The 50,910-nt window shown below is 28.2% G+C and carries 58 protein-coding genes; 4 read left to right on the top strand and 54 right to left on the bottom strand.

Annotated features, from left to right (window positions below):
• Positions 1–103 precede the first annotated feature (103 nt).
• The 21 genes from NNC19_RS16780 to NNC19_RS16680 form a co-directional block, all read right to left on the bottom strand.
• Positions 104–481, bottom strand: a complete 378-nt coding sequence (locus tag NNC19_RS16780; protein WP_310939828.1) for an Asp23/Gls24 family envelope stress response protein — start codon at positions 479–481, stop codon at positions 104–106.
• An 87-nt stretch (positions 482–568) separates the two neighbouring features.
• On the bottom strand, positions 569–1,105 hold the full coding sequence (locus NNC19_RS16775) for a SpoIIIAH-like family protein (protein ID WP_310939827.1): 537 nt from the start codon (positions 1,103–1,105) through the stop codon (positions 569–571).
• Positions 1,106–1,144: 39 nt separating this feature from the next.
• On the bottom strand, positions 1,145–1,744 hold the full coding sequence (gene spoIIIAG / locus NNC19_RS16770; protein ID WP_310939826.1) for a stage III sporulation protein AG: 600 nt from the start codon (positions 1,742–1,744) through the stop codon (positions 1,145–1,147).
• 13 nt (positions 1,745–1,757) lie between these two features.
• The gene (gene spoIIIAF, locus NNC19_RS16765) at positions 1,758–2,324 is read right to left on the bottom strand and encodes a stage III sporulation protein AF (protein ID WP_310939825.1); all 567 of its coding nucleotides are present in this window, start codon (positions 2,322–2,324) and stop codon (positions 1,758–1,760) included.
• A 4-nt stretch (positions 2,325–2,328) separates the two neighbouring features.
• Entirely contained in the window at positions 2,329–3,540 is a 1,212-nt protein-coding gene (gene spoIIIAE / locus NNC19_RS16760) for a stage III sporulation protein AE (protein WP_310939824.1), read from the bottom strand.
• Positions 3,541–3,549: 9 nt separating this feature from the next.
• On the bottom strand, positions 3,550–3,933 hold the full coding sequence (gene spoIIIAD, locus NNC19_RS16755) for a stage III sporulation protein AD (protein WP_310939823.1): 384 nt from the start codon (positions 3,931–3,933) through the stop codon (positions 3,550–3,552).
• A gap of 8 nt (positions 3,934–3,941) precedes the next feature.
• Positions 3,942–4,139, bottom strand: a complete 198-nt coding sequence (spoIIIAC, locus tag NNC19_RS16750; protein ID WP_310939822.1) for a stage III sporulation protein AC — start codon at positions 4,137–4,139, stop codon at positions 3,942–3,944.
• A gap of 15 nt (positions 4,140–4,154) precedes the next feature.
• Entirely contained in the window at positions 4,155–4,673 is a 519-nt protein-coding gene (locus NNC19_RS16745; protein WP_310939821.1) for a stage III sporulation protein AB, read from the bottom strand.
• Complete coding sequence (spoIIIAA, locus tag NNC19_RS16740) at positions 4,661–5,557, bottom strand: stage III sporulation protein AA (protein ID WP_310939820.1); 897 nt, start codon at positions 5,555–5,557, stop codon at positions 4,661–4,663. Before spoIIIAA ends, NNC19_RS16745 begins: the two co-directional genes overlap by 13 nt.
• Before the next feature lie 175 nt (positions 5,558–5,732).
• Positions 5,733–6,095 carry a CD1247 N-terminal domain-containing protein gene (locus NNC19_RS16735; protein ID WP_310939819.1) on the bottom strand — a complete coding sequence of 121 codons (363 nt, stop codon included), beginning with the start codon at positions 6,093–6,095 and terminating at the stop codon, positions 5,733–5,735.
• A 65-nt stretch (positions 6,096–6,160) separates the two neighbouring features.
• Positions 6,161–6,718 (bottom strand): elongation factor P, encoded by a 558-nt coding sequence (efp, locus tag NNC19_RS16730; RefSeq protein ID WP_310939818.1) that lies wholly within the window; start codon positions 6,716–6,718, stop codon positions 6,161–6,163.
• A gap of 146 nt (positions 6,719–6,864) precedes the next feature.
• The gene (locus NNC19_RS16725; protein WP_310939817.1) at positions 6,865–7,230 is read right to left on the bottom strand and encodes a hypothetical protein; all 366 of its coding nucleotides are present in this window, start codon (positions 7,228–7,230) and stop codon (positions 6,865–6,867) included.
• Positions 7,214–7,627 (bottom strand): hypothetical protein, encoded by a 414-nt coding sequence (locus NNC19_RS16720; RefSeq protein WP_310939816.1) that lies wholly within the window; start codon positions 7,625–7,627, stop codon positions 7,214–7,216. The genes NNC19_RS16725 and NNC19_RS16720 overlap by 17 nt, the downstream gene beginning before the upstream one ends.
• Entirely contained in the window at positions 7,608–8,213 is a 606-nt protein-coding gene (locus NNC19_RS16715) for a hypothetical protein (RefSeq protein WP_310939815.1), read from the bottom strand. The genes NNC19_RS16720 and NNC19_RS16715 overlap by 20 nt, the downstream gene beginning before the upstream one ends.
• Positions 8,214–8,246: 33 nt before the next feature.
• Entirely contained in the window at positions 8,247–8,660 is a 414-nt protein-coding gene (locus NNC19_RS16710) for a hypothetical protein (RefSeq protein ID WP_310939814.1), read from the bottom strand.
• Positions 8,638–9,090, bottom strand: coding sequence for a prepilin-type N-terminal cleavage/methylation domain-containing protein (locus NNC19_RS16705; protein WP_310939813.1), 453 nt, complete (start codon positions 9,088–9,090; stop codon positions 8,638–8,640). Before NNC19_RS16705 ends, NNC19_RS16710 begins: the two co-directional genes overlap by 23 nt.
• Positions 9,083–9,490, bottom strand: a complete 408-nt coding sequence (locus NNC19_RS16700) for a hypothetical protein (RefSeq protein WP_310939812.1) — start codon at positions 9,488–9,490, stop codon at positions 9,083–9,085. Before NNC19_RS16700 ends, NNC19_RS16705 begins: the two co-directional genes overlap by 8 nt.
• 22 nt (positions 9,491–9,512) lie before the next feature.
• Entirely contained in the window at positions 9,513–9,977 is a 465-nt protein-coding gene (locus NNC19_RS16695) for a type II secretion system protein (protein ID WP_310939811.1), read from the bottom strand.
• A complete protein-coding gene (locus NNC19_RS16690; RefSeq protein WP_310939810.1) occupies positions 9,978–11,006 on the bottom strand; it encodes a type II secretion system F family protein in 1,029 nt (342 codons plus the stop codon).
• A complete protein-coding gene (locus tag NNC19_RS16685) occupies positions 10,996–12,354 on the bottom strand; it encodes a GspE/PulE family protein (protein WP_310939809.1) in 1,359 nt (452 codons plus the stop codon). Before NNC19_RS16685 ends, NNC19_RS16690 begins: the two co-directional genes overlap by 11 nt.
• 125 nt (positions 12,355–12,479) lie before the next feature.
• Entirely contained in the window at positions 12,480–13,487 is a 1,008-nt protein-coding gene (locus NNC19_RS16680; protein ID WP_310939808.1) for a hypothetical protein, read from the bottom strand.
• 183 nt (positions 13,488–13,670) lie between these two features.
• Here NNC19_RS16680 and NNC19_RS16675 point away from each other — a divergent pair, with 183 nt between their 5' ends.
• Positions 13,671–15,413, top strand: a complete 1,743-nt coding sequence (locus NNC19_RS16675; RefSeq protein WP_310939807.1) for an NFACT RNA binding domain-containing protein — start codon at positions 13,671–13,673, stop codon at positions 15,411–15,413.
• Between the two features lie 39 nt (positions 15,414–15,452).
• Here the strand turns inward: NNC19_RS16675 and NNC19_RS16670 are convergent, their stop codons facing one another.
• From NNC19_RS16670 to ychF, 21 genes are all read right to left on the bottom strand, one after another.
• Complete coding sequence (locus tag NNC19_RS16670; protein WP_310939806.1) at positions 15,453–16,622, bottom strand: class I SAM-dependent RNA methyltransferase; 1,170 nt, start codon at positions 16,620–16,622, stop codon at positions 15,453–15,455.
• Between the two features lie 20 nt (positions 16,623–16,642).
• Positions 16,643–17,179, bottom strand: a complete 537-nt coding sequence (pyrR, locus tag NNC19_RS16665) for a bifunctional pyr operon transcriptional regulator/uracil phosphoribosyltransferase PyrR (RefSeq protein ID WP_310939805.1) — start codon at positions 17,177–17,179, stop codon at positions 16,643–16,645.
• Positions 17,180–17,190: 11 nt separating this feature from the next.
• Positions 17,191–18,108 (bottom strand): RluA family pseudouridine synthase, encoded by a 918-nt coding sequence (locus NNC19_RS16660; protein ID WP_310939804.1) that lies wholly within the window; start codon positions 18,106–18,108, stop codon positions 17,191–17,193.
• A gap of 155 nt (positions 18,109–18,263) precedes the next feature.
• On the bottom strand, positions 18,264–18,875 hold the full coding sequence (locus NNC19_RS16655) for a DivIVA domain-containing protein (RefSeq protein WP_310939803.1): 612 nt from the start codon (positions 18,873–18,875) through the stop codon (positions 18,264–18,266).
• A 14-nt stretch (positions 18,876–18,889) separates the two neighbouring features.
• The gene (locus tag NNC19_RS16650) at positions 18,890–19,657 is read right to left on the bottom strand and encodes a YlmH/Sll1252 family protein (protein ID WP_310939802.1); all 768 of its coding nucleotides are present in this window, start codon (positions 19,655–19,657) and stop codon (positions 18,890–18,892) included.
• Between the two features lie 3 nt (positions 19,658–19,660).
• Positions 19,661–19,933 carry a YggT family protein gene (locus NNC19_RS16645; protein ID WP_310939801.1) on the bottom strand — a complete coding sequence of 91 codons (273 nt, stop codon included), beginning with the start codon at positions 19,931–19,933 and terminating at the stop codon, positions 19,661–19,663.
• 9 nt (positions 19,934–19,942) lie between these two features.
• Complete coding sequence (locus NNC19_RS16640) at positions 19,943–20,401, bottom strand: cell division protein SepF (protein ID WP_310939800.1); 459 nt, start codon at positions 20,399–20,401, stop codon at positions 19,943–19,945.
• Complete coding sequence (locus tag NNC19_RS16635) at positions 20,394–21,074, bottom strand: YggS family pyridoxal phosphate-dependent enzyme (RefSeq protein ID WP_310939799.1); 681 nt, start codon at positions 21,072–21,074, stop codon at positions 20,394–20,396. Before NNC19_RS16635 ends, NNC19_RS16640 begins: the two co-directional genes overlap by 8 nt.
• Before the next feature lie 96 nt (positions 21,075–21,170).
• Positions 21,171–21,902 carry a DUF881 domain-containing protein gene (locus NNC19_RS16630; RefSeq protein ID WP_310939798.1) on the bottom strand — a complete coding sequence of 244 codons (732 nt, stop codon included), beginning with the start codon at positions 21,900–21,902 and terminating at the stop codon, positions 21,171–21,173.
• A 9-nt stretch (positions 21,903–21,911) separates the two neighbouring features.
• Positions 21,912–22,253, bottom strand: a complete 342-nt coding sequence (locus NNC19_RS16625; RefSeq protein ID WP_310939797.1) for a small basic family protein — start codon at positions 22,251–22,253, stop codon at positions 21,912–21,914.
• An 11-nt stretch (positions 22,254–22,264) separates the two neighbouring features.
• Complete coding sequence (locus NNC19_RS16620; protein ID WP_310939796.1) at positions 22,265–22,993, bottom strand: DUF881 domain-containing protein; 729 nt, start codon at positions 22,991–22,993, stop codon at positions 22,265–22,267.
• Positions 22,994–23,006: 13 nt separating this feature from the next.
• Complete coding sequence (locus NNC19_RS16615) at positions 23,007–23,750, bottom strand: FtsQ-type POTRA domain-containing protein (RefSeq protein WP_310939795.1); 744 nt, start codon at positions 23,748–23,750, stop codon at positions 23,007–23,009.
• Between the two features lie 144 nt (positions 23,751–23,894).
• The gene (spoVE, locus tag NNC19_RS16610) at positions 23,895–25,001 is read right to left on the bottom strand and encodes a stage V sporulation protein E (RefSeq protein ID WP_310939794.1); all 1,107 of its coding nucleotides are present in this window, start codon (positions 24,999–25,001) and stop codon (positions 23,895–23,897) included.
• A 32-nt stretch (positions 25,002–25,033) separates the two neighbouring features.
• Positions 25,034–26,011 (bottom strand): phospho-N-acetylmuramoyl-pentapeptide-transferase, encoded by a 978-nt coding sequence (mraY, locus tag NNC19_RS16605; RefSeq protein ID WP_310939793.1) that lies wholly within the window; start codon positions 26,009–26,011, stop codon positions 25,034–25,036.
• Positions 26,012–26,059: 48 nt separating this feature from the next.
• Complete coding sequence (gene murF, locus NNC19_RS16600; protein ID WP_310939792.1) at positions 26,060–27,406, bottom strand: UDP-N-acetylmuramoyl-tripeptide--D-alanyl-D-alanine ligase; 1,347 nt, start codon at positions 27,404–27,406, stop codon at positions 26,060–26,062.
• Between the two features lie 104 nt (positions 27,407–27,510).
• A complete protein-coding gene (locus tag NNC19_RS16595; RefSeq protein WP_310939791.1) occupies positions 27,511–28,968 on the bottom strand; it encodes a UDP-N-acetylmuramoyl-L-alanyl-D-glutamate--2,6-diaminopimelate ligase in 1,458 nt (485 codons plus the stop codon).
• A gap of 43 nt (positions 28,969–29,011) precedes the next feature.
• Entirely contained in the window at positions 29,012–31,243 is a 2,232-nt protein-coding gene (locus NNC19_RS16590; RefSeq protein ID WP_310939790.1) for a stage V sporulation protein D, read from the bottom strand.
• A 48-nt stretch (positions 31,244–31,291) separates the two neighbouring features.
• On the bottom strand, positions 31,292–31,792 hold the full coding sequence (locus NNC19_RS16585) for a hypothetical protein (protein WP_310939789.1): 501 nt from the start codon (positions 31,790–31,792) through the stop codon (positions 31,292–31,294).
• Between the two features lie 33 nt (positions 31,793–31,825).
• Positions 31,826–32,758: a 16S rRNA (cytosine(1402)-N(4))-methyltransferase RsmH gene (gene rsmH, locus NNC19_RS16580; protein ID WP_310939788.1), complete on the bottom strand. Its 933-nt coding sequence runs from the start codon at positions 32,756–32,758 to the stop codon at positions 31,826–31,828.
• Between the two features lie 12 nt (positions 32,759–32,770).
• The gene (mraZ, locus tag NNC19_RS16575; protein WP_310939787.1) at positions 32,771–33,199 is read right to left on the bottom strand and encodes a division/cell wall cluster transcriptional repressor MraZ; all 429 of its coding nucleotides are present in this window, start codon (positions 33,197–33,199) and stop codon (positions 32,771–32,773) included.
• A 318-nt stretch (positions 33,200–33,517) separates the two neighbouring features.
• Complete coding sequence (ychF, locus tag NNC19_RS16570; RefSeq protein ID WP_310939786.1) at positions 33,518–34,615, bottom strand: redox-regulated ATPase YchF; 1,098 nt, start codon at positions 34,613–34,615, stop codon at positions 33,518–33,520.
• Between the two features lie 290 nt (positions 34,616–34,905).
• Between ychF and NNC19_RS16565 the strand changes: the two genes are divergently transcribed.
• Together NNC19_RS16565 and pdaA are read left to right on the top strand one after the other, a co-directional pair.
• Positions 34,906–35,817, top strand: a complete 912-nt coding sequence (locus NNC19_RS16565) for a C39 family peptidase (protein WP_310939785.1) — start codon at positions 34,906–34,908, stop codon at positions 35,815–35,817.
• A gap of 246 nt (positions 35,818–36,063) precedes the next feature.
• Positions 36,064–36,852, top strand: a complete 789-nt coding sequence (pdaA, locus tag NNC19_RS16560; protein WP_310939784.1) for a delta-lactam-biosynthetic de-N-acetylase — start codon at positions 36,064–36,066, stop codon at positions 36,850–36,852.
• Between the two features lie 76 nt (positions 36,853–36,928).
• Here the strand turns inward: pdaA and NNC19_RS16555 are convergent, their stop codons facing one another.
• The 12 genes from NNC19_RS16555 to NNC19_RS16500 form a co-directional block, all read right to left on the bottom strand.
• Positions 36,929–37,762, bottom strand: a complete 834-nt coding sequence (locus NNC19_RS16555; protein WP_310939783.1) for a cysteine ABC transporter substrate-binding protein — start codon at positions 37,760–37,762, stop codon at positions 36,929–36,931.
• A gap of 11 nt (positions 37,763–37,773) precedes the next feature.
• Positions 37,774–38,511, bottom strand: a complete 738-nt coding sequence (locus NNC19_RS16550) for an amino acid ABC transporter ATP-binding protein (RefSeq protein WP_310939782.1) — start codon at positions 38,509–38,511, stop codon at positions 37,774–37,776.
• 18 nt (positions 38,512–38,529) lie between these two features.
• Positions 38,530–39,192: an amino acid ABC transporter permease gene (locus tag NNC19_RS16545; RefSeq protein ID WP_310939781.1), complete on the bottom strand. Its 663-nt coding sequence runs from the start codon at positions 39,190–39,192 to the stop codon at positions 38,530–38,532.
• Entirely contained in the window at positions 39,182–39,841 is a 660-nt protein-coding gene (locus NNC19_RS16540; RefSeq protein WP_310939780.1) for an amino acid ABC transporter permease, read from the bottom strand. Before NNC19_RS16540 ends, NNC19_RS16545 begins: the two co-directional genes overlap by 11 nt.
• 185 nt (positions 39,842–40,026) lie before the next feature.
• Positions 40,027–40,677: a cyclodeaminase/cyclohydrolase family protein gene (locus tag NNC19_RS16535; RefSeq protein ID WP_310939779.1), complete on the bottom strand. Its 651-nt coding sequence runs from the start codon at positions 40,675–40,677 to the stop codon at positions 40,027–40,029.
• A 48-nt stretch (positions 40,678–40,725) separates the two neighbouring features.
• The gene (locus tag NNC19_RS16530) at positions 40,726–41,868 is read right to left on the bottom strand and encodes a glycosyltransferase (protein WP_310939778.1); all 1,143 of its coding nucleotides are present in this window, start codon (positions 41,866–41,868) and stop codon (positions 40,726–40,728) included.
• 3 nt (positions 41,869–41,871) lie between these two features.
• The gene (locus NNC19_RS16525; protein WP_310939777.1) at positions 41,872–43,149 is read right to left on the bottom strand and encodes a glycosyltransferase; all 1,278 of its coding nucleotides are present in this window, start codon (positions 43,147–43,149) and stop codon (positions 41,872–41,874) included.
• A 9-nt stretch (positions 43,150–43,158) separates the two neighbouring features.
• Complete coding sequence (gene murJ / locus NNC19_RS16520; RefSeq protein WP_310939776.1) at positions 43,159–44,685, bottom strand: murein biosynthesis integral membrane protein MurJ; 1,527 nt, start codon at positions 44,683–44,685, stop codon at positions 43,159–43,161.
• 11 nt (positions 44,686–44,696) lie between these two features.
• Positions 44,697–45,404 carry a WecB/TagA/CpsF family glycosyltransferase gene (locus NNC19_RS16515; protein WP_310939775.1) on the bottom strand — a complete coding sequence of 236 codons (708 nt, stop codon included), beginning with the start codon at positions 45,402–45,404 and terminating at the stop codon, positions 44,697–44,699.
• Positions 45,405–45,413: 9 nt separating this feature from the next.
• A complete protein-coding gene (locus NNC19_RS16510; RefSeq protein ID WP_310939774.1) occupies positions 45,414–46,502 on the bottom strand; it encodes a hypothetical protein in 1,089 nt (362 codons plus the stop codon).
• 94 nt (positions 46,503–46,596) lie between these two features.
• On the bottom strand, positions 46,597–48,321 hold the full coding sequence (locus tag NNC19_RS16505; protein ID WP_310939773.1) for a phospho-sugar mutase: 1,725 nt from the start codon (positions 48,319–48,321) through the stop codon (positions 46,597–46,599).
• 113 nt (positions 48,322–48,434) lie between these two features.
• Positions 48,435–49,064, bottom strand: coding sequence for a 50S ribosomal protein L25 (locus NNC19_RS16500; RefSeq protein ID WP_310939772.1), 630 nt, complete (start codon positions 49,062–49,064; stop codon positions 48,435–48,437).
• 224 nt (positions 49,065–49,288) lie between these two features.
• Between NNC19_RS16500 and NNC19_RS16495 the strand changes: the two genes are divergently transcribed.
• Positions 49,289–50,749 (top strand): aminotransferase class I/II-fold pyridoxal phosphate-dependent enzyme, encoded by a 1,461-nt coding sequence (locus NNC19_RS16495; protein WP_310939771.1) that lies wholly within the window; start codon positions 49,289–49,291, stop codon positions 50,747–50,749.
• The last annotated feature ends 161 nt before the right edge of the window (positions 50,750–50,910 follow it).

Genomic DNA, 50,910 nt, shown 5'->3' with positions numbered 1-50,910 from the left:
TTTATATGTTTTTATAAAGTAAAGACAAAAGAGATATTTTCAGGAATGAAAATATCTCTTTTGTCAACGGTCTGAAGCCTCTGCCATAGCAGAGGCTTTTAAGCTAGTTCTCAGCTTCTTCTGTCTTAGGAAGATAAATGTTCTGAACATAAACATTTACTCCATCAACTATCAAACCTGTCATAGCTTCAACTGTTCTCTTTACATTTTGTTGAACTTCAGCTACAACATCCATTATCTTAACACCATATTCAACTGAAAGGGCTAATTCTATAGTCGCTCTATCTTCCTCTAATGTTACTCTAACTGTTTTACCTGCTGACTTCTTCCCTTTTAAAATTTGTGATATGTTTCCTGAAACTCCTTGTTGGAATCCCATGACTCCCTTTATTTCTTCGGCTGCTATACCAGCTATAACGCTTACAACTTCATCTGAAATCTTAACAATTCCAACATTATCTTCTCCATTGTATTCTTGCATTCCTTAATTCGCCTCCTAAGTCTTGATTCACAAAACTGACTAATCTTAGGTTCATTATATCAAATTGATTTTTATATTACAACGGATTTATTTTTTCACTTCAATTGAAACATCTTTTATATTAGAAGCATTTTGTACTATTTCTTGTATTTCTGCGCCTGCTTTTTCTGTAACACTATTCGTAGTTTTTACTATGACACTTGCTTTCTTTTGATCATCTGATATATCACATATTGCATCATCATAGCCCTTATTTTTTAAATTTAATTCTATTGTCTTCTGTTTGTCCTGCTTTAAAGTTACCTTTTGTAATTCGCTTGTTGCACTAGCTTTTTGTTCAGTAGTAGTATTAGTTCCATCAGCTATAGTTTTCAAACTTTGTATTGTCGCTGCATCCTTTTGTTCTCTTTCACTTCTAGCATCAATAAAGAAATCTGTTTGGCTTAAAGTTTCTGCATCTTTATTTTCTTCATTATCTGTTTTATTATTGTCATCTGTTAATAAAGCTGCACTTAAATCACTTGGATCATTAAATCCCCCATTATTCAATTTTGCTGCAAGTAATGCAGTACAAACTATAAGGGCCAATAATGTACATATTATCCCTAATTGTTTTTTAGTCATATTGTTACTCCTCCCATCTAATATCTATTGAATTATATGCTACTTGTCCATAGTATATACCTTTACCTTATTAGCAGAAAGTCCATATAAATTCTCCACTGCCTTTTCTATATCACTTTTTATTTTGCTACTCTTAGCACCTTCTGCAACTACTAAGACTCCAGTTACCTTAGGTTTATATGTCTCCAAAATAAATGGTTCACTATCACCACTTTGTGTTGACATAACTACCTTTGAACTATCATTTTGTTGATTATTTATACGTTTGCCTCCATCCTTATCTGTTTCTTCTGTTGTAGTATTTTGTTTATTTTCATCATAAGCTGGAACCTTAACCTCTCCACCTTCAAAATTTATCATACAATCAACTTTTCCAGCTCCTTGTATTTTCTCTAATAAACTTATAAGTTCTTCTTTTTGTTTTTCTTCATAATTTTTAATTTCAGCTTCAGTTGGTTTCTCATCTGTATTCACTTCTCCATTTTTAGAACTTCCTCCTCCTGTAGCTATAAACTTAGGTATAAAAACATTAATAGCTATAAGTACAAAGGCCAAAACTAATAGTAAAACTAATAAATTATTAATTTTCTTATCATTGAATATTTTTTTTAGTTCATTTAATATCTTTTCCTTATCCATTTTTCCCCTCCTTTTAACTGTAATGCACTTCTATTTTGTCTTCCCCTATGTCTAGTTCTTCACTCAAAAATTTTTTAATTTTTTTTTGTGTACCGTCTTCTGACTTTTCTTCTTCAGTGTTTTTCTCTAAATCTACTTTTTCTACTTTTTTTACTCCTTTTTCTTGTGCTTCAATCTTTAACTTTGTAACTTTAAAACTCATATTAGTAAAATCTACCTCACAATCAACATCACTACTAAAACTATAATTATCAAATTCTTTATTTAGCAGACTTACACAATTTTTATTGAAGTTACTTTTAAAACTCTCCTCTCGTATCTTTTTATTTTCTTCCAATCTTTTCTCATCTTTATTATCGCTTGTTATCTCTTTTGAGTATTTATCTATCCCAGCAGTCAAAACTGTTTTCCCATTTGTTAAAAATTGTATTATTGGATTTAAAATAACAGCTATTAAGATTAATCCCAAAACAAATTTAAGATACTTTTTCATACTATTATCTGGCCCTATTAGTTCAATAGCAGTTATAAAAATCAATGTTGTAACAAGAGTAACCACAAAATTTTTAATAAGCTCCATTTATTTATCCTCCTACTACAAATTTCCCTGCTGATGCCATTATTGCAAGTAAAATAAAAAACATTAAGCTTACACTAAGGACAGTAGATAATAGTAAAACTAAAGAATCTCCAGCTGCAGCTATAGTAGAAGTTATTCTTTTATCACTTATAGGTTCAACTAAAGCTGCTGATAGTTTATATATTAAAACCATTAATACCATTTTAACTATTGGATAAAGTATCATAAGTATGATTACTATAAGTCCAATACCACTTATTGCATTTTTTATAATTAATGAATAACCTGCCACAGATGTTATAGCATCTGAGAAGGCTTTTCCAACTATAGGTACAAAGTTATCAACTGCAAACTTTGTTGTCTTTAAAGTTACAGCATCAATTGTAGTTGAAGTTATACCTCTAATAGTTAATAGTCCAATAAAAATAGTTATGATTATTCCCTGCATCCATATGGTTGATTGTTTTACAAGTTTACAAAGGTTATCTATTTTATGTTCTTCTGAAAGATTGTTTGAAAATTGTAATACAAATCCTATTAATATTAAAGGAACTATTAAAGTTGTATAAATTCTTGGAATAATCACAACAGCTCCCATAACTATTGGATCAATAGTAGTAGCTTGCACAATTCCACCTGCTAAACTAATCATCGTTACCAGAACTGGTAATATTGCAGCCATAAAATTTGATATATCCCCAATAACATCTTTAGCTACCGAAATTGATATTAAAAAACTTTTAGAAAGAACCATAACCAAAACTGCATAACATGCATAAAAAGCAATTTGTGATATACTTTTACTGCTAAAAGCATCTTGAAGATTATTTAATAAGGAACATAATATTGCTATTGTAATCAATGAAAATGCTAGTTTTAGCACACTTCCTACTTCCTTAAATAGTAAGTTAACTACAGCCTTCAACACTTTCTCTACAGAAATATTACCTTTTCCTTCTTTTATATAACTCTTAACATATTCCAGTGGATTTAACTCATTCATAAGTTCCACATCTGTTTTTCTTTTATTTATAAAATCATATAGCTTATCTAAATCTTTTTTAGTATTTTCATCTATCAATTTATTATTGTCTTCTATTTGATTATCTGTTTGGTCTTTTGTTAAATTTACTTCGCTATATACCTTTATGGGGTTACCAGATATAATAATCAAGTTTATTACTATTAAAATCATTAGTCTTTTAAATTTTTTCATAATTTACCTCTACATAATCTGCAATATTGAATCTAACACAGCCATTAATATTGGAATTGCTAATACTAATATAAATATTTTTCCTGCAAATTCCACTTTAGAAGCTAAGCTTGAAGCTCCAGCATCTTTGCATATTTCACTTGCAAAAGAGGCTAAATAAGCAATAGCTAAAATCTTTAAAACTATTCCAAGATAAATAATATCAAATCCAGCTTTCTCTGCTATATTCTTAAGAAAAGTAATTATTTGAGAAAGCTCTGTTAAACAGAAAATAAATACTAAAATTCCTGCTGCCATCATAACTAATACAGCTAAATCTGATCTTTTATCCTTAAAAAATAAATACAGAAATAACGCAACCAAAACAAAAGATATTACTTTAAGAATTAACATATCATCACCTAAAATAAGAACATAGTCTTAACTGAATTGAACAAATCACTTATAAGTGAAATAACCATAATTAATATAATTACAATACCTGCTATATTTATAATGGCTGCTATTTCTGATTTTCCACTACTAGTTAACACCTTATCTAAAATAACTAAAATAATTCCAGCTCCAGCAATTTTAAAAAGTATACTTAAATCTAGCATTACTCTCCTCCTCAATTACAACAATAATATGGATATCATAATTCCAACACAAATACCAAGATATCTATAAAGCTTGGTATTTTTTTTTGATAATTCATAAGCTTCATCTATATTAATCTTTAAATTATTAAGTGATAGTTTGAAGATTTTTTCTTGGCCATACACTCCTGACCCCCCCAGTGTTTTAATAAAATCTTCAAGTACGCTTTTATCTTCTCTTTCATAGAAGAATTCCTTATCAAAATCAGCATATGTTTTTTTAAAAGCAGAATAAACATCATATTCTGTTCCATTTGTTAATTTTTCTGAGACACAACTTAAAAGTAAACTCAAAGGTTCTTTAGTCTTATTAGAAATATCCATAAAAGCTTCTGGAAGAGGTGTATTATTAAATACAACTTCATTTTCTAGTATAGTAATACATTTATAGCTTTCCTTTAACACTTCATATCTCTTTCTAAAACTTTCACCATATATATACCCTGTTAATGTACAAAAGCTAAAGATCACTAATATAAGCATTATCTTAAGCATTTTATCTTGCCTCCATATTCTATAGAATATATTTTTTCTATAGTCCCTACTCCTTTGCTATTTCCAAGTATTATAACTCGCTCTAATATATTATCTGAAATTATTGATTCAAACACCTTTCTATTAAATAAATCTTCTATACTATATCCATGTAAAGTTACTATAATGTTAACCCCAGAATTAAATGCCATATGAAGAGATTCAATATCTTTTAAAGTACCAATTTCATCACATATTAAAACTTCTGGCGAAAGGGATCTAATTGCCATTATCATTCCTTCACTTTTCAAGCAATTATCTAAAACATCCGTTCTTATACCAACCTTCATTTGGGGTACTCCCATAAAACTTGCTGCAATTTCACTTCTTTCATCTATAATTGATATCTTCTTACCAAAATCAGATAAGCTTCTTGTTATATCCCTTAAGATAGTAGTCTTTCCACATTTAGGTGGAGAAATTATTATAGTATTGAAAACCCTTTTTTCTTCATACACATACCTAATCACTTCTTTAGAGCATCCTATTATCTCTCTACATATACGAATATTTAAAGACGCAATATTTCTTATAGTTTTTATTTTGCCTCCATCCATAACACATTCACCAGCAATGCCTACTCTATGCCCACCTTTAATTGTTATGAATCCTTGTTTAATTTCTTCTTCATAAGCATATAAAGAATAATTTGAAATTCTTTGAAGAATATATTTAATATCCTCTCTTGATGATATATAACTCAGCACTGATTCACCTTTAGAGGAAATTACTATAATTGGCTTATTAATTTTTATTCTTATTTCTTGTAAACTATTATCATTAACATATTCCTCTAAATAAGTTATTATATTATGTGGAAATATTGTTTTTATATCATCCTGCACTTTATCACTTCCTTCTCTGTAAGTACTCTATATTTAATTTTTATTTTACTTGGAGAGGAATTATTACATTCTTATAAAAAAATATGTAAAACACTTTTTATTTATATAAAAAAGAGTTGCCTTTCTAATAATTTCTCTATTATTAGAAAGGCAACTCTTCTATATGTATATGTATTTATATTATATTTTCATTGCAATATGGACAAGATATTTTATCATTTTCCTTTAATGCTGATGTTTCTATAAAGATTATTTTACCACAATGTTTGCAATTTACTTCTTTAAATTCTTCTTCTATTTCATCTAATTCTTCTAAAGTAACTTCTTGAAAAAGCTCTTCTTGAAGATTTGATATATCATCATCCATATACTTAAAATTTTCTGCTAGGACAGTTTCATTAACTAGTATTTCTTGAACCTTAGCTGATAATCCTTCTAAAACACCTAATACATTTCCAAATATCTCTTTATAATTTTCATCTTGTACCTGAGAAATTTTAGTGCTTAAATCCTCTATCTGCTTTTTTATTTCTTTCATAATAAACACATCCTTACTAGATTAAAAATTGCTAAGTTAAAAAACTTAGCAATTAAAAAAACATATTAAACTCTTTCCATATAGTCGCCAGTTCTAGTATCTACCCTTATTACATCACCTTCATTAACGAACATTGGAACATTAACTATTGCTCCTGTTTCAAGTGTTGCTGGCTTTAATGAATTTGTTGCAGTATTTCCTTTAACTCCTGGTTCACATTCAGTAATTAATAATTCAACAAAGTTTGGAGCTTCAACTGAGAAAGCATCTCCCTTGAAGAATTTAATTATTGCAAACATATTTTCCTTTAAATATTTTATTGCATCTTCAACTTTTTCATGGTTAAGTGGAATTTGTTCAAATGTTTCTTGATCCATGAAATAGTAAAGCTCACCATCTGAATATAAATATTGCATTTCTTTTCTTTCAATCACTGCTTCTTGGAACTTTGCTGATGGGTTGAATGTTGTATCTACAACTGAACCAGAAATAACATTTCTAAGTTTAGTTCTAACAAAAGCAGCTCCTTTACCTGGTTTTACATGTAAAAAGTCTAAAACTGTATAAACTTGTCCTTCGTTCTCAAAAGTTGTTCCTTTTCTTAAATCTCCTGCTGATATCATAGTAATATCCCTCCAAAATGTATAAGTTTCACAATAAATACCTCTAATATAGTATGGTAATTTATTTTGTTTATCCTTCTAATCGCATAACAATATTATTTTATCAGATGAAAAAGATAAATGCAATTATTTATGTTTACGTTCCCCTAAAATTCTCCTTTTGGTGAATATTTTAACGTAACTTTTCCTTTAATAATATTTTTATTAAAATTAATATCGTAATCTTTTATTAAGTAATTTTCTAAATCACTTATCTTTTTGAAAAATACTGATTTTGATCCTTCTACCTCAATATCTATTAAATAAGTTTCATTTTCCTTTTTCGCATTGACAAAACTTATTTCTTTATTTTTTAATTCTGCTATTGCATCACTTAATTTTATCTCTTGTGTATCATTAACAGCTATATCTTCTGATTTCTTGGGTTTTGAAACACAAAAAAAGGTTAGCAATTCAAATACAACTAAAAAAGTTAAAAATACTATATATCCTTTTCTATTTATAAATTTCATTTTGAACAACTTGTAGTCTATATTTATTTTCACCTAAATCCTCCATAGTATTAATAACAATATTTTCATCTTGTAAAATTCCCTCTAAGTTTTGTTTATCATACACATATACATTACCTTCATTTCTTGTAAGATTTCCCTCAAAACACATATCTATAATATTAAACCAACTATACAATTTCTTATTATCTTCATTTTCATTTAATCTATTATAATTAATAACTGTCTTTTCTTCTTTCATATTAGATTTGATATTTCCAACAGATATAGGTAATAATATACATGCTATTACAGTCATTAATATAGCATCTCTCTTTTCTGTATTATCTAATTGATTATTTTTAGCTCTAATAAAGCTTTTAGGTAAGAAGTCTTTATTATATAAATACTTTTTCATTTAAAATTCTCCTTAATTCTAATTCTTGAATTTTAATTTTATATACAAACTTTCTATAATCGATCCCTTTTTCTATATACAATACACATTTATTTTCAATAATATTAATTTTTTTAATCATATCTTCTAAATCTTTAAACACATAAGACTCTTCAACAAAACCATTATTAAAATAATAGTAATAGTATTTTTCCATATATTTAAAACCACAAACATAAATTTTATCTCTAATCTTTTTTCTTAATTTTTGCATAACATAAAATTGTAGTGGAACAACTTTTATCTTATTTGCTCCATTACATAACTTTGAAACTACCTTTCCACCTTTTATTGCATAAATATAAAGAACATCTTCTTTTTTATTAAAATTGTAATCAATAAGATATTCTTCATCTTTTCCAAAAGATTCTTCCTTTATCTTTTCAATTTTATCATTTGAAATCTCTTTATAATTCACACTTGTTCTTTTTACATATATATCTTCATCTAAAATTATAATATATCTGGTTTTACTTAAATTTATATCATCAAGAAATGTTTGTTTTTCATAAGCAAACCCTTTATAAATAAATTTTTTTTTACCCATTAGTACTAAACTTTCTCTCAAAACAGCTCTCCCTTACTTACATAATTTTTCTTGTAGAGGCAAAAATATTATCCCTTCTTCCTTTGACTTATATCTTAAATATGTTTCATATCTGAGCCCTTTATCAATATATATATAATGAAACTTATCAATCTCTTTTACATATGACAACTTCATTCCATCTATCAAATCTTTTTCAATCCCCTTACTTCTTATTTCATTAATAAATTCCCTATTATCTTTTGAATATTTATTTAGTGAACATAACGCTCTTTCAATATCTCCTAGACTATAAATATCATCTTTTTTATGTTCTAAAGAATTGTATAACTTATTGTTAATAACAACTTTTATAGCTAAACATGATATTAATGAAATAACCATCAATATCAGTAGAACATTCACAAGAACATACCCTCTTTCCTTAAATACACCTCTTATATTCATTTCCACCTTTCTCTATAGTTACATACATTATCCTTCCTTTATTTTTTACATGAAAATTACTTATATTAGATATCATCGTATTTCTAGTTGTATATTTATCTAAATTTCTTATATCAAAATATTTTATAACTAAATTATTTTCAAGCCGTGATATCTCTTGTATTTCATAAATACTTTTCTCATTACCTTTATAAATAATAATTTTATTTTCATCACTTGTTACCCTTTGTACCTCATTATCGTTTAAAAACCTATCTAAGTCTAAAAAGCCTTCATTGATTGAATTTAAATCTAAACTCATATTCACTGTTTTAAAAAAAGCATTTGTAGAAGTTACTAATATTTTAAATCCTATTGCCATAATTAATACTGACAAAAACATATACACAATACATTCTATTAAAGTAAACCCTTTATTTTTTTTATACATAATCCATCCACTCAGCTTTTAAAAGATTTTGTTCTTCTTCTATCCCTTTATATATAATTTTAACTTTAATTATCATGTAATCTTCCTTATCTTCCAATAACTCTATTTCAACCTTTTTATTTTCTTTAATGCTCCTATCTAAACTTAGTAATGATTTATTTTCCAACGTGCTCAATAAATTTTTATCATAGCTTATTATTAATTTTTTATTCGTAATCTCATTTTTAATTTCTTTATATAAGAGATTGTATTTTACTTCACTACAAATAGCATAAAGACTATTATTTACTTGCTCCCTCATAAGTCTATCCTGATTGGAATTAATCAAATTTTTTACTATATTAAAAGAGCAAACAATACAAATACTTACTACAAATAAAGATATTGAAACTTCAATCATTAAACTTCCTTTTTTTCTTACTTTAATTTCCTCCTTCCTTAACTACTATCACATTACCACCTACTTGTATTGTAATCTTAAATATTTCATTATCTTCATTAATTAAATTTATAGTTGTAGGAGCTACATAACCAGATGGATTTATATTTAACGAAATTTTTTTTAAATCTTCACCATTATTAAAAGGTTTAAGTTTTAAATTCTTTCTAATCTCTATACTTTTAACAACATTGATATCTACAACTAAACATACAGTTAAATAATTCTCATCATTAATAAATTTGATGTTTCCATAAGTATTATTATTTACACAATATACTTTGCCATAACTTAATATATTAACTATTTCATAAAGATAACTTTTTGTTTCAACTTGCTCATATCGTTTCTTTAATATTTTTATACCTAATACTCCAATACTTAAAAATATAGTTAAAATTGCCAATACAGCTATAATTTCAATTAATGTAGCCCCTCTTTTTTTCATTTATACATACCCCGAATATATCATATCTACCATAGGCATTATAAAAATAATAATAAATATTAATATTAGTGTAGCTATAATTCCAATAGAAATTGGTGAAATTATTGATACTATATTTTTTAATTTTTCTGATATTGAACTCTCTAATCTTGATTCTATCTTTTGAAGGATACTTGATAAATTCCCACTTTTCTCTCCTAATCCAATCATAGAACAAGTATATTTAGATAAAAATTTGCTATCTTTAACCCCTTCACTTATTTCATTACCTTTTAATATTTCCTCATTAATTTTAATCAAAACATTTTTTATCACTACAATATCTGTTGAATTAATACACAATTCAATTCCTTTTGTTAATTGAATTCCACTTGAATATATAACCGATAGTAATAAAACAAATATATATTCATAATATTCTCTTATAAAATTAATTTTTAATAAAACTCTAGTAAAATCTTTATTTATTGCACCACTGAGATGCTTAATAACCAAAACTATTGCTATACTCCAAAATATTAATGCAATAAAGCTTATCATAATATTTTCTAGAATCCATGAACTAGCAAAGTAACATACTTCAATTACCTTTGGAATTTTACTACTAATAGAACTAAAAGCTTCATATATATTAGGAATAATAAGAAAGAATGAACATATAGTAAACAATATAAATGTTAATAAGATAAAAACTGGATATCTTAATTCACTTTTAAGTTTTTGCTTCACATCATTAATTTGACAAAAATATTTACCAATATTTTCTAAACATTTACCAAGTTCTCCACTACTTTCTCCCAAAGAGATAATCCCTATGAAAAAATTTGGATATAAATTACTATATTCTCTAAATCCATCAGCTAATGAATTACCCTTCAATATTTTTTCTTTGATAACTTTCAAACTTTTCTTGTAACTTTTACTTATATGCAATTCTGATAATAATTCAAAAGACATATCAATAGGAATTCCATCTTCATATAGATTAGCTAAGTTTTCTGCAATAATTGATAATTCTTTATAATTCATCTCTATCTAATCTTTCTCCTTCAATAAATTGCAAATAATCATAGTAATCTATGCTCTCTTCTTTTAATAATTTTTTTAATACTAGTAGCATCTGATTATTGGATAATACATTTTCATTTTCATATATGTTTTTAGTACATTCATTGCCAAGATAATGTACTGATGATACTAATGTTCTCCCAACAAAACCTGTTCTATTGCAATTTTTACAACCATTTTTCGCAAAAATGGGAATTACTTCAGAGTCTATATTTATTTCTCCAATTTTTCTTTTACATTTACTGCAGATAACTCTAATTAATCTTTGAGATATTACCCCAGCTAAAGAAGCTCTCACCAAGTATGATTTAACCCCCATTTCTTCAAGCCTTAAAAACACTTCACGAGGAGATTTTGTGTGAATAGTAGAGTATACTTTATGTCCTGTTATAGAAGCTCTAACAGCCATTTTAGCTGTCTCTTCATCCCTTATTTCGCCAACCATAATTACATCTGGATCCTGTCTTAAAACACTTCGTAGCCCTGATGCAAATGCTAATCCGATCTTCGGATTCAAATTTATCTGATTTATTCCTTCAAGGGTTATCTCTATTGGATCTTCCAATGTTGTAATATTTATATGATCAGCTTTAACTTCATTAATAATTGAATATAAAGTAGTTGACTTACCACTTCCTGTAGGCCCATTAACTATTACCAACCCATTTTCTAAATTGATAATTTTTTTTAACACCTTTAATTGTTCTTTTGTGAAATTTAAACATTCTACACTTGATAAATATTTTTCTCCATATAATATTCTTAAAACTATTTTTTCTCCATAAATTATAGGTATTGATGATAATCTACAATTATAATTTATATCTTCATATGTCATAAATAGTTTTCCATCTTGTGGCTTTCTTTTTTCTGTAATATCCATATTAGATTTAATCTTTAACCTAGAATTTATCTTTCCATACTCTTCCAGAGTTAATTTTCTAACCAAAACTAAAGATCCATTAATTCTAAATCTCACATTCACATCATTTTTGATAGGTTCAAAGTGAATATCACTAACTTCCATTTTTATTGCTTCCCCAAATATTCTTTCCTCTATATTTTCATAATTATAATCTAATAAAATATCTATTAGATGCATTAATTCCTCTTTATCTATCTCAATATAAACTATTTCCTTCTGCAATAAAAATTGTAAATATTCTCTTCCTTTTTCATTATTATTAGTTGTACCAACATAAATTTTATCTTCTTTTTTATATAGTGGAATCACTTCATATGTTTTAGCTTGATTTAAAGTAATCTTTCTCACTATATTAAGATCTACATCCTCCATTATCTTTATCATTTTTTAACCTCCTCTTTATGTAAATATTTCCATAAAAGCTTTATCCTATTCCTACATCTATTAATTAAATATAAATAAAAGAGGATTTTTAAACAATTTTAAAAATCCTCTTTTATTTATGCTATTTAATTGTGTTTTACAAAACCATATTCATCCAAGCTATCTTTTATTTTACTTATCGAACCATCTTTAGAGAGTTTATATACTTCTTCACATTTGGAATTTGCTATACTTTTTCCAATAAATAAAACATTTCCTTCACTATCCATATCTAATCCTTTATTCTCATCTATTTCAACTGGAAAATCAAAAACCTTTCTCTTCACATCTCCCTTAGAAACTTTATATAAAGAAACATTGTTATCTTTAACTTTACCTATAAAATAATAACATTCTCCATCTGTAACAATATCTGAAACAAATGTTATAGTAGAAGGAAGAAATTCTTTTTCTTCTCCATTCCTATCTAAAAGTTTAACTATTTTTTTATTATCTAATGTTTCTTGAATACAAATTACTCCACTAGAAACATTTTTAATAAATTGAATTACACCTCCATCTAGTTTATAAAAAATATCTTCTTTTTTTTCTTTTAAATTATATTTAAATATTCCATTAACTCTATCATCACTTATCCCATAATAAGCAATAGTATCTTCATCTATCCAATCCATATATGTATCTGATATTGCTACTTTAGAATTAAATTCAACTGAAGTACCATCTTTTAAAGAAATAATCTTTAGATTTAAAATTCCTTCTTCTTTTCTAAAATAACTTAAATAATTTCCATTTGGTGATAACTTTAAATCAATATCATCTAAACTAACATCCTTTAGTTCTTTTATATTTCCCAAATAAAAGGAATTAAATTTTCCATCTTTTTGAGTTATATAATTTCCACTAGCACTATCATATAAACTAACTAACTCATCGCTCTCTAATTTTTGATACTTTCCATCTTGCAAATCATAATTAGAATAGGTTCCATTCTCATTTTGGATTATTGCCCCTTTTTCAATCTTTACTCCATCAATCTTCTTTTCCTCATTACTACTTTTACAAGAAATCAAAAATAAAGAACCTAATACTACTGCAAACACTTTATATTTGGCACTTCTAAACCCCTTCATTCTTTCTCCCTCTTACACTTTTAATGCTACAAATTCTATACATTTTCTTTTCTCATTACCATGATACTATCTATTTTATTCCATTACAATAGCGAAATTTACATAATTAATACTATTCCTGTATCTTAACTAAATTTTTAATTAATGATATACTATGAGTATTAGAAAGTGAGGATGAATAAAATGGCACTAGACGGAATTTTTTTGAATAGTTTATTATATAATATAAAACCTATTCTACTTGATTCTAAAATAGATAAAATTAATCAACCAGAAAAAGATGAAATAATTTTAACTGTTCGAAAAGAAAGAAAAAATTATAAACTTCTTATTTCTTCTTCTTCAAAATTTCCTAGAATGCACTTTACAGAAACATCAAAGGAGAATCCATTAAAAGCTCCTATGTTTTTGATGGTCTTAAGAAAATATTTAATTGGAGGACGTATTACAAATATTAATCAAAAAGATGGTGATAGAATAATTGTCATGACTGTAGAATCTTCTGATGAAATGGGCTTTAACAGCGCCTATTCCCTTATTGTAGAAATAATGGGTAGACATTCTAATATAACACTTGTACGTGATAGAGATAACAAAATAATGGAGTCAATAAAACACATTACACCAGACATAAATACTTATAGAGTCCTTTATCCTGGAGTTAATTATGTGTATCCTCCATCAACTACAAAACTAAGTCCAAATGATTTTTCACAAACTAGTTTTATAAACTATATTAATGAGAATAATCTCGAACTTAATGATAATTTTTTCTTTAAAACTTTCACTGGAATATCCAAAACTATTTCAAAAGAAATATTTAATGAAATTGCTATAAATCAATTAACTCTAGATGATTTTTCATCATTATATAATTTTATTAGTAGCTATTTTAAGAATTTACTAACCATTTCAGAATTCTTAATATACAAAGATAATGCAGGTTTATATAAAGATTTTTATTGTTACAAATTTAAATATATTTTTAAGGATTTGTGTACAGAAGAATATAGCTCTCCTTCAATTATGTTAGATCATTTCTTTAACATTAAAGATAAGCAAGAACGTCTTACTAATAGATCAACTGATTTACAAAAGCTGATACATACAAATATTGAAAGATGTAAGAAGAAATCAAAAATTTTAAACGAAAATATTGAAGAAGGTCAAAACAAAGATATATACAAGATTAAAGGAGATTTATTAACTTCGTATATTTATACCATAAAACAAGGTGATACAGACGCTAATATTCAAAACTTTTATTCTGAAAATGGGGAATATATAAAAATATCTTTAGATCAATACAAGACACCTTCTGAAAATATACAATCATATTATAAAAAATATAATAAATTAAAAAAATCAGAAGAATGGGCTATAGAACAACTTAAGAAAAATGAAGAAGAACTTGAATATTTAAATTCAGTCCTAACTAACATACAAAATGTAGATTCATATAATGAAATTGAACAAATTAAATTAGAATTAATGGAAACAGGATATATAAAACATAAAATATCTAAAAAAGGTACGAAAAAAACTAAGACTGATAAACCACTGCACTTTATTTCATCTACAGGATTTGATATTTATGTAGGGAAGAATAATATACAAAATGATTATTTAAGCTTAAAATTTGCTCATAGAAATGATCTTTGGTTACATACTAAAGAAATTCCTGGTTCTCATGTAATCATTAAAGGAATAGATATCGATGCTACCTCCATAGAAGAAGCTGCTATAATAGCTGCCTATTATAGTAAAGGCAAAACAAATTCAAAGGTTCCTGTTGATTATACTGAAGTACGTAACCTAAAAAAACCAAATGGAGCAAAACCAGGTATGGTAATTTATTATACAAATAAAACTATATATGCAGATCCACAAAAATATGAAATTTTAGAAGTAAAAAAGGTAAATTAAATAAAAATGCACATTCTATAAAGTTTGTGCATTTTTTATTTACGAATTTCTAATCATTTCTTGAATAACCGTATCCCCTTGACCCTTTATCTCTTTATTATCCATATACTGATAATAATAGCATTTCAGTTTTCCATTATAAAACTTTCTATTTTTAGTGGATTTTTTACCAAATGGTCTCTCAAATCCCTCATAGGATGTTAAAATATTAAATTCCCAATCTGTATATTTATTTTTATAATCTCCAAAAATTTTATATAATTTTTCCACTTCATCCTTTTCACTTAATCTTTCACCATAAGGAGGATTAGTTATTATAAATCCATTCTTCTTTCTGTGAGAGAATTCTCTAAAATCTCTATGTTGGAATTCTATATATTCACTTACACCTGCTTTGTGAGCATTATTTTGAGCTGTCCTTAATACCCAAGTATCATTATCATATCCAATCAATTTTATATCTTTATTCTTTTGAGCTCTTCTTGCCCCTTCTCTTACTTGTTTAAATATATAATCTGGCATAGATGGCCATGTTTCACAGACAAACTCTCTATTTATACCAGGTGCTATATTTTGCATTATCAAAGCAGCTTCTATTAATATTGTTCCTGATCCACAAAAGGGATCAATAAGTTCATACCTATCTTGCCACCTAGACAATAAAACCATTGCAGCTGCTAAAGTTTCTTTAAGTGGTGCAGCTCCTGAATTTTCTCTATATCCTCTTTTATGTAAACCTGAACCTGAAGTATCTATAGTTAATGTTACCTTATCTTTTAATATAGCTACTTCTATCTTATATACTGGGCCATCTTCTTTAAATTCATTTCTACCATATGCTTCACTCATACTTGTTATAATGGCTTTTTTAACTATAGATTGACAGTCTGGCACACTATGTAATGTTGATTTTAATGATTTACCTACAACATGCATTTTTCCATTTATAGGTATAATTTTACTCCAATTAACTTTCTTAGTTCCTTGAAATAATTCTTCAAAACTTTTAGCTTCAAATTCAGCCATTTGTATTAATATTCTGTCTGCTGTTCTAATATGAATATTAGCAATAGCTATATCCATCTCATCTCCAGAAAAGAATACTTTACTAGTTTCAGTTTTTACATCATCGTATCCTAAGGTTTTTAATTCTTTAGCAGTTATCCCTTCTAATCCAAAGGTCGTTGTAGCTATTAAATTATAATCCATATTTTCATCTCCTTTTTAACCTAATCTTCATATATTTTTACCGAATCTTCGTTATCTATTTCCATAATATGTACAGCAATTTTTTCACCTCTTGATGTTGGAATATTCTTTCCTACATAATCTGCTCTAATAGGAAGCTCCTTATGACCTCTATCTATCAATACTGCCAATTGAATTACATTTGGTCTAGCAACATCTATTACTGCATCCATAGCAGCCCTAACAGTTCTACATGTAAATAACACATCATCAATAAGTATTACTTTTTTATTTTGCACATCAACTCCAAGCTCAATATTTGATACTTTAGGAGTCTCTTGCTTATAAGTTAAATCATCTCTGTAAAATGTTATATCAACACTTCCAACTGGAACTTCTACTCCTTCAATTTTCATTATTTCTTTTGCAATTCTTTGAGCCAAAGGATATCCTCTTCTTTTAATTCCAACTAAAACAATTTCTTCTACTCCCTTATTTCTTTCAATAATTTCATGGGATATTCTAATTAAACTTCTTTTTACTGCTTTATCATCTAGCAGGTTAGCTTTCAACTTCATATTTTTACCTCCTAAATAATTTCATTACGTAATTTTTCTAATAAATCACTAAAATATTGTGGTAAATCTGACGTAAACTCCATGTACTCTTTTTTAGTTGGATGTATAAACCCTAGAGTTTTTGCATGTAACGTTTGTCCATCTAACTTATATTTTTGTTTTTTAAATCCATATAGTGGATCCCCTACTAAAGGATGTCCAATGGATGTCATATGAACTCTTATTTGATGAGTTCTTCCAGTTTCTAAAACACACTTAACTAATGTATAGTTTTTAAACCTTTCAACAACTTCATAATGAGTTACTGCTCTTCTACCACCTTCAACAATTGCAATTTTAAGTCTATCCTTTTTACTTCTTGCAAGAGGTTTATCAACAATACCTTTTTCTTCTTTAATTCTACCTTCAACTAAAGCATAATATTCACGTTTCATAGAATGATTTTTTAATTGCTTTGACAAAAAATTATGAGCATTATCATTTTTTGCAACAACTAATATCCCTGTTGTATCTTTATCTATTCTATGTACTATACCTGGCCTAATTACTCCATTTATTGTAGATAAATCTTTACAATGAAATAACAAGGCATTAACCAAAGTACCATTATAATTTCCAGGTGCAGGGTGCACAACCATTCCTTGAGGCTTATTTATTACAATCACATCTTCATCTTCATATACTATATTTAGTTTAATATCTTCTGCATCTATTTGTAATTCTAATGGTTCAGGCAAAACAACTTTTATTTCATCAAAAGATTTTAATTTATAGTTGCTTTTTATTTCTTTATCATTAATTAGTATATTTCCCTTTTGAATCAGTCCTTGTAGATATGATCTAGACTTATCTTGAAAAACTTGAGATAAATATTTATCTATTCTTTCTCCTTCAAAATTTTCTTCTACTACAAAAATAGTTTCTTCCATAATTCTACACACCTCATCATCGTATTCTTTAACATTATAATATAACATTTCCTATTACTCAATTATTAATTACATAGTAAGTATTTATTATCTACAATTATCAATAAAATAAAAAAGAACCACCTATTTATAGCGGTTCATTTTCAAAAAAACAATTAATCTTCATCCTCATCCTGTTTAGCAAAAAAACTTTTTATTTCATCCATATCTTCATCAGAATCTTTATATGAATCTACAGTATTCTCATTAAGTTCTATTTTTTCTTCTCTAACAATTTCATCTTCCACAGGAGTGGAAATATTATAATTTTTATTAAAATCTTTTTCTAAATCATCAAAGGTTTCTAATTGTGTATTTATAAAGTTTCTAAACTTAGCCCTGAATTTTATAAATTCTTGTTTTGTTCTATCAAATTCTGCATTTATTTCAATAACATCAGTATGAGCCTTATCTAAAATTTTTTGAGCTGTTTCATTTGCATTTTTTATTATCATATCAGCTTCTTTTTGAGACGATGCTTTTGCCTGTTCTGCTGCATTTTGTGCTAAAATCAGTGTATTTTGTATTGTACTTTCAATTTTGGAATAATGCTCATTCTTTTCTGTTACACCACTTAACTTCTCTCTAAGTTTTGCATTGTCCTTATATAACTCTTCATAATTTTCAATTATTTCATCAAGGAATTCATCAACCTCTTCTGCTGAATAACCTCTCATCATAACTTTTTTAAATTCCTTATTATTTATGTCCATTGGTGTTAGTTTCATAAATCTCACCTCAACTATGTATATTTTTTAATTGCAACCCTAAATTTACCACTTTTACTATTACCTAATATGTCACCTAAAATAAATTTTCCAAACCCTCTTATTGTTATTCTTTCCCCAGTTTGTATTTCTAAAGATTTACTTTTTACTAAATTATAATCTATTAAAACTTTTCCTTCATTAATCATCTTCTGTGCTTTATCCCTTGAAACCTTTGCAATTTTTGAAATAATTGCATCAACTCTTAAAGACTGCACTAAAATTACCATTTCTAAAAATTGAACAACTGGCGGAATAAAATCATTTGGTAATATTGCTACATTACAAGGAGACTTTCCAACTGATTTTAGATTTTCTATTACAAAATCACTTATTTCCTCACAAACTGGAAAGTAGCAACAATTATCATTTACTAATAAATCTCCTATTTTTGTTCTTTTTATCCCTAAAGCTAGTAACGCCCCCAAAAAATCTCTATGACTTAGTGTACTAAACTTAGATGAATTTGTTATTTTTATCATCTTAAAAGGAAAAGGAATTTCATATATATTATTAAATGCTATCATCCTTCGTTCTGAATCTTCAAAATACCCATTTGATGAAATACTAAACTCCTTACTTCCTAGAGATTTTTCAAAAAACTTCCATACATTTGGAGAATAAAAATTATTGCCAAAGAGAGGTATATCCCTCTCTTTAGCCATAATATATTTTTCATATAAATTTAGAACTTCCGTCCTATCATCATCGCCAAAATTTTTTAACAACACTTGCTTATCCATAAACTAATACATCCTATAAATTAATCTACTTAATATTTGACTTAGTATTTGAAGCGCAAATAGAGCTAAAATTGGTGATACATCTATTGGCGAATTTCCAAAAAACCTATATTGTAATCTTCTAAAAGGTTCTAATATTGGATTTGTAATAGTTCTTAGCAAATTCATTATTTCATTTGTTCTATCTTGTATTACCCAAGATAATAAAGCTTCTACTATAATTACTAGCTCAAAAAAATTAATAATTTTTATTAAAAAACTTATTAATATTCCCATCAAGCCCTCCTATCTAGACCAGTTAAATACAGCTTTTGAACTTAATTCATTTTTAAGTTCATTTGTAACTTCAACATTTGATGGAGATAATATATATACACCTTTTTCAATTTCTTGAAGCTCTCCACCTAATGCATAACAAGTTCCGCTTATAAAATCTAATAATCTTTGAGCTATCCTTATCTCTAAAGCTGATGTATTTACAAGTACTATCCTTCTTGATTTTAATGCATCACTTATTTCTGTTGCTTCCTCATATGCTACAGGTTTTGTAATAGTAACCTTTGTTGCTGACGAAGTGTGGATATTAACTACTTTGTTGTTTCTTTTATTATTATTTTGAAGTACAGGTTCTATTTCTTCCTCTTCTTCATTTTCTACATCATCATAGTCTGCGTATTCATCATACTCATCACCATATTCTCCAAATCCTAAAAACGACTTAACTTTTCCTAACATATTACTCATTACTTTCTCCTCCCACATTATAATTTCTTTTTCCAAATATGCCTTCGCCCACTCTAATCAAAGTAGATCCTTCTTCAATAGCAGTTATATAATCATGGGTCATCCCCATAGATAATATCTCCATATTGACATTTTTAAATTCTTTTTTCTTTAGTTTATCAAATATTACTTTTGTTTCCCTGAAGTACTTACGATTACTTTCTTTACTTCCTTTAGGGATTATAACCATTATCCCTTTTGCTTTTACATTATTACATTTTTCCAACTCATTTATTAAATCATCAAGTTCTTCAAGTACTATCCCACTTTTGCTATCTTCCCTGCCAATATTAATTTGTATAAGGACATTTGCAATTTCCCCACCCTTTTCAAATTCTTTTTCAATTTGCTTTAGTAATTTTATACTAGATAAAGAATGAATTAAATAAACTTTACCAACAATGTACTTTACCTTATTAGTTTGAAGGTTACCTATAAGATGCCAATTCACATCTTTATGAAACTCTTCTTGCTTTTTAATCATTTCTTGTACTTTGTTTTCACCAAAATCTCTTATCCCAGCCTTATATGCTTCCTCCAATTCCTCTAATGGCTTAGTTTTAGAAACAGCTAAAAGCTTAGTTGAACTTGGCAATTGTTTTCTTATCTCTTCAATATTTTGACTAATACTCATAATAGTGTGCCCCCTTTGAGTAAATAATCCTAAGTATAGTTATTCTTCACAAAAGTTATATTTCCTTCATAACTTAATTAAATTTAATTATTTATGTTAATTTTTTTTAATATATTCTTCTGCATATTTCATTTCTGAAATATTAGCTGCCTTAAGAGTAATATTATCTTTAACTTGAAGCTTTACTGATAAACCTCTTATTTTTAATCTTTTAAAATAACTCCCATCTTGTGAAATTAGAGTTTTCATGCTTTCTTGGTCACCTATAGCATAAATATTAAATGGAGCTGATACCATGTCCCCATCTTCAAACTCCAAAAAAGCATATTTACATGTTAATGCTGTTAATGGCGAAATTCGATGATTATTTATTGATATTGCTTCTGCACCTGCCGATTTCAATTCATTTAATAATGAAAACATATCAAAATCATGCAATGTTTTATTTAACATCTCTTCTTGACTGTCATAAGTATTGTTAATTATTGCATCATTAACCGTAATAACTACACCTGGTCCTGTTACTTCATTAAGTCCTGTAAGCATTCCATAATCACGAACTTCATCCTTCATATCATTTAATATTTTATCATAATCAATATCATGATTATTATATTTATCAATTTTTTCTTTTACTTCTTTATTATTTGATTTTAAACTACCAATCTCTTTTAATAAATTATTTTTTGTTTCAATAGCATTTTGATATTCTTTTGCATTTAGTTGAAATGATGAATCAAATCCTTCAAAGCTAAAATTACCAGCAATTAAGAACCCTACTATAATTGTAGAAATAAATACAACTATTTTAGCTCTTTCGTTTTTCATTTAATCACCTCATCGCTTTGATTTAGCCTTTTCAATTAAAAGTCTTCTAATTATTGCAAAATTGTCAAATATCCTTCCTCCAAAAACAATAACAGCTGCTATATATATAGGTATACCTAGTTTATCTCCTAAATATGCTAAACCTGCTGCAAGAAGTGAATTTCCAAAGAAACCTGAAATAAATATATTTGCTTTAAAATTATTTGATAAATTAGCTCTAAAAGCTCCAAATACAGAATCTAAACATGCTAAAATAGCAACAGACATATATGGTGAAAACTTTTCTGGAATATTTACATCTACTACAAATCCCATAATAATTCCAATTAAAACTCCAATTGCTGCTATCATCTATTCCCCCCCTATTCTTTCACTGCCTTAATATAATCACTCTTTAAAGATTGTGTTGTCTTATCTATTTCAATATCATCAACTAATTTTACATCCACATCATAGTTAGCAAGAGAACCTGTTGTTAAATTATAAGATGACTGAAATTTTACTCCAGCATTTAAATTGGTCTTATCTCCTATAACCTTGATTACAATCTTCTCTTTAGGACTTACCTTTCCAGCTGATCCCACCCATAAATAATTACCAGAAGATTCAATCCCAGTCTGTGGAGTAATCCTAAAATCATTAACTGAAATGGCTTCAGCTCTTGAGAACCACAATAAATTAATTATATTGATTAATTCTTTTTCATCTAAATCTGTTGATGAATTATTTGAATTTGCTCCAAAAATATTTGTCTTAGGTGTTATGTTAATAACTATTCCCTCTCCTTTAACATCCACTAGTCCAAGCTGCATTCTTGCTGTATCCAATTGTTTTTTTACTTCCTTTTCAACCTGTCCTTCTTGTGTTGCACTTTCCTCAATTTTCTTTAACTCTTCACTTAGTGATGCATTGGTATTTGTAAGTTCTTCTTTTTCTTTTTTCAAACTTTCTATTTCGCTCATTATATTGGAATTATTATAACTTGTATTAGTATCTTCAGTTTTCGATAATACCTTAAACTGATGAGTTAATAAAAATCCTAAAATTGCACATACAATTGCTACAACTATTTGAGATGCTGTTTTTTTCATCATATACCTCCTACTACTGAATATCTGGTGATCCATTAAAACTAACATCTATATATTTCTTTGCTATATTTTGTTTATAAATTACAGCAGCTGTTTTAATTTTTTTTACTAAATTCTCATCATTTCCTAGTTTAACTTCAATTTCACCAAAACAAACTTTAATCTTAGAAAGATTACTTATATCAAGTAATGTAATCTTAGCGCTCTCACCATTATCATCTAGAAATTTTTGTACCTTATATGTATTTTTTAATATTTCACCAACTCTATCAGAATCCCATAAATTATCACCTAATTTTTTATTTGATAAATCTACTCCTTTTACTTCAATTAAATTTCTACCCTCTATTGAATTAGTTTTTTCTAAATAAATCATTTGATCATTAAAAATATTGTATTGTCCACTTTCTAAATAATAAAACAAACCTTTTTTCTCTTTTACACTAATTTCTAATGTATTAGGATATTTCTTTTTAAAAGTTATCTCTTCAACATATGGGTTATCTTTTAATTTGTCCATAAATTTCTTCCTATTTACAAATAAAAGATTTTCTCCTTTTAATTCTTCTGATTTTTCAACTACAAAATTCCCTGTAACAAGATTTTCCCCTACACATTTTATATTCTTAATTTTAAAAACATCTGTATATGTAACCAAAATTCCTATAATAATTACAATTAATACACTTAACACAATAATTCTTTTTATTCTTCTCTTTTTTCTAGCTTTTCTTATATATTGATTGTTATTCTTCACCATAAACATCCTTATCCTATAATCACCCAAATTATATGTTATTTATATAATACCATTAAATAATGTCAATTTCATTACATAATTATAAAATATTTCAAAAAACTACTGCAAATTTACGGCAGTAGCTTTTCTTTATTATTTTATTTAGTTTTTAATTTCCTTTTGTCTTGAAATATTCAAGAGTATTCCCATAGCTGCCATAGTTATAGCAAGCGATGTGCCTCCATAACTTATAAATGGTAATGGTACTCCAGTAACTGGCATAGATCCTGTAACAACTGCAATATTTATTATTGTTTGAACTCCGATTATTGATGTTATTCCAACTGCTAAAATAGTTCCATAAGTATCTTTGGCTTGTAATGCTACTTTAATACCTCGCCATATTAAAAATACAAATAATGCTATAATAACTATACACCCTATCAATCCCAGCTCTTCACCAATTATTGAAAGTATAAAATCATTATGTGGTTCTGGCATATATAAAGTTTTTTGTCTTGACTGACCTAACCCCAATCCCATAATTCCTCCAGATCCTAAAGCATAAAATGATTGAATCAATTGATATCCATCTCCTGCAGCATCTTTCCAAGGATTTATGAAATTAAGCATTCTAGCTCTTCTATATTGAGGAATTAATGCAAATGCTAAAGCTGCTGTTACCAAAGTTGGTGCAACATATAAAAACATATGCTTTGTTTCTGCTCCTGCTGTAAAAAGAACAATAAAAGTTACTATCATAATAAGCGCTGCTATACTAAGATTTTTTTGTGCAAGAACTAATCCTGCATAAAACCCAGCTACACCTATATAAGGAACAACACCCTTCCAAAAATCTCTCACCCCATCACCTTTTGCTGATAAACTCATTGCCAAAAACAATACTACTACATATTTAGCAAGTTCTGATGGCTGAAATGATGTAAATCCCAAATCAATCCATCTATATGCACCATTGGTAGGTTTAAATGCATATACTAAAAGAAGTAATGGCACTATTATTATCATAAGTGGTACTGTTATCTTTTTTAACTTATGATAGTCCACATTAATAGTAATAGCCATCGCTATTACACCAAGTATACACGCAATAATTTGCTTCTTTAAAAAATAAGTACTATCCTTTAGTTTAAACATTGCATAATAAGAACTTGCAGAATACACCATTACTATCCCAATTGCAAGGAGTATTGCTACACTATAGAAAATACCATAATCTATATTTCCTAATTTTTTTTTCTTTCTCATACCTTTAACCATTCAAACCCCTCCAAAACTTACTAAAAAGCCATAAATCCTATAATACATAAAATAAATGTAATTACAGAAAATACTGTTACTATCTTAACTTCAGACCAACCTATTTGTTCAAAATGATGATGAATTGGAGACATTTTAAATATTCTTTTTCCTGTTAATTTAAATGAAGTAACTTGTAAAATTACTGATAAAGTCTCCATAACATATATGCCACCTACTATTATTACCAACAATGGTGTTTTTAAAACTAATAATATAGTTCCAATGGCTCCTCCTAAAGCTAAAGAACCAGTATCCCCCATAAATATTTTAGCTGGAAATGCATTGAATTTTAAAAATCCTAGCAAAGCTCCTGTTAAACCTATAGAAACGACAGATATGCTCTGTTCTCCTAATTTAAATGCTACTATACTTAGGAAAGTTAGAACAAGAACTGTCACTGATGTAGCTAATCCATCTAATCCATCTGTTAAATTAACTGCATTTGTAACAGCTGCAAAATAAATCAATACACATGGAAAATAAAACCATCCTAAATCTAATTGAAAGTGAAAAAATGGAACCAAAGATATCGCTGTTCCAACCGCTTTTTGTCCATATATTGCCACAGCTATTGAAAATATTATTTGCAAAGTAAACTTTTGACCAGCTTTTAACCCTTCATTATCTTTATGAATTATCTTTAATAAATCATCTAAAAAACCAATTAATCCAAATGCTAAGGTTCCATATAATACTACCATAGCTTTATCTCTTACATCATATCCCATAAAAATCATAACTATTGCTATTGATCCTATAAATATTAATCCACCAATAGTTGGTGTACCAGCTTTCTTAAGGTGACTCTGTGGGCCTGCTTTTCGTATATTTTGTCCAAACTTTAATTTATGAAGTATTGGTATTATTATTGGTCCTAGTATTATTGAAACAATAAATCCCGCTACAAATGCTATTATAATTTTGTTATTAAAATATCCGCTTAATAATTCCCCCATGGCTAATTGCTGCCTTTACGGCAGACACCTCCTTCAATCTTTGTATTTCTATTCTTGTAATTTAGTTACTATATCCTCAAATTTAGCTCCTCTTGAAGCTTTTACTAATATTACATCTCCTGGCTTTACAAAATCTTTTATTTCATTCAATAATTCTTCTTTATCATTGTAAATTTTTATTTTTCCTTTGCTAAAACCTAATTTATAATCATCCTTATATTCTCCTGTAGTAACTAAAATATCAGTTTTATCTTCTGCATACTCTCCTATTGATCTATGCGCTTCTTTTGCCTCATGTCCAAGTTCCCTCATAGTACCTAATACTGCAATTTTTCTTTTTCCATTATAATTTTTCAAAACATCCAATGCAGCTTTCATTGAATCTGGACTTGCATTATAGCAATCATTAATTATGGTATATTCATTAACTTTAGTAAATTCTAATCTCATAGAGGTTGCTTCAATATGTTCTAAGCCTCTACTCATCTCTTCATATGTTACTCCAAGCCTTTTGGATGCAACTATACCTAATAATGCATTTAGTACATTATGAGCACCAACCATTGGAAGTACAAATTCATATTCTTCATTTTCATCTATAAATTTAAAAGAAGTTGTATTTTCCCCTAAAACAATGTCTTTTGCCTTATAACTATAACCTTCATCATATCCAGTCTTTATTATCTGAAAAGATTCTTCTTTTAATTTATTTAAATATTCATCTGTTCCATTAACTATAAGAACATTTTCTTTATCAAAGAAATCAGCAATTTCCATCTTAGCTTTTAATATATTTTCCTTAGTCTTTAAATTCTCAATATGCGATAATCCTATATTAGTTATTAGTGCTATGTCTGGTCTTGCACAATCAGCAAGAATATGTATTTCTCCTAAATTGCTCATACCAAGTTCTAAGACTGCTACTTCTATAGATGAATCTAAACTAAGTATCATAAGTGGTAATCCAATATGATTATTAAAATTTCCTTTTGTCTTGAACACTTTATATTTTTCACTTAAAAAGGCCGCCACTAAATCTTTAGTAGAAGTTTTTCCTGTAGAACCAGTTATACCAATAACCTTTACTCCTAGCTTTTTTCTATAATATTTAGCTAATAAAAGTAATGCATCATATGCATTTCCCACCTTAATAACTGTACCTTTTATTTTATCAACTTCAAAAGCTATTTCATCTACAATCGCAATTGATGCACCTTTATTTAAAGCATCCTCTACATATTTATTTCCATTGAAATTTTCACCTTTTAAAGCTAAAAATATATTATCTTTTTCTATTTTTCTTGTATCTGTACAAATAGCATTAAATGTTTTTCCATTTTCTACAAGTACTTCTCCATCTATAGCTTTTACTAATTCATTAAAAGTTAACTCCACTTGTCTACTCACCTATCTTTTTTTATTTTATGAATATGTGGAATACTGCTTTCTTTGCAATATTCCACATAACTTATTATAATATCCCACTTGTTTAAATATTCTTATATTCTTGCCTTTAAGATTTCATCTACAACTTCTCTTTCATCAAAGTGTATCTTACCTGTTTTTAAAATTTGATAATCTTCATGTCCTTTACCAGCTATAACTATAACATCACCAGCTTCAGCTAAATCAATTGCTTTTTCTATAGCTTCTTTTCTATTTTCTATAACTTCATAATTTTCTTTATCTATTCCAGCAGTAACATCTTTAATGATTTCTATAGGATCTTCTGTCCTAGGATTATCAGATGTAACAATAGCTATATCTGATAAATCTGTTCCTATTTTACCCATCTGAGGTCTTTTAGTCTTATCTCTGTCACCACCACAACCAAAAACAGATATTAATCTATTCTTAGTAAAGCCCTTAGCTGTTTTTAAAATATTATCCAACCCATCAGGAGTATGTGCATAATCTAAAATTATTGTATATGGTAAGTTATAATTTCTACCAACCATTTCACATCTGCCTAAAACAACAACTTCTTCTATTCCTTTTTTTATGCTTTCTAGTGGAATTCCTAATTTATACATAGCAGCTATCGCTCCTAATGAATTGTATATATTAAATTCGCCTGGCATTCCAACTATAAAGTCTTCTTCTTTATCAAGCTTCAATTTAAATCCTATATGTGTACTTTCACATTTTTCTTCAAATGCCTTAAAATCACTCTCTTCTTTTATCGAAACAGTTACTATATTATTTTCACCTTGATTTTTAAGATCCCTAACTACATCTTTTCCATAATTATCATCTATATTCACTACACTTAATTTACTTCTCTCAAATAACTTAAATTTTTCAGCATAGTAATTTTCAAAAGTTTTATGAAAATCTAAATGATCTCTAGTTATATTAGTAAATATTCCTGCTTCAAATTCTATACCATAAACCCTATCTAATGCAAGTGAATGAGAAGAAACCTCCATCACACAATACTCACATCCTCTATTTACCATTTCACAAAACAGTTTTTGTAATTCTAAAGATTCAGGTGTTGTCCTTTCTGTATCTATCCTCTCATTATCAATATAATTAGCTATAGTCCCAATAAGGCCAACTTTCTTACCTGCTTTTTCCAATATAGTTTTAAGCATAAAAGCTGTTGTAGTTTTTCCATTGGTCCCTGTAACTCCAATAACCTTCATCTTTTTGCTAGGATTATCATAATAATTACATCCTATAACGGCCAATGCTTTTCTACTATCCTCAACTTTGATTATATTTATATTTTCATCATCACATTCTATCACATCTTCACATACTATGGCTATAGCACCTTTTTCAATAGATGCTTTTGCATATTTATGCCCATCCACAGCAAACCCTTTAATGCATACAAAAAGATCACTTTCCTTAACAAGTCTACTGTCATAGTTAACTTCATTGATTTCTATATCATCGCTTCCTTGTATTACTTCATATTTTAGTCCTTCTAATATTTTTTTCAAAATCATACTATCACCTCAAATTTATTTATCTTTCTTATAGTTAATCTTTCTAATTAGAACTTGACTCTAATGTTATTGGTTCATCATTATAATCAGAACTTAATCCTAATCCTATTTTTTGGTCTTTTGTAATTACTTCACCTGCTGGTATATCTTGAGTATCTACCACACCTGTTCCTGAAATTGTATAATTTTTTACTCCTAAAGAATTTAATAATTCCTTTGCTTTATCTAAAGAATATCCCCTAAGTTCAGGCATTACAATACTATTTGAACTACCACCATCATCATTCCCATAAAGACTAATCTTTGAACCTTCTTTTACAACATATCCTGGATAAGGTTTAATTGTTTTAACCACATCACCTGACCCTACTAATTCTCCAGTTATTTTCAAGTTACTTAAAACTTTTTTAGCTTCTTCTACCTTCATTCCTCTAACTTCAGGTATTACAACTTCTTTAGCTAAAGCATTATCATTTTCAGATGCAAACTTACTTTCCATATAGTTAAATATATCAGTAAATAATATTTTAGCATATGGAACTGCAACTTGGCTAGCATAGTATGCTCCATTACTTGGTTCATCTATTGTAATCATCACAGTAACTTTAGGGTCACTAACTGGTGCCATTCCTACAAATGAAGATATATATTTCTCATACTTTCCAGTTTCTCTATTTACCTTCTGTGCAGTACCAGTCTTTCCACCTATATGATATCCTTCAATAAATGTCCCATTTCCTGAACCATTAGTAACAACTCTTTCCAAGTATCCTCTAAGTTCTGCTGCATTGTCACTTGAAATTACTGTATTTTTATTTGCCTCAAATGATTTATCTACAACCACTGTACCATTATTATCCTCATGAGTAACTTCTTTCATTACATGTGGTTGTATTAATGACCCTCCATTTGCTATTGCATTCAATGCAGCCATGTATTGAACTGAGTTAACAGTATTAGTTTGCCCAAAAGATATGGTTGCTAAGTCAGTTTGTGAAATGCTATCAACTGGTTTTACTATCCCTGGAGCTTCACCTGGTAAATCCACACCACACTTTTTACCAAAACCAAATTTAGCTATATATTCGCATAATTTTTCTTTTCCAATTTTTTCACCTAACTGCATAAATCCTACATTACAAGAATTTTGTATTATATCTCCAAAATGCTGTGTTCCATGTCCTCCAGATTTCCAGCATTTTATTGTACTACTTCCAAATTTCAAGCTACCATTGCATGTAAATGTATCACTATCAGAAATCAATCCTTCTTCCATTGCTGTAGCCGCAGTAACTACTTTAAATATAGACCCTGGTTCAAAGGTATCACTAACCATTCTATTTCTCCACATTTTTTGTAGTTTTTCACCTTCAGTATTTCCTTCAAAATTTTGTATTCCATCATAAGGATTATTAGGATCAAAATCTGGTTTGTTTGCCATTGCTAATATTTCTCCTGTCTTTGGATCCATAACTACTACTGAAGCTGCTTTTGCTTTTTGTTCTTTTGCAGCTTGGGTTGCAACTTTTTCTGCAAATGATTGAATATTTTCATCAATAGTCAGATTTACATCTTTGCCCTCTACTGGTTCAGTATACTGCGAAACAGTATATGGTAAATCTCCACTTTTACTATCAAGTTCAGCTATTTTCATCCCTGGTGTTCCTGATAGTTCTTCATTATATTGAAGCTCAACTCCAGTTAAGCCCTCTCCATCACTATTAGTACTTCCAAGCACATGAGCCAAGAAATTATTATTAGGATAATACCTTCTTGTATCAGGTGATATTATAACTCCAGGTATTCCAAGCGCTTTTACATTATCAGCTGATGATTTTTCTATTCTTCTTTTCACTATAGCAGATCCTGCATTTGCTCCAGATTTAAGTTTAGTTTCAAGTTTATCTAAAATTTCTTTTTCTTCTAATCCCATGGCTTTACTTATAACTTTAGCTAATTCTTCATTACTTTTATATTTTGCATCATCTTTTTTAAGATATGCCCTAATAGAATTCAAGTCAAAATCCACCCTATACACATTAGCTGAAACAGCAAGTTCAACTCCATTTCTATCTAAAATTCTACCCCTCTTAGCTGATATTTTAACTTCGCTTGTCCACTGATCTATCGCCATTGCTGAATATTCACTCTGTTTAACTATCATTATATAAGCTAGCCTTAATGTAAGTAAGAATAATAAGGTTGTTATAGCAATTAGTGATGAGCTTATTCTTTTCCTCATTTTTGCCTTATCTTTATAATTTTTCTTTTTCACTTTAACTCCTCCGTCAATATTCATTAATAAACAAACTTAGGATGCACTCTATTTTAGCGCATCCATTAGTTTTGAAAACCAAGTTTCATTTTCTGATTTATCTTCTTGCTTACTTTTTTCTTCATCCTCTAAGTAGTTATTCGGTATTTTGACCTCTATTCTATTATCTTTTGTAGCTACAACCATTCCAAGCTTTTGTTCTGCTTGACTTTTTATATTATCAATAGTACCAACTTTCAAAAGATCTACTTTTAATGCTTCATTTTGATCAGTCATATTTTTTATTTGAGAATTTAGGTCTGTTACATCTTTTTGCATATTGTAAACTTTAATATCTCTTGAAACAATTAACATTCCTATAATAAATATGAAACTAGCCACCTGAATAGCAGTTTTTCTTATGTTTTTCAGTTCTTCAAATTTTCTTTTATTTCTTTGCTTTTTTGCACGTTCTAATTGTTTTTCCCTTTTCTTATCACTTTCTATTCTTTTTCTCTGTGGTTTTATCACAGTATTTCCTTTTACATAACCATCTTCATTTATTATCATAATATTCTCACCTCAATTTATTTATACCACTATTTATATTCTTTCTATTATTCTTAGTTTTGCACTTCTACTTCTAGGATTTTCTTCTACTTCATCTTTTGTTGGGTCTATAGCTTTTCTACTAATTAACTTTACTAAAGGTTTCTTGCCACAAACGCAAATCGGAAATTCCTTTGGACACATGCAAGGATCAGCTAATTCTCTAAACTTAAGTTTTACTATTCTGTCTTCTAAAGAATGAAATGTTATAATTGCCATTCTTCCACCTATGTTTAGTCTATCAACTCCATCTTCTATAGCTTTATTAAGAATTCTAAGTTCCCCATTCACTTCAATTCTTATAGCTTGAAAAGTTCTCTTTGCTGGGTGAGGACCATCTCTCCTAGCTTTTGCAGGTATTGCTGCTTTTATTATGTCAACCAATTCTAATGTTGTTTCTATAGGCTTTTCACTTCGCCTATCCACTATAAAAGTAGCTATTCTTTTAGCAAATCTTTCTTCACCATAATCTTTTATTATTTTATAAAGTTCATCTAATGAATAATTATTTATAACATCATATGCTGAGAAATCATTTTCTCTATTCATCCTCATATCTAAAGGAGCATCCTTCATATAACTAAATCCTCGCTCTCCTTCATCTAATTGATACGAAGAAACTCCAAGATCCATTAATATACCATCTACCTTAGGTATATCTAAACTTTCCAATATACTATCTATATTATGAAAATTATTGTGTACAAATTTTATATTATTATATTCTTTTAATCTTTCTTTAGCTGCCTTCAAAGCATCTTGATCTTGATCTATTCCAATCAACAATCCTTCATTAGAAAGTCTTTTTAATATATGAGATGAATGTCCTGCACCACCAAGAGTACAATCAACATATATTCCATCTTCTTTTATATTTAATCCTTCAAGACACTCATTAAGCAAAACTGAAATATGTTTAAATTCCATCTACAAAACTCCTTATATTCCTAATTCACTCATTTTTTCTGCAATGGATTCATAATCCACATTTGAATCATTATATTCAATCCATTTTTCTTTGCTCCATATTTCTACTCTAGTTAAAACACCTATACTTACTATTTCCTTTTCTATTCCTGCATATTCTTTAAGATTTTGTGGAATCAGTCCTCTTCCCTGCTTATCCATTTCAATTTCACATGCTCCTGCAAAGAAAAATCTCACAAAAGCTCTTGCATCTTTACTAGTCAAAGGTAGAGTTTTTAATTTCTCTTCTAACTTTTTCCATTCTTCAAGTGGATATATATATAAGCACCCATCTAATCCTTTGGTAATAACGAACTTACTCCCAATATCCTCCCGTAATTTGGAGGGTACAATCATTCTGTTTTTTGAATCTAAGGCATGTTGATATTCACCTATTAACATAAAATGTACTCCTCTTTATACTTTTTGGTAATGCTACTCTACTTTTAACCACTTTACTCCACTTTGAACCACTTTTTATAACTATTCGTTAAATAATTAGAATATCCTTTTTTTTCTGGGATTTATTTTATAAAAAAATTGTTGTTAAACTCAAAAAAAGCTAAGCAACTATGGCTTAGCCTTTATATAATAGGACTTTATAGAGATTTAAGAGAAATGCTTTATATCAAATTATTTTTTCACTAAAGAACTATAATTCGCACATTTTTTTGTTTTATTTTGCAAAACAAAACCTTTTTTCAATAAAACAAGTAATAATTAAACATTAAATCTAAAATTAACTATATCTCCATCTTTCATTATATACTCTTTACCTTCTAGTCTATATACACCTTTTTCTTTAGCCTTTGCTTCAGATCCACACTCTATAAGATCATCATAAGAAACTACTTCCGCTCTAATAAATCCTCTTTCTATATCTGAGTGAATTTTTCCTGCAGCAGCTGGTGCCTTTGTGCCTTCTTTAATTGTCCATGCCCTCACTTCTTGAACTCCTGCTGTCAAAAAGCTCATAAGTCCAAGTAATTTATATGATGCTTGAATAAGTTTATCAAGTCCCGATTCTTCCAAACCATACTCAGCTAGCATTTCAGCCTTTTCTTCATCATCAAGGCCAGATAACTCTTCTTCCAATTTAGCACAAACTACCATAACTCCAGAATTTTCATTACTTGCATATTCTTTCACAGTTTGAACATACTTATTATTTGGATCTCCGCTCATTATATCATCTTCTGATACATTACAAGCATATAACACTGGCTTTGATGTTATTAAAAATAGACTTTTTATAAATAAAGCTTCATCATCTGTAACTTCTAATGTTCTAACAGGTAGATTTTGTTCTAAATGAGATTTAACCTTCTCCATTAATTCATATTCAGCCTTTGCAGTCTTATCTCCTGATCTTGCAAGTTTAACTGACTTTTCCATTCTTCTTTCAAGCATTTCTAAATCTGAAAAAATAAGTTCTAAATTAATAGTTTCAATATCTCTAATTGGATCAACACTTCCATCTACATGAACTACATTTCCATCATCAAAACATCTTACAACATGAACTATTGAAGCAACTTCTCTTATATGTGATAAGAACTTATTTCCTAGTCCTTCACCTTTTGAAGCTCCTCTAACCAATCCAGCTATATCATAAAATTCTATTGAAGTATATACTTTTTTCTTTGTATTATATAATTTTTCTAGCACATCTAATCTCTTATCTGGTACAGATACAACTCCAACATTTGGCTCAATAGTACAAAATGGATAATTGGCTGATTCCGCTCCTGCTTTTGTTATTGCATTAAACAAAGTACTTTTACCTACATTTGGTAGTCCTACAATTCCTAATTTCATTATGTATATTCCTTTCTTATTTCAAAACTGACCTTATAAATTATAATACATTTAATATATCACAAAATTCTTCTAAAATAAACTTTTAAAATGTTTATTCCTCCATATTTATGCCATTTTATACATTCTACAAATTTCTCATTCTTAAACTACAAACACAGATATTATTGTATAACCCAAGATATAAAAGCCACCTTTTTCACAAGTTATTAAATTATATATTGTTTTGACAAAAAAACTCAAAACTATTATACTATTTAGTAAAAAAGATATCTTTAAGGGGGAATAGCATGAAAAATATTAAAATTAAACAAATTGTCTTTACAGCATTGCTATTGACTAATTTAATAACAAGTAGCATAAGTGTACAAGCTAAACAAACAACTTATCAAAACAACATCATAGCAACTGCAAAAACCTACGATAGTTCTTCAACCACTGATTCTCAAAAACAAGAAATAGATACTACTTGGGGATTGGGAAAAAATCAAACGGAATATATAAAAAATAATAAGTCTTATAATTGGTATATAGACCAAGGTAATACTGGTAAATACTCTGATGGTAATTGTGGGCCAACTAGTACTGCTATGGTATCAAAGTGGGTTGACGAGAGTTTCTCAAAAACTGCTGAAGATGTAAGAAATTCAAATCCTAAAAACGGTAGTTGGTGGTCTACAAATGATATAACCAATTACTTCGATTCATATAAAATCAAATACAGTATTGAAAATTTAAGAGATGATACTTTAAAATCTAAATTAAAACAAGGAAATATTGCTATTCTTTGCATAGATACATCTTATATACCATACAATAATAATCCAAATCAAAGAGTAGGCAGATTTTATGATTTTCAAGGTGGTCATTTTATTGTAGTCAAAGGTTATAGAATAGTTGATGGAAAAACTTATTTTGAAGCATATGACCCAAACAATTGGAATGAACACTATCAAGATGGACAAGAAAAAGGAAAAGATAGATACTTCCTTTCTGAAGACTTAATGAAAGCAGCACGTAATAATTGGAACTATTCCATAATAATTAATCCTAAAACAAGTCCTTCTAAAACTGATTCAAACATACCAAATAATTCAACAACTTCAAAAGATTCAGTTACTCCAAATGACACAATTGATTCAACCAATTCAAATTCCTCAAAAGCTTGGAACTGGTTCAATTGGTTCAACTGGTTCAACTAAAATTATATCCTTCAAACTATTATAATACATTAGATTTAATTCTGAAAAACTAACTTTAAAAAGCAATTTCGCTATTCTACAAGGCTTAAAAGACTTATGAGAAATTATTTTCTCACAAGTCTTTTCTCATATCTCTTTTAAATTTTATTCTACATATAGTTTTTGTAAAAGTTAAATTTTCGTATTTATATTTAATCTTGTGCACATAATACTTTTGAGACTAAGTAAAAAGCAGGTGATATTTTTATGAAGAAAAATATAGTTGTATTCATTTTAGCAACTTCATTATTATTTTTATTACTTTTTCCAATAACCAAAAACACAAATGCATCTAATTACGGAACCGAGCTCAATTGGAATTTCGTTCCAAGCAAGGTGCCAGGAGAAATTCCTCAACCTGCAAAAGAGTCTATAGATTTTTTAAAAGATTGTAATGGTTATTATCTTGGAGATACATCTCAAAAGGTTTTATATTTAACTTTTGATGAAGGATATGAAAAAGGTTATACAAGCAATATATTAGATACCTTAAAAGAATTAGAAGTTCCTGCTGCTTTTTTTGTAACAAAACCATACATTGATAAGCAATCAGATTTAATTACCAGAATGGTTAATGAAGGTCATTTAGTATGTAACCATTCACATCATCATTATTCTATGGCATCTATTCACGATAAAGATGCATTTAATAAAGAAATAACTGATGTAGAAGATACTTTTAAAACTTTAACCAAACAAAATATGCCTAAATTTTTCAGACCTCCTATGGGTAAATATACAAAAGAATCTTTAGAAATGACAAAAGAATTAGGATATAAAACTATATTTTGGAGTTTTGCTTATAGAGATTGGTTTATAAATGATCAGCCTTCTGAAGAATATGCTATAAAGAAAATAAAAAGTGGAGTTCATCCTGGCAGTATACTACTTCTTCATGCTGTTTCCAAGACTAATACTAACATATTAAAAACTGTGTTAACAGATTTGAAAAGTGAAGGATATGAATTCAGGCCTTTAACAGACTTACCTGAATAGAATGCAAAAAGTCAACTAAAGATGAAATTTAATCATTTCATCTTTAGTTGACTTCTTTATTCATATACTTCTCTTATTATTCAATAATTATATCTTTAGAATCTATTGTATCTCCATATGCAGGCTTTAACGTCTTATTATATGCTTCCTTTATAAGCCCTTCACTACCTAATTTTTTAATTTCATCATTTGTCCAATTTAATAATTCTTCATCACCTTTTTTTACTGCTGGTGCTATTACATCTTGATCTCCCAATGTCTTAACACCTACTTGGAATGCTGAATTTTCTCTTGCCCAAGCAAGAACTAATGTATTATCATGTGCTAAAGCATCCCCTCTTCCATCTTTTAAAGCTTCAAAAGCTTCAGTATTTTGATCAAACTTCAACAATTCAATATCAGGATAGTTTTTCGCAAAATATGATTCTGCAGTTGTCCCTTTATTTACTATTAATTTTTTACCCTTTAACTGACTTACATCAGTTATAGTTCCACCCTTAGAAACTATTCCTAATGAAACCTTCATATATGGATTTGCAAAATCAACTTTTTCTTTTCTTTCATCTGTAACTGTGAAATTCGCTAAAATCATATCAACCTTATTTGATTGTAAAAATTCTACTCTACTAGCTGCTTCTACAAGAACAAATTCAACTTTTGATTCATCTCCAAGTAGGTCTTTAGCAATTTTCTTCCCAATTTCAACATCATATCCTTGATTTTTTCCATCACTATCAACATAACCAAATGGTGGTTTATCACTAAATACACCAATTTTTATAGTTCCTCTATCCTTAATAGACTGTATTGAACTTTTATTACTATCCTCTTTACTTCCACAAGAAACTAAAGACCCAATCACTAATATAAAAGTTAATAATACTGCTACAATTTTAAATCTTTTTTTCATTTTTATCCCCCTTAATAGTTTAGTATATTTAAAAAAGCTTGTGCTCTTTCACTTTTTGGCTTTGTAAAAAATTCTTCAGGCGAAGCTATTTCACAAATTTTACCTTCATCCATAAATACTATTTTATCTGCAACATTCCTTGCAAAAGACATTTCATGTGTAACTATCAGCATTGTCATACCTTCCTTAGCTAGTCCCAAAACTACATCTAAAACCTCCCTAACCATTTCTGGATCCAATGCCGCTGTCACTTCATCAAAAAGCATTATTTGAGGCTTCATGCAAAGAGATCTTACTATAGCAATTCTTTGTTTTTGTCCTCCTGATAATTCCCTTGGATATGATTTTTTTCTATCCAATAGTCCAACTCTTTCCAAAAGCACATCAGCCTCTTTTATTACCTCTTCCTTTTTCCTCTTCTGAACTTTTATAGGGCCAAGTAAAATATTATCTATAATATTCATATGAGAAAAAAGTTCATAACTTTGAAATACCATACCAATCTTTTCCCTAACATTTTTCCAAGGTATATCTCTACCAAGTATTCCCTCATCTTTGAGATTAATTGTTCCTTCTTTTATATCTTCAAGCCCATTAATACACCTTAAAAATGTGCTTTTTCCACATCCAGATGGACCAAGAATTACTACTACTTCACCTTTATTAACTTCTAAATTTATTCCCTTTAAAGCTTCAGTATTTCCATAATTCTTTCTAAGATCTTGAATCTTTAATAATGGTTCTATCATTTTAACGACCTCCTACTTTTACCACAGTTTTTCTAAGCGTTTTGCTAAAATTGATAGTGGATAACAAATGATAAAATATAAAAAGAATATCAATCCATATATCCAAAATGATGCTGTTGGAACCGATAGAATAGATACTTCTATTATCTGCTGTCCAACTTTCACTAATTCTACAACACCTATTAAAACTACTAATGAACTTGTTTTTATCATTCTTGAAATTAAATTTATTGCTCCTGGAAGTATTCTCCTTAATGCTTGAGGTAATAATATGTATATATAAGTCTGTATTTTATTAAGCCCTAAGGAATAAGAGGATTCAATTTGATGTTTTTCTATTGAAGTCAAAGCCCCTCTTACTATATCTCCCATTTCTGCTGTTCCCCATATTGTAAACACTAAAATAGATACAAAAATCCCATCGAGATGTGTGTTTAACCAGGTAGCTACTCCAAAATAAATTATAAACAACCATACAAGTATTGGTATTATTCTTACTATTTCTAAATAAATTCTACATATAAATCTAATCACCTTATTTTTTGTAGTCATAATAATTCCAAGGACAATACCTAATACAAAGGCTAAAGCTGCTGATATAAATCCTATTTTACAAGTTACTAATAATCCACTAAGTAATCGTTCAAAATTACTTCCTTGAAATATAATATCAATCCCCATATGCTGCCTTCCTTCCTCGTTTCTCTAAATAACTAGTTAAAATTGAAACTGGTAAAAGAATTATTAAATATGATATCACAAGCATAAATAAAGCTTCTGTTGTCTTATAATCCATTCCTATAATATCTTTTGCTAAAAACATCAGATCTGCAACAGCTATAGCTCCTACTATTGATGTTTCTTTTAATAAAAACAAACAATTTGCACCTATTCCTGGTATAGCTATAGAAAAAGCTTGAGGTAAGATAACATATATAAAGCATTGTGTTTTGCTAAAGCCTATACTAAGTCCTGACTCAATCTGTCCTTTTGAGACAGCTTCTAGTCCACCCCTGAAAGTTTCTGCCATATAACTTCCCCCTAAAAAACTCAATCCAATTACTCCACATTGAAATCCATCAATTTTAATACCCATTTTAGGTAATCCATAATATAAGAAAAATAACTGTATTAATAATGGCGTATTTCTTGATAATTCTATATATGCTTTTGCTATAATACTAAAAATTTTAACCTTATAATATATTAAATTACTACATATTAATCCTATTATTACTGAAAATATTATTCCAAGTATAGCTAGCTCTACTGTTAAAATTGTAGCTTGCCAAAACTTAGGTATATAATTAACTATAAATTGCCAATTCATTTTATCCCTCCTTCTCATAGCTTACTATTATTATATGTATTATACATTTTAAATTCCACCCAATATACTCCAAAATACATTTAAGTAATCGTATTCTTTTAATTACGCCTAACTTTTTCTTCATTTTTCTCTGTAAATTGCAAAAAAATAATCAGATAACCTTACCAGATTATCTGATTATTTCTTTAAATTTCAGGATAAATTATTTTATTTACTTCTTTACAAATCAACTCTTTTCTTTTTAAAGAATTAATTTCTAAACTAGCAATTTCTTCTTCCATACCTTTTGAGAAACTTTTTTCCCTTAATGAATTTAAGTTAACTTTTACATTTATAATTGAAGATTCTATTGCTGCATGCAAAAGAATCGCTGCACAACCTGCATCTGAAATCAACATTTTATTACCATATCTCACTGCAATATCAATATTATTATAAAATTTATATCCTTCTCTTGCAAGTTCTAAAGGTGCTTTCATAGCTTTTAAAGTTCCTTCAAGTATGGCTTTATTTCTTTTTTCTTTTTCCTCATCACTATCTTTCTTTAACTTATAGCAATCCATAAGTTCATTAAAATATTTTCTATCCTCTTCCATTAACATTATAGACCTTTTTGTAAACTTTTTTGAAGCTTCACAAAAATCTAAAACTGCTTTTTTGATATCTATATCTAAAGCCTCAAAAGATTTTTTATTCACTGTTAATGAGTAAACCATTGAGTTTAAACTTCCTGCAAGTGCTGAAACAAGACCAGCTACACTTCCGCCTCCTGGTGATGGAGAACTTGAAGATAAGTCTTCAATAAATTCTTCCACTTTATATTCTTTAAAATTCATTATTAACTCCCCTTGCTATATTAATTTATGAAATAATTTTTAAAGTTATTAGCCTAATAATTCTTCATATATTTTTTTTATTTTTTCTACAATTACCTTTTCCCCATAACTTTCCAAACACTTTTCTCGTATTAAAGTATGATCAAAGTTATTAATATTTTCAACAAAATCTTTTAATCCTTTTACCAAAGCATTATGATCTCGATTTTCAACTATAATACCATTATAATCTTTAATAATATCCTCTGCTCCACCATTTTTAGTCCCTAATACAGGTTTTCCTAGTGCCATAGCCTCAATATATACCACTCCAAAAGTTTCATATTCAGATGCTAAAACAAAACCATCATACCCATTCATAACATGAACTACATCTTCTCTTGCTACTGTTCCTAAAAAATTAATTTTCTCTTCAAGACCTAATTCTCTTGTTAATGCTTCTAATTCACTCTTCTTTTCTCCATCCCCGCCTATTGCAAGTGTAACATTAGCCTCACTAAAAGCCTCACTAAAAGCTTTTATAAGTCTATCCATACCTTTTCCTTCAACCAAATATGCTAAAGAAAATAATTTTATCTCTTCAGTATTTTTGCTTCTTTCTTTCACAATAGACCTTGAAAAATCAACTAAGTTATGAATTACATCTATTTCAACATCAGTATAGTTTTTCATCTCTTTCTTAAGCCCATTACCAACAGCTATTAACTTATCAGCAGAATCATAAGCATATTTTATAGAATTAAAATAACTATCCTTAACATACCTACTATTTTCTAAAGAGGTGTGTTCTGTTAAAACAAAAGGTATGTTATATTTCTTTGCTACAAAAGCTGCAGAAATCCCTCCCCAAAAAGCTGAATGAGCATGGATTAAATCAACCTTTCCTTCTTTTTTAACTATTTCAAGATAAAGTTTTTCCATTCTCTTGTTAAAACTCTTAAACATCCTTGGATTCTTAGGAAAAAAGTTATAATCTTTATATCTATAAACATTTAAATCTTCTTCAACATTAAAACTTAATCCTCTTTCTTCTCCTACTTTACCAAACAAAGTTATAGGCCAAATTTCATTATACGCTACAGATATCTTTTCTCCACTTCTTTGAAGTGCTTGAAACTGTTCTTTAAAGAAACTACCATGAACTTTATTTCTAGGAGAAGCATACCAAGATGGGACAACCATAATATGCATAATCTACACCTCTAATATCTTATTTAATCTTTCAACTATAGAATTCCATTCATAAGAATCATCAGGTTCTCCAAATAATTCTGTCTTATCTTTTTGTAATAAACTAATTAACTTTGTCTTTATATCATCTTTACTATTATCAGAATTCATACATCTTTCATGTCCATGAACTATCCTTTTAATAGGATCTTGATTATCTCCATATATCACAAATACCTTTCCTCTAGCACCTAAATATTCATAGATTTTTGCAGGTATTTGTTTAGAATTTTTATTTCCAAAAAGCAATAATATTTCTGAATTCAGCATATACTTAATAGCTTCCTTAAATGCTATTCTTTTTGAGACAGTCGCAACTTCCAATTCATCTAACTTTTCTTTTGCATCAGCATCATCAATATTCCCAAAAAATAGAATATTCATCTTATTATACAAAGAAGGATTTTCTTTCTTAATATCTTCTACTGCACTAATAAAAGGATTTATATCTCTAAGTTTAGAAAAAATTTCTCCAGCATATATAATATTAAATTTATCATCTCTAATTAATGTTGGCTTACTTTCTTTTTCTAACATTCTAAAAAATTTAGAATCAAAACCTCTGGTAATGATGTAGGTTTTTTCTTTATTAATTCCATATGTTCTTATATAATCCTGCCTATTATCTTCTGTTACAAATATGAATTTATCTGCTAAATTCACTATTTTCTTTTCCATATCTGATTCTATGGATTTCTTTATAAAATTTGCTTTTTGCCTAGTTGAATCCTTTAACCATGGATCACTCCAATATGTTATCCATGGAACATCTTTAAATTTCTTCTTTATTTCATATCCACAAAGGTGTGAAGATGGTGGCTCATGCATCGAAAAAATCACATCAAAACTTTCTTTTTCCATTAGCTCTATTCCATATTTACTAGCTGCTTTAGCCCACGCATAATACATATCTGGAATTACCACCGCATTCTTTACACTTCTAAGAAACTTTAACTTTTTTATCTTACCACTTGAAGGTGCTGTTACAGCTTCTTCTGTAGATTTTCTTGGAACTAATTTGTTAAATAAACTTCCACCTTCTATCAAATGAGTTTTTATATTTTGATTTATCATTTTTCCTAATGCTTCGTCATAGTATATAGAGTCCTTAGGAAAGTCTACTGTCAATAAATGAACTTCATTTTCTTCTATCTCACTTAATTTATTTAAATATTGTAAAGTTTCAATTGCAGCTGAATTATTTATAAATGGCGAATAACACGCAATAAATAATATTTTCATTTTATCCTCCTATATTTTAACCTTATTTCTTAACACAGTTAAAATTTCTTGTACCTCTTGTACCTTAAAAATATAAGTTAAACATAAATAAACTAAAGCTCCAACTAAAGTCCCTGTTCCAACATAAATAAAGACAGGTAATCCAACCGTAAATTTATTTATTAATAATATAATACCTACCATACCTAAAGTAGAAACAATAACTTTTGCTAATTTTTTAAGCAATAATTTAATGTCCAATTTCCCTTGCAGCTTAATAATACTTTTGCCAAGTAAAACTGCTGTTACCATCATTGCAACTGATGCTGCTATTGATATACCTAAAACACCTAAACTTTTAGATAAAGTTATACTTAACACTATATTTATTATCATTCCTATAACCCCATTAATTGCAGTAAGCTTTGTCTTTCCCATGGAAAATAAAGTTGAATTTAGTATATCTCTAACTCCTGTAAAGAATATTCCAAAAGAATATCCAAATAAAGCTAGTGTAACTAGCATTCTAGATTCTTCTTCATACTTAGGAAATACAATCCCAACAACATCATAGCCATAAATTATAATTCCTGCTGTTATAGGAATAAGTAACAAACCTAAGTATACAAAGGATCTTGTTAATACTTCTAAAAACTCTTTATTTTTTCCTTCACTTTGCCTATTTGCTAAAACAGGATAAACAACAGTATTTATTGAAGAAGTTATAATTGCATTTATAAAAGTAATCAATAACAATGCATTATTAAGTATAGTAATAGCTCCATCTTGAAGCCCTGAAGCTATATTTTTATCAACAATCATATTTAATGAGTTTGCACCTGAACCAACTATAACTGGTAATATCAAAATTAATATTTTTTTAATTCTTTCATCCTTTAAATCTATAAATGGTTTATATTTATATCCATGTTTTCTTAAAGAAGGTATTTGAACTACTACTCTTGCAAAGTTACCAATTACATTAGCAACAGTTAATCCATATATATTAAAATCTTTAAATATCATTAGGTATGCAATCATTGGTAAATTAAAGAATAATCCAAGTATAGATGGAATAACAAAATCTTCGTGAACTTGTAATATAGCTGTAAAACATGCATTTACACCTAAAAACAACAAATTTATCAATGTTATTCTTGTAAGAATTATAGCTATTTCCATTGTTTGTGGGTTAACTTTATCCTTGTTTATAAATAAACCTGTGATTTGTTCTGGAAAAAAGCTTGAAAACACAAAAATAACTAATGATATAAAAAACAATATATTAATTATGTTATTTGCAAATTTATGCATTTCTTCATTACCTTTTTTCACCTTAATGTTACTAAGCATTGGTAAAAAGGAAGTAGAAATAGCAAGACCAACTAAAGCAAAAATTATATCTGGAATAGATGCTGCGGCATAATATGCATCTGATTGTATGCCTGCTGGGAATCTTTTACCTATCAAAAAATCCCTTATAAAGCCCATACACCTACTTATTAAAGCAACTACCATAACAATTGCAGTTGATTTAATTAAATTACTTTTTTTCATATATTCACCTACTATTTACTTTTAAATACTCTCCATAAAAACTTAGGAATAACTGTTAATCTTATAATTCTACTTGGTTCATTTGATACTCTATATAACCACTCTAATCCTAAGGAAATCATCCACTTAGGTGCTCTTTTTACATTTCCAGCAAAAACATCAAAACTTCCACCTACCCCCATATATATATTGCATGGAAGTTTATCTATATTATTTATTATAAATCTTTCTTGTCTTGGACATCCCATTGCAACAAAAATAGCCCAAGGTTTTTTTTCCTTTATTTCTTCAATTATTTCTTCACAATTGTTTAAATCAAAATATCCATTATGTGAACCAACTATATTAATAGTAGGAATGTCTTCTTTTAAATTCTTAATACACATATTTAGGGTTTCTTCTTTAGCCCCGAGAAGATAAATACCTTTACCTTCTTCTGCTGCCTTATGTAAAATTTCTTTCATCACTTCAATTCCAGCTATCTTTTCTTCAACTGGAGCTTTCACTAATTTTGAAGCAAGTACTGTTCCAACTCCATCTGGAATTATTATAGAATATTCTTCATTAAAATTCTTGTTAAGATTCTCATCTTCTAATCCATTAAATAAAACTTCTGGATTTCCTGAAACTATGTTAACTTTTTCTTTTTGAAAAATCTCTTTTAACAATTCTGATTTACTTTTATTAAAAACTTTATATCCCAAAATCTCTGTATTCATATGCACTCCTTACTTTGCCATCATTCTCTCTATCTGTTGTACAACTTCATCCTCAGGATTTAATTTTTTAGCTATTTCTAAATGAAGTTTTGCTTCTTTTTCATTTCCTAAATTTATGTAACACATAACTATATTAGTGCAAATCTCTATATCTTTTGATGCTTCAAATCCCTTTTTAAAATATCTTATAGCCTGTTCAAAATCTCCTATGCAAGCATAATTTACTCCTAGTTCATTAACTACTTCTAAGATACCCGATTCAATATTTAAACTTTCATTTAAATAATATATTGCCTTTTCATAATTTTCTATTTTTCTATAAGCTACAGCTAAATAATAATATAGCAACGGATTTTCTTGAAATTTATCAATTAAAGATAAGAATATTCCTATAGATTTTTCTGGGCTATTATCTAACATTTCTATAGCCTTTTCATAAGAAGTAACATTTTCTATATCATTTATTATTATTTTAACTTCTTCGCTTACATCTCCACCTCTATTTACATATTCATTAATACTAATCTTAGCACTTGCATAATCACCCTTGGCTTTAAGTATTATCCCTTCATATAAATATGGATCTGGTAAATTAGAAAATTCTATCTTTCCTTCTTCTATATTCTGCATAAGAATATCATCAAAAGCACTATCCCCTTCCCTAATAGCCTCTCCAACTAATAGAAGTTTTTTATAATACTCTTCATTTCCACTAGATAAATATAATCCTCTTATTAGTAAATAAGCATCGATTAGCTGGTCTTCTTTAATTCTATTTGCAACTAAAGCTTTTCCACACTCTTCACTTTCTTTTATATTATTTAGAACAATAATATAATCTTCACTGTATATAAGGTTTTCATCAGCACCTAAAGCTGTGAGCATTCCTTCAATAAGATAGTATATTGGTAAATTACTTATTTTTATTTCATCATTAACATTGCTTGTAATATATTTTGAACTAATTGGTACATATAAATCTTTAGTTTTTAATGTAACTCTTTCTGGTATATTAGTCCCTTTTTTAAATCCTTCCCAATTCACTTCTAAAAATAATAATTTATTTAACCTATCTTTAAATATTGCTTTATAATCCATTCATACACCACCAAACCATTTAATATCTCTTATCATTATACCCTAAAACGCAAAAAATGCTATCATCTTTAAAGATGATAGCACTTTTTTAATTTTATTTTAATTTTTCATTAATGATTTTCATTACTTTTTCTTTAAATCTAATTACTTCAGTTTCTGCATTTTCAAGGCTACTTCCTTTAACTGCAAGATAAACCTTCATCTTTGGCTCTGTTCCTGAAGGTCTTACTACAAAGTACGAATCATCTTCTAATATAAACTTTAATACATTTGAAGTTGGAAGGTTTATATCCTTCTTTTCTCCTTTAATTAAATTCTCTTCTACCTTTAACTTATAATCTAACTTTGTATTAACTTTTACGCCATCAACTTCAGTCAATTGAGTATTTCTTAATTTATCAATACATGCTGCAATCTTTTCTGCGCCTTCTTTTCCTGCAAGTTCTAATGAAACTAAATCTTCTTTGAAGAATCCGTGTTTTTCATAAAGCTTAATTAAAGCCTCATAAAGACTTATTCCTTCTTTTTTATAATAAAGAGTCATTTCTGCTATAAGCATAGATGCTATAACTGCATCCTTATCTCTAACAAAATCACCAGCTAGATAACCATAACTTTCTTCAAAGCCAAACAAATACTCTTTCTCTCCTGATGTATTAAACTCTCGAATTTTTTCTCCGATATATTTAAATCCAGTTAATACATCCATAATTTCTATTCCATAACTTTCAGCTATCTTTCTAGCGCCCTCTGTTGTAACTATTGTTTTTATTACAACTCCGTTATTTGGTAATTTGCCAGTTTCTTTTAATGAACCTAATATATAATCTGTTAAAAGCAAGCCTGTTTGATTTCCAGTAAGAACTTTATATTCTCCAGCTCCAACATTTACTACTACACCAATTCTGTCACAGTCAGGATCAGTACCAAAAATTATGTCTGGCATTTCTTTTTTAGCCATATCTAAAGCTAATTCAAAAACCTTTGGTAATTCTGGGTTTGGGTAAGGTGCTGTTGGAAAATCACCATTTGGAGCTTCTTGTTCCTTAACAACTTTAACATTTTCATATCCTAACTCATTTAACACTCTTCTAACTGGTATATTTCCACTACCATGAATAGGTGTATAAATTATTTTTAAATCCTTTGCGTTGTCTTTTACTAGTTGTTCTCTTATAGTCAATCCTTTTACTCTTTCAATATAAGCTTTATCAACATCTTCACCTATATAATTAAGTAATCCTTTTTCTATTGCTTCGCCTTCAGCTATAGTATTAATTTTTTCAAAACTATCTATAGCATTAACAGCTGAAATTATTGTGTTTGCTTTCTCATCAGTTACTTGTCCACCAAACTCATCATATACTTTATATCCATTATATTGTTTAGGGTTATGTGATGCTGTAACAACTATGCCACCTTGGCATTTTAATTCTCTAACAGCAAAAGAAAGCACTGGTGTAGGTCTTAAACTTTCATATAAGTAAACTTTTATTCCATTTGCACATAGTGTTAATGCTGCTGCTTTTGCAAATTCCTTTGACATATTTCTTGAATCATAAGCTATTGCAATAGATGGATTCTTGAAATTATCATTTAAATAATCTGCAAACCCCTGAGTAGCTTGAGATACTGTATATATGTTCATTCTATTAGTACCAGCTCCAATTACTCCTCTTAGTCCACCTGTACCAAATTCTAACTCTTTATAAAATCTATCTTCAATTTCCTTGTCTTCTTTTATGCTGCGTAATTCTTCTTTTATTTCTTCACTTATAATACTTGAATTTAACCAGCTTTCGTATTTCTTTTTATACACTGATACCCCTCCTCATTTCTTTATAAATTATATTATACAACATATCTAACATTTTACAATGGGGAAGTTAATTTTTTCCATTTTTTTCTATGTAAGGGCACCTAGTGCCCAGTCTATTCCTCTGATTTTTTTCCTTCTTCTTTAATGTTATCATCATCACGATTTTCCATTTCTTGTTCTGATAATTGAGAAGTTAATCTTTTTTCGTTGCTTATAGATGCAATTACTGTTTGTATATCATCTATTATTGATATTTCTTCTGAAATTTCTAAATCAGAAAATCTATATACAGCACCTAATTCACCTTTAGAAACATCCATTTTTATAGACTTTGGCAATTTATCTGGCTTACAACTTACCTTTACCACAGCTTTTTCTTTTTGAAGAACTGCACCTTTGTTATTAAGCCATTCCTCTCCAGTAAATTGAATTGGAACTTCTGACTGAATTTCTTTATTAGCCCCTATTTCCTCTAAATCAATATGAATTATTCTATGAGATACAGGATCTCTTTGAACTTCCTTCAATAATGCCATTTCTTCATTTCCATTAAAATTAAAATTAATTATTCCATGTTCCCCCCTTGAAGATAATTCTCTTCCTAATTCTAATTCACCTACCTCAAATAAAAAATTACCAATTTTTTTACCATATAATACACCTGGTACAAGCCCATTTCTTCTTTCTCTCCTAGCAGAATGACCTGACGATAAATTTCTTTCTATCAAGTTCAAATTATTCAATTTTTTTCACTCCTTATATATAAACTCTTTATAATTATTCCAAAAACTTATAAATTTTATACAAATAAATTTAAAATTGCCATTTAGTTTTGAAAATTTTACATCAAATCCTGCTAAAACTCATATATTAATATTGCATACAACAAATTTATACAATATAATCATATAGGATTAATTTCTTAATCATAAAAAGCATTTTTAAAATTACGGAAGCGGGTGTATAAATGAACAAATTTAATCAAAATAGAACTCCTCTATTTGATGCATTAAAAGAATACGTAAACAGAGATACTCTACCATTTCATGTACCAGGGCATAAAAAAGGGGTAGGAATTGATACTGAATTTAAAAATTTTATAGGTGAAAATCCATTTAAAATAGATGTAACGGTGTTTAAGTTAGTAGATAGTTTGCACCATCCAACAGGCCCTATTAAAGAAGCTCAAGAACTTGCTGCAGATGCTTATGGTGCAGATGCTAGCTTTTTTTCAATTCATGGAACTTCTGGTGCTATACAAGCAATGATTATGTCAGTTGTATCAGATGGAGATAAGATAATAGTACCTAGAAATGTTCACAAATCAGTTACTGCAGGCATAATACTAAGTGGAGCTATTCCTGTATTTATGCAGCCTGAACTTGATAAAAAATTAGGTATAGCTCATGGTGTTGCTCCTTCAACTGTAAAAGAAACATTAGAAGCTAATCCTGATGCAAAAACAGTACTAATAATAAATCCTACTTATTATGGAGTGTCCACTGACATAAAAGAAATTTCTGATATAGTTCATAGTTATGATATTCCATTGATTGTAGATGAAGCTCATGGTCCTCATTTAGCATTTTCAAATAAACTTCCAATGTCAGCTTTAGAGGCCGGTGCAGATATTTGTGCTCAGAGTACTCATAAGATTATAGGTTCTTTAACTCAAGGTTCTTTACTTCATGTTAAAGGTAAACGTGTTAATCCAAAGAAAGTACAACAAATATTAAATCTTTTACAAACTACATCTCCTTCTTATATACTAATGGCATCTTTAGATTGTGCTAGAAGACAGATTGCTTTAGAAGGAAAAGAACTTTTAAATAAAGCTATAGAACTATGTGAATATACAAGAACAGAAATAAATAAAATAGCAGGCTTTCATTGCTTTGGTGAAGAAATATTAGGTAAGGATGGTTCCTACTCTTTTGATCCTACTAAACTTACAATTTCTTGTAGAGATTTAGGCATAACAGGTTATGAATTAGATACATTATTAGCTGATAAATATCATATCCAGATGGAATTATCTGATTTTTATAATGTATTAGCAGTGGGATCTTTCGGAGATACAAAAGAAGGTATGGAGAGATTATTAAAAGCTTTAAAAGAAATATCAAAAGAATATTTTAGAAAAAAGCCTGCCACTCCAGACTTCCTAGATATTCCAGCTATACCTAAAAAAATACTTAATCCACGTGAAGCCTTTAATGCTAAAAAAGAAGAAACATTACTTTTAGAAAGTGAAGGCAAAATTTCAGGAGAATTTCTTTTAGCATATCCACCTGGAATTCCATTACTTTGTCCTGGTGAAGAAATAACTAAAGAAATAATTGATTATGTACAAGATTTAAAAAGAGCAAATCTCTATGTTCAAGGTACTGAAGATTTAACAGTTACTTTTATAAAAACATTAATTTAATATATTGCAATTTAAAATACCCTATAGATTAAATATAAAATTAATCTATAGGGTATTTTTTACAGCTACCTTAAAGTATAATATGAGTAGTCACGAAAACTAATTTCTATAATTCTGATTTAATATAATTATTAGATTCAATTGAATATTTCAGTTATAGG

It is taken from the genome of Clostridium sp. SHJSY1, assembly GCF_031626875.1.
In the GTDB taxonomy this organism is placed as follows: Bacteria; Bacillota; Clostridia; order Clostridiales; family Clostridiaceae; genus Clostridium.
This window is presented reverse-complemented; position numbering and strand designations above follow the sequence as displayed.

Coding starts and splice junctions, on each gene's coding strand:
- ychF (WP_310939786.1), bottom strand. CDS start 34,615: ATGAAATTAGGAATTGTAGGACTACCAAATGTAGGTAAAAGTACTTTG.
- NNC19_RS16780 (WP_310939828.1), bottom strand. CDS start 481: ATGCAAGAATACAATGGAGAAGATAATGTTGGAATTGTTAAGATTTCA.
- NNC19_RS16625 (WP_310939797.1), bottom strand. CDS start 22,253: ATGATAGCAGCAATTGGAGTTTTAATTGGAATTATTATGGGATTTGTA.
- NNC19_RS16675 (WP_310939807.1), top strand. CDS start 13,671: ATGGCACTAGACGGAATTTTTTTGAATAGTTTATTATATAATATAAAA.
- NNC19_RS16735 (WP_310939819.1), bottom strand. CDS start 6,095: ATGAAAGAAATAAAAAAGCAGATAGAGGATTTAAGCACTAAAATTTCT.
- NNC19_RS16510 (WP_310939774.1), bottom strand. CDS start 46,502: ATGGATTATAAAGCAATATTTAAAGATAGGTTAAATAAATTATTATTT.
- NNC19_RS16535 (WP_310939779.1), bottom strand. CDS start 40,677: ATGAATTTTAAAGAATATAAAGTGGAAGAATTTATTGAAGACTTATCT.
- murJ (WP_310939776.1), bottom strand. CDS start 44,685: ATGAAAAAAAGTAATTTAATTAAATCAACTGCAATTGTTATGGTAGTT.
- NNC19_RS16680 (WP_310939808.1), bottom strand. CDS start 13,487: ATGAAGGGGTTTAGAAGTGCCAAATATAAAGTGTTTGCAGTAGTATTA.
- mraY (WP_310939793.1), bottom strand. CDS start 26,011: ATGGGGGAATTATTAAGCGGATATTTTAATAACAAAATTATAATAGCA.
- NNC19_RS16595 (WP_310939791.1), bottom strand. CDS start 28,968: ATGATTTTGAAAAAAATATTAGAAGGACTAAAATATGAAGTAATACAA.
- NNC19_RS16685 (WP_310939809.1), bottom strand. CDS start 12,354: ATGATAAAGATAATGGAGGATGTAGATCTTAATATAGTGAGAAAGATT.
- spoIIIAD (WP_310939823.1), bottom strand. CDS start 3,933: ATGTTAATTCTTAAAGTAATATCTTTTGTTTTGGTTGCGTTATTTCTG.
- NNC19_RS16670 (WP_310939806.1), bottom strand. CDS start 16,622: ATGGATTATAATTTAATAGCTACAACGACCTTTGGATTAGAAGGGATA.
- NNC19_RS16690 (WP_310939810.1), bottom strand. CDS start 11,006: ATGAATTATAAAGAATTATCAATTATTGCAGAAAACTTAGCTAATCTA.
- NNC19_RS16525 (WP_310939777.1), bottom strand. CDS start 43,149: ATGAAAATATTATTTATTGCGTGTTATTCGCCATTTATAAATAATTCA.
- NNC19_RS16555 (WP_310939783.1), bottom strand. CDS start 37,762: ATGAAAAAAAGATTTAAAATTGTAGCAGTATTATTAACTTTTATATTA.
- NNC19_RS16630 (WP_310939798.1), bottom strand. CDS start 21,902: ATGAAAAACGAAAGAGCTAAAATAGTTGTATTTATTTCTACAATTATA.
- NNC19_RS16515 (WP_310939775.1), bottom strand. CDS start 45,404: ATGAATACAGAGATTTTGGGATATAAAGTTTTTAATAAAAGTAAATCA.
- efp (WP_310939818.1), bottom strand. CDS start 6,718: ATGATATCAGCAGGAGATTTAAGAAAAGGAACAACTTTTGAGAACGAA.
- spoIIIAE (WP_310939824.1), bottom strand. CDS start 3,540: ATGAAAAAATTTAAAAGACTAATGATTTTAATAGTAATAAACTTGATT.
- NNC19_RS16545 (WP_310939781.1), bottom strand. CDS start 39,192: ATGGGGATTGATATTATATTTCAAGGAAGTAATTTTGAACGATTACTT.
- pyrR (WP_310939805.1), bottom strand. CDS start 17,179: ATGAAGTTGAAAGCTAACCTGCTAGATGATAAAGCAGTAAAAAGAAGT.
- spoIIIAF (WP_310939825.1), bottom strand. CDS start 2,324: ATGGAGCTTATTAAAAATTTTGTGGTTACTCTTGTTACAACATTGATT.
- NNC19_RS16620 (WP_310939796.1), bottom strand. CDS start 22,993: ATGAAAAAAACAGCATCTCAAATAGTTGTAGCAATTGTATGTGCAATT.
- NNC19_RS16550 (WP_310939782.1), bottom strand. CDS start 38,511: ATGATAGAACCATTATTAAAGATTCAAGATCTTAGAAAGAATTATGGA.
- NNC19_RS16645 (WP_310939801.1), bottom strand. CDS start 19,933: ATGGGAATATTAATAAGTTTTTTAATAAAAATTATTAATTTTTTTGAG.
- NNC19_RS16725 (WP_310939817.1), bottom strand. CDS start 7,230: ATGAAATTTATAAATAGAAAAGGATATATAGTATTTTTAACTTTTTTA.
- NNC19_RS16655 (WP_310939803.1), bottom strand. CDS start 18,875: ATGAAACTAACACCAATGGACATAAATAATAAGGAATTTAAAAAAGTT.
- NNC19_RS16495 (WP_310939771.1), top strand. CDS start 49,289: ATGAACAAATTTAATCAAAATAGAACTCCTCTATTTGATGCATTAAAA.
- NNC19_RS16635 (WP_310939799.1), bottom strand. CDS start 21,074: ATGAGTATTAGTCAAAATATTGAAGAGATAAGAAAACAATTGCCAAGT.
- NNC19_RS16585 (WP_310939789.1), bottom strand. CDS start 31,792: ATGATAATAAATGAAGATGGTTATGTAAAAGGAAATACTGTGATAAAA.
- NNC19_RS16700 (WP_310939812.1), bottom strand. CDS start 9,490: ATGATTGAAGTTTCAATATCTTTATTTGTAGTAAGTATTTGTATTGTT.
- NNC19_RS16775 (WP_310939827.1), bottom strand. CDS start 1,105: ATGACTAAAAAACAATTAGGGATAATATGTACATTATTGGCCCTTATA.
- pdaA (WP_310939784.1), top strand. CDS start 36,064: ATGAAGAAAAATATAGTTGTATTCATTTTAGCAACTTCATTATTATTT.
- spoIIIAC (WP_310939822.1), bottom strand. CDS start 4,139: ATGCTAGATTTAAGTATACTTTTTAAAATTGCTGGAGCTGGAATTATT.
- NNC19_RS16660 (WP_310939804.1), bottom strand. CDS start 18,108: ATGGAAGAAACTATTTTTGTAGTAGAAGAAAATTTTGAAGGAGAAAGA.
- spoIIIAG (WP_310939826.1), bottom strand. CDS start 1,744: ATGGATAAGGAAAAGATATTAAATGAACTAAAAAAAATATTCAATGAT.
- NNC19_RS16640 (WP_310939800.1), bottom strand. CDS start 20,401: ATGAGTAATATGTTAGGAAAAGTTAAGTCGTTTTTAGGATTTGGAGAA.
- spoVE (WP_310939794.1), bottom strand. CDS start 25,001: ATGAGAAAGAAAAAAAAATTAGGAAATATAGATTATGGTATTTTCTAT.
- NNC19_RS16715 (WP_310939815.1), bottom strand. CDS start 8,213: ATGGGTAAAAAAAAATTTATTTATAAAGGGTTTGCTTATGAAAAACAA.
- NNC19_RS16530 (WP_310939778.1), bottom strand. CDS start 41,868: ATGCATATTATGGTTGTCCCATCTTGGTATGCTTCTCCTAGAAATAAA.
- NNC19_RS16540 (WP_310939780.1), bottom strand. CDS start 39,841: ATGAATTGGCAATTTATAGTTAATTATATACCTAAGTTTTGGCAAGCT.
- NNC19_RS16745 (WP_310939821.1), bottom strand. CDS start 4,673: ATGCTTAAGATAATGCTTATATTAGTGATCTTTAGCTTTTGTACATTA.
- NNC19_RS16720 (WP_310939816.1), bottom strand. CDS start 7,627: ATGAAAAAGTATTTATATAATAAAGACTTCTTACCTAAAAGCTTTATT.
- NNC19_RS16695 (WP_310939811.1), bottom strand. CDS start 9,977: ATGAAAAAAAGAGGGGCTACATTAATTGAAATTATAGCTGTATTGGCA.
- NNC19_RS16565 (WP_310939785.1), top strand. CDS start 34,906: ATGAAAAATATTAAAATTAAACAAATTGTCTTTACAGCATTGCTATTG.
- mraZ (WP_310939787.1), bottom strand. CDS start 33,199: ATGTTAATAGGTGAATATCAACATGCCTTAGATTCAAAAAACAGAATG.
- NNC19_RS16705 (WP_310939813.1), bottom strand. CDS start 9,090: ATGTATAAAAAAAATAAAGGGTTTACTTTAATAGAATGTATTGTGTAT.
- NNC19_RS16650 (WP_310939802.1), bottom strand. CDS start 19,657: ATGGATAAGCAAGTGTTGTTAAAAAATTTTGGCGATGATGATAGGACG.
- NNC19_RS16710 (WP_310939814.1), bottom strand. CDS start 8,660: ATGAATATAAGAGGTGTATTTAAGGAAAGAGGGTATGTTCTTGTGAAT.
- rsmH (WP_310939788.1), bottom strand. CDS start 32,758: ATGGAATTTAAACATATTTCAGTTTTGCTTAATGAGTGTCTTGAAGGA.